Below are 57,671 nucleotides of genomic sequence, written 5' to 3'. Positions count from 1 at the left end.
GCAGTCACATTATGTGCCGCATCAAAGAAAATAACCCGAAGTTTACTCACGGTAGATTCTGCCGGAGTTCCCATCTCCTTATCCGGGTTATTCAATGCCCTACCCAAGGCCTTCGCTGCGGCAGTCTTAATATCCAAAGAGATCCACGCCTCCCCGGTAGGATCCGTTACAATCCCGTCATCATCATCATCTCGACCGATATGGTCATTACTACACGCCGCAAACAACAATACTAAAAGTGTCGCAGCAAAATAATACATCTTCTTCATAGTTACAAAGTTTAATTGAAAATTGGTTGTTTGTTTGTTAAAAAATTGATTGGTTTATTTATCAAATTATTATCAATTGATTCTATCTCTACTCTTATTTATAAATCACCCTAGATTTCATTTCCTGATCATTCGCTTTCTTCTTACCAAGCTCCTCCAAGTTTTTTCCTGCAACTTCAAGCCCGGCATCCGAAGCTGCCTGCAAGAATCTTTCGGCAGCATCGTAGTCACCCTTCAAAAGGGCCAACACTCCCGCAGCATTCGCATATTCCGGTAATTCCTGATGTTTCACCTGAGCCAAGAATTGACCTGCCGTTTCCGTGTCTCCGCGAGAAAGTGCCGCTATTGCCGCATTCAATTTAGCAACATCATCTTCCGGGAATAATCTCACGGCAGTTTCAAACACGTTGATAAACTCACGAGATCCATTCGGGTAAGTATTTGCCACCAAGTACATCTCATTCAAACTCAAGTTCTGCGGACGCACCTTTATAATCTCCTTCGCTTCCTCCACGTTGAAGTTCTTAACATGGTACTCAACCTTGCAAATGGCAACACGCAATCCCGGATAAACATTTCGAAGCAAATAACGATAAGGCACCCCTCCCTGCAACTTCATCAAACGTTCTTTTCGCTCCTGCCCGTCATAGTTATCTATGATTGATTCGACCGCAGTTTTGTAAGTGACATCAAGATTCGCCAAGGCTTTGCGCAAACCTTCCCAGTTCTCACCACCGAAAACGATGTGGTAAAGTGAAGGAGCAAACGAGTAACGTCTTGCCAGATAATTCTTCAACGCCAAAGCTCGTCCTTCAGACAATCGTTTATTACCGGCCAAAGAACCTTCCGGAGAAGCATACCCGATAAGATCCAAGCGGTTAATCGTAATATCATGGTCAACATGCAATTCATCAATCATCGCCCGAATCTTCGCTAGCTCCACGGGATTATTCATGTATTCCGGCTGAATATAAGTCTGGTTCACCTCGAAGTCCAGAAAAGCCTCTACTTGTTTTTCCCGGTTTTTAATTGGTTCGGGTACGGGTTGCACGTAAGCCAGATGGGGTACCACCCGGTAAGGAACCGGAATGAAATCCAGCTTCACGGTATCAATGGTCTCCACTTCCATCCAAGCCACTTCCCCACAACCACATTCATCTTTCTGAACGTCCAGATAGGCTTCCGCCATCCAAGCTTCGAAAGGAAGAGTATAGCGATACTCTATCGTTTGATTTTCAGCCTTCACGTTTCTCACCACTTGATAATGGGCCGGGTAAGCCGATCGTTCCGAGGAACTCATCAGGGAAAGAACCCGCTCGTAGGTTAAGTACTCGTTACGCCCTTTAAGCGAAACTTTGGGAAGTTCAAGCGTGTCCGAAGAGGACACTAACCGGGGGATAATATCTACTGCCCCGGCAGACTTCACTTTCACGTGGTCCAAGACAATATCCATTTCCACGTAAAGCGTTTTCCCCGCTTGTAACACTCGTACCGGATTGACATTAATAGTTCCGGTATAAGAGGATTTTGACTGGGCTGCCGAAGTTAATGTCCCTAGCAAGAAGGCAATCAACACGCAAGCCGTGTATCGTATCATTATTTTCATACTTTACTTGATTAAATAGATTAGTGAAATACCGACCTTTGTCGGACCGAAGTAATTCCGATTTCCGGATTTTAACCGGGAACCGCATTCGGCACATGGGTACTTGTCATACACGATACGGGCATATCCCAATCCGAGAGTGGCTTCAATCCCCCAACGTCTTTTCAGAATCCAAGCGTGACCGACAGAAATCCCGGCTCCATAAAGATGTCCCTCGTACCGATTTTGTTTCATGTTCTCGCTGATAAAAGACCAGTCCGGCAAATTACCCACGTTAAAATCAGCATAATGAGCATGCAAACCGATAAATGTCCGCCGAAAGCGTTCACAAAACCAGTAACGAACCTCAGGCTGTATGCCCCAATGTCGCAAACGTGTCCCGTCATTAAACTTCCACGGGTTCAGATTCACCGGCACATCCAGCGTCCACTTCCGGGCCAAGCTAAATTCCACGCCTAGATTAAAGGTCGTTGTTGCATCGTATAACAGGTTTGTCTTCACGGCCACTTTCTGGGCATGCACCTCAGGAATAGCACAACAGGCAAGTAAAAAAATAAATATTAATCGTAGTTTCTTCATAGTTTCTTTTTTAGTTGATCCGCATTATCAGGAAGGATATGTCGCTTGAGTTACATAAACTTTTATTCTTTGAGTTGATCCTTTACCTATCGAGACATACACAATTCCCTCCCGGCGACTAGATGATCCGTTTTCTTCGATTTTCAAGTTAATCTTTCCATCGTCCACGTATATATAATCCGGGTCATTACGGATCTCCCCGTTCCCGGGAGCTAATTGTAGCCAACCATGATTCGCGTAATCCTCCACGAAAGCCGAAACATAATACCCGTTATTAATAAATTCACCAATTGTCCTAGCATTAGCAGAAATCATATCTTGCCTTCTAACCGAGATAATCTTCCTGAGATTACCAAGATACAATTCAATCTCTCCCGAATCAAAACCTGCCAACATCTGAATCTCAACCTCTAAAGGCGAAGTCGTTGAAACCGGAATCTTTCCATCAGCAGGAGAAACAATCTTCAAGTTGCTCGTCAACGAGGTAATCGTCCTTTTTTCCGGGAACTCGGTCTTACAATCCGTGATCAAAGTAAAAGCCGTGTATATTCTAGTTGTTCCCGCACTTGCATAAATCTCAAAATGAGAATTCGTTACACCAAGATAATACTCGTTATTACTCACAATCTCATAGGCTGATTTATCTTGTACCAAAATAGTATAATCCAGATTCGTGTTCGACGCAAGAGAAGCTTTGACATCAGCTATCGAACTAAATCCTCTCCCCTTGATAGAAGTGATCGTAAAAATATACTCCGTGTTACGCTGGATATTCAACATATTCCGGTTATCATCCACGAGAGCCATCTTGTAAAAAAAGGATTCTCCGTTATAACGTCCTCGAATAATAAGATAAGTATCATTCGACGATGTATGAGTTTCGTAAACATAGAGAGGATTATCCCCCGTTGTTTGTTCTTGCGGCATAATCTCGTCCGTTTCCACTATATCTGATATATACGAATTATCCCCTCTATATTCCACTAAATTTTCGACACCAATATTCTGTTCCAGTGTTTCGGTTAAATTATGCAGTCTCGAACTCTTAGCCACATTCGTCACCGTGGTAATTCCATCCAGTATAAAACCGGGAGCCGTGTTTCTCACGACAATCCTCCCGACAGCACGTTTCAACTGCATCTGGGGCATGGTCACCCCGGTACCAATCCTAGGCAAATCGATCAAATCACTCATAGGCAACTTTTGCCCAACATAAGGCACCGTGTTCTGCGGATCTGTCAATGCCGCCGTATGCAAATTCTCACAAGCATAAGCAAGGGTCTTATTTTCAAGACAAGTACTAAAGTTCTCCGTTGAAAACGCGTATGGCATATTCCCCACGTAAAAATGACTTGCCGGATTTGCCAGTATCAACAGCCGACAGGCATCAGAAGATTCCGTCAGGTAAACATACGTTTTACCATTAAGTTCATCTGCCTGAACCGCCTCTACAAATTCCGCATTCCCATCTGTTCCCCGAAAAACAAGAACCCAAATTCCTTGCTCCACGGCTGTTTCACTCGCGCTAGCCCGGGCCACAGGTAACCCGTAAGCTCCGGTTTTAGTGAATAGCTCGAACCTGATTTTTTCATCTGTAACCACAGGCCCTCCCCTTTCATCCTCTTTTATCGAACACGCCGAAAAAGATAATAACAACGTAAATAATATCAATATTCCCTTATACATCACTCATCAATTTGAACTCATTTCATCTTTCACGCAACGGATTGAATAACCGAATGTCGGCAAAATATGCAGGTGCCCGGGATTCCAGCCGGCAATCTCCACTGACCAAACTGATTTCACGATACTTCCTTGTGCAGTAGCCGTATTCGGTCCCGTAGATGAACTCCAATAATATCCAGTCTCACCAACATATTCCAGATATCCACCCCGATCCAAACGACGTCCCGCGGCCGGGAAAAAAGTCGAGGCATTATTTTCCGGATTATAAACCAATGTTCCCCGGTAAGCCACACTTGGACTGTTTATGGAAACCCCAACTCCCAGTCGAGCTGTAAGCCTTGAAGTTGTTGCAATCTGTACTTTCATCGGACGTCGATCATAGTAACCATCAGCGTAAAAACCAAACAATAAATTTATATCCTTATTGGCCACGTACGCTGGTGAGGTCTTCTCCCTGATCGCTATTTTCTCGTTTTCTTCATCTCCTTTTCCAACAAGGACCTCTGTATCGGGAATGGTCTCCCCCTGCCAAGGATTTAGCCATAAAGATTGCCTCCATTCCGAGAACGCGATATTCTCTTCTCCCTTAATCCGTTCCGTGACTGTAATTCCGTTAACATCAACATAGCCATTCCCGTACCTATAATTCGGGTAAGGTCCATTATATGAAACCTGATCAATATACCCATCTGACGGGCGATGATAACCGGGAGGACAAACCTCAACCTCTTCCCCATAGCCATACTCGTATTGCTCGTCAGACCCGGACGATGCCCATATTGGAATCTTATTCCAGTATTGGGTAGAGGTCCAGTAACCTTCGGGAGAATCCGTATTATATGGCAATGCAGGATTGTAAGCCCGGCGAATAAAGTCAGCCATATCCTCGTCTGTCTTGCTTAATGCCCACTGGTAAAAAGCTCCTGCCTGCGTGGGATAATCGACAAACTTGGCATCCCGCTTGGATGTCTTCGCGTACAAGCCCACGTAATCTTCTGTTTTATTCTTCAATTCACGATCCGTAATATTAAAGGCCGAGAATTTTCTGGCATAGGCACGAGACTTACCTTGTAATGGCCCGTCAAGTATACTCGATTGCGGATTCATGATATAATCAGCTGCCTCCCCTTGTCGGAGGTAAAGTTTATACGACGGACGCCAGCCGTTTTCAACCGTAGTTGCCTGCGTAAAAGTCAGTGTAACCGTGGCATATCTTGGAGCCTTCTCCCCGGTACTTCCCGCATTTGGATTAGGACTTCTCCAACCAACACGGAAATAAACACGTCCCCTACCATTTATCTTAGTTCCACCACTTTCCATTTCCCCCTTCTTATATTCATTCGGACGCACGGGATATTCCTCCGGCTTACCGGGATTATCCGTTCCGACATAAGGATCGAAACTAGGTGTCGTACTCAATATAACTTGATCTTTATAAGGTTCGTCAACTTCCACTTCCCAATACCCTAAAGCATAATCCTGTTTTTCCAAACGTGGTAATTGCGTGGAAATAATCCGTTCGCCAACCTCATTTTCCCGGAAAAAAGCACCTATATATCCATAACCATTCCAATGGTCACCTTGAAAATGCGCACCATACTGGCTCGTATTCACCGTTATCTCCCGTTGAAGGCTGTTCTTCCCATTCTCATCCTCCGCCGACAATATCAGCCGGAAAATAGAATGCCGCCCATCAGGATTTACCAGAGAAGTCTCCACGTCCATGTTGTACTCATCCAATAAAATATCCATATACCCGGTTCCCTCTCCACGTATAACATCATAAGTATATGCAAAACGTGTCGTTGAATTTTCCCCCGCAGCAAGTATAAGATCGTTAAATACCTTCTCCGTCTTCATCGTCTTAGAACCCGCAACAATCACGTCCGGCAACACCTTCACGACAGGCATATTCGAAGAGAATGTAATTCTGGCCCCGTTAAAGTCGGTAATGTTCACACTTATATCCGAAACATTCAGATAACGATTCTGCGCTTCCCATCCATGTTCTTCCTTTCCCCAAGGAGTAACTTGAATATTGATATTTATCGGGTCCTTGATAACGCCCGTAAGCAAAAGTGCCGAATTGTAAGGTAACGTGTAATTGTCCTTTGAAGCACCACTCACGCCCGCAGTTTGTATCTTTAAATAACAGGAAGGGCTATGTCTCTCTTCCAAATCCACCTTAAAAGTAATAGCCTTACTATCATCATTTTCAGGAGTAAAATTACTGAAAGGCAAAATAAAACGTGTAATCTTTTTTACCCAAACAATACCACGAGACCGCTGTTCCGCGCTAGGCGTAACACTTGTAAAATAACCGGCATCATCCGCCAAAGTATATTTCCGGGTTTTATTTCTACCAAGTGATGTATTACTTGCTGACATCAATGTAATCCCCTCCGGAACATTAAAGAAAGTAACCCCTTTAAAATAATCTGTCAAATCTTCTTCTCCTTCCAACACGACATCCACACGTGTTGCCAGTCTTTCCAACTGCAACTCGATCTGACGCTGTATCTCTCCTCCGTCCACTCTCGCTCCATCCTGTCCCGGAAGGACCTCTACATTCTCCAACTTCTGGAACATCGGAATAGAAACACTCGATTGAAAAGCTTGTTCCGGGTACATGATACTTTCAAGATCAGCATACTCATAGATTCCATTTAATGCATCTACAATAATCACAATATTCGGCTCATTAGCCAAGAATACGAAATCATACGTACCATCATCTATCGGATGGTTAATTACTTCATTCAGCTCTGCATAATACAATTTATTGCTCACGCATCGCCCCGTATTTTTATTAAATGCAAGAATCCGAAGTCGCTCGATCTCGTTGTCAAGTGGATCCGTTGAATTCAACAGACGTCCTCCTCGCACCTGTAAATATGCCGCTGCATTCTCTGCATCATCCGCTTTCAAGCGTTCTTCAATACAGGACATCAGTAGCACAGATGCCAGAATTATCCCCAAAATATGTATTTTCTTAATCATTCCTTCCAACTATAAATAGCCTTATACACTCATATTATATTGGGATAAACAAAAAGATGTTATTTTACTTCAAACAATACCTGTATGACCGATTATTATCAATCATCATGATTACTTTATAAAATAAGTAACTACCTTTGTCATCTGTAAAAAAATACCTGATTATTATCCATTATTCCTTTTCATTTTATACATTACAAAAATACTTTCAGGAAATCAAGAATTAGTACTATTTATAGTGTATTTACAATCTATTATGCCTCTAATGAAGTAATTAAAATTAACAAATGACCCGCATTTAGGTAATTTTACTATATGCAGGCACATTTTGTTTCATTTTTCAAAATATATTAAAACGGAGGCACGGATAACAAAAAAGAGTTGTATTTATAGCTTGACAGGGAATCCCACACAAAAAAGATCGCCCGGAAATAAATTCCGAGCGATCTTTTTCTATTATTAAGGAGTATTACTCGCCGTATTTCATTTCTGCACGACGCTTGTAACCTTCATAACGCCATTTAGCGTCAGACTGAGTCTTGGCAAACAATTGCTCAGCTTCTTCCGGAGCAGCCTTCAACAAGGAGTTGAAACGAACTTCACCCATCAGATAGTCACGGAATTTACTATAATCCGGCTCCTTAGAATCCAATTGGAACGGGTTCTTACCCTCTTCTTCCAATGCCGGGTTATAACGGTATAATTGCCAGTATCCGCATTCAACAGCCTTCTTCTCTTCAGCTTGAGATTTACCCATGCTTGCTTTCAGACCGTGGTTGATACACGGAGCGTAAGCGATGATCAATGAAGGTCCGTCATATGCCTCTGCCTCTTTCAAAGCTTTCAAATATTGAGCTTGGTTAGATCCCATAGCAACTTGTGCAACATACACATAACCATAAGACATTGCCATTGCACCCAAATCCTTCTTGCGAACACGTTTACCGCTGGCAGCAAATTTAGCCACGGCACCAACAGGAGTTGATTTAGAAGATTGACCTCCAGTATTTGAATATACCTCGGTATCAACCACCAATACATTCACGTTATGACCGCTTGCTAACACGTGATCCAAACCGCCGTAACCGATGTCGTATGCCCATCCGTCACCACCGAAGATCCATTGAGATTTCTTCGTGAAGTAAGCCTTCAATTCTAAAATCTCTTTAGCGATAGCTGAATTTTCTTTAGCTAACGCAGCAGACATATTGTCGCTGACAGCTAAAGTCTTCTCTCCATCCTCGAAAGCAGCAAGCCATTCGTTAACAGCAGCCTGAGTTTCGGCAGAGAAACTTGACAAGTTTTCTTCCAACAATCTCTTAGCACGGTCACGCAAACGGTTATTACCTTCTGCCATACCAAGACCATACTCAGCATTATCCTCGAACAATGAGTTAGCCCAAGCCACACCACGTCCTGATTGATAATTCTTACAATACGGAGTTGAAGGAGCTGAACCTCCATAGATTGAGGTACATCCGGTAGCATTAGCCACCATCATTCTCTCTCCGAACAATTGAGTAATTAATTTAATATACGGAGTCTCACCACAACCAGCACAAGCTCCGGAGAACTCGAACAAAGGTTGTTGGAACTGAGAATTTTTCACGTTATTCGGCTCAACTACTTTCTTGTAGCCAACCTTTTTATCCATGTATTCGAAACGAGCGATTTCAGATTCTTGAGATTCAAGCGGTTTCATTACCAATGCTTTCTCCTTAGCCGGACAAACATCGGCACAGTTACCACAACCCGTACAATCTAACGGAGATACTTGAATCTTAAACTTCAATCCTGCAAGTTCCTTACCAATAGCCGGCTTGGTTTCTGTTCCGGCAGGAGCGGCAGCTAATTCAGCGTCAGAAATCAAGAACGGACGAATAGCAGCGTGAGGACAAACGTAAGCACATTGATTACATTGAATACAATTATTCACTTGCCATTCCGGAACATTAATAGCGATTCCGCGTTTTTCGAACTTAGAAGTTCCGGCAGGGAAAGTTCCGTCTTCACGTCCAGCAAATGCACTAACAGGAAGATCATCCCCTTTTTGTGCGTTCATCACGTCAACCACGTTACGGATAAATTCCGGACGGTTTTCGTCACAAACACATACTTCGTCTTTCAAGTTTGCCCATTCAGCAGGAACAGTAACTTTCACTACGTTTTCAGCCAAACCACCCGCATCAACAGCAGCATAGTTCATCTTCACAATAGCCTCACCCTTCTTTCCGTATGACTTGTCGATAGCTTTTTTCATCTCACTAACAGCCAAATCGTAAGGAATCACGTTCGTGATTTTAAAGAATGCAGACTGCATGATCGTGTTCGTACGGTTACCCAAACCTAATTGTTGACCGATCTTCGTTCCGTTGATAATATAGAAATTAATTTCGTTTTCAGCCAAATAACGTTTCATTGCATTCGGAAGATGCTCTCCCACCTCTTTTTCATCCCAAAGAGAGTTTAACAAGAAAGAACCACCTTTCTTCAAACCTTTCAATACATCATACATGTGAATGTATGCAGGCACGTGACAAGCCACGAAGTCAGGAGTAGTTACCAAATAGGTTGAACGAATAGGATCATCCCCGAAACGAAGGTGAGAAGCCGTAAAACCTCCTGATTTCTTAGAGTCATAAGCGAAATAAGCTTGGCAATATTTATTGGTAGCTCCACCGATAATCTTGATAGAGTTCTTATTAGCACCTACAGTACCGTCAGAACCTAATCCGTAGAACTTAGCCTCATACATGTGGTCTGAGTTCACTTTTACTTCCGGTTCAATAGGAAGAGAACGGAAAGTTACATCATCCACGATACCAAGAGTGAATTGGTTCTTCGGCTCGTTCATAGCCAAGTTCTTGTAAACAGCAATGATTTGTCCCGGAGTTACATCCTTAGAACCTAATCCATAACGTCCGCCAACGATCACCGGGGCATTCTTCTGACCATAGAACACGTCTTTCACGTCAAGATACAACGGATCTCCGTTTGCACCCGGCTCTTTCGTACGGTCAAGCACTGCAATACGTTTTACCGTAGCAGGAACAGCTTCCATGAAATATTTAGCAGAGAACGGACGATACAAATGAACAGCGATCATACCCACTTTCTCGCCATTAGCAAGCTTGTAATCGATCACCTCACGGATAGTCTCGGTTACAGAACCCATAGCGATAATGATATTCTCGGCATCTTTAGCTCCGTAATAAACGAACGGACGATAGGTACGACCGGTAATCTTGGACATTTCATCCATATAACCAGCCACAATATCAGGAACTGCATCGTAGAACTTGTTAGCCGCCTCTCTCCCCTGGAAATACACATCCGGATTTTGAGCGGTTCCCTTTGTTACAGGGTTCTCAGAATTCTGAGCCCGATCACGGAACTCCTGCAAAGCCTTCATGTCAACCAAGCCACGAATATCTTCCATATCCAACTCTTCGATCTTCTGTATCTCGTGAGAAGTACGGAAACCGTCAAAGAAATTAACGAAAGGAACTCTTGACTTGATAGCCGTCAAGTGTGATACAGCAGAAAGGTCCATTACTTCCTGTACAGAACCGGAAGCCAACATAGCAAAACCAGTTTGACGGGCAGCGTAAACGTCTGCATGATCACCAAAAATAGAAAGTGCATGAGCAGCCAAAGCACGAGCACTCACGTGGAACACGCAAGGAAGTAACTCTCCTGCAATCTTATACATATTAGGAATCATCAATAATAATCCCTGAGAGGCCGTATAAGTCGTGGTTAACGCACCAGCTTGCAAAGAACCGTGAACAGCTCCGGCAGCACCTGCCTCTGATTGCATTTCCATCACTCTTACTGTCTCCCCGAACAGGTTCTTTCTACCTTTAGCAGCCCATTCGTCTACATACTCGGCCATCGGTGATGACGGAGTAATAGGATAGATACACGATACCTCGCTGAACATATAAGCTACATGAGCAGCGGCCGCATTACCATCACATGTGATAAATTTCTTTTCTTTTGCCATTTTTTTAAACATTAACTAACAATAGTTGATCACTCTATTTAAGATTTTTATTTCTCTCAATACACAAAACCGGCAAGCCACAAGGGTATAACATTCTTTTTACCTCGTTCGATCATATCGGTCATCAGAATTACTGAATCCCGGACTCGCCCTTTATCTCCTTGTTGCCGTACGGAAACCTCATATTTCTGGTTCACGAACAAATCTTCATTTCCAGAAAAATTCAATTTTGCCACGGCACATAATTGACTAATTAAAAATGTTTTCCGAATCATCAATGAATCTGTCTGATCCAGACAAACCGCATTCAGCAAATTGGGATTATGCAAAAATACTTGATTCGGTTTTAATCCGTTCTCATCATCACTTTCCCGATCAAACAACAAGGTCAACAACCGAGCATTCTTCATGTAATGCAGGTAATTTAACACCGTTGCACGAGAAACACCGATCTGGGCACTCAACTTACTGATATTAATATTACTATTACCATTTGCCACGATAAAAAGTAATTGTTTCAATTTTGTCAAGTACTTCAGCTCGATTTGATTATTGTACGGAATATCAAACTCCAATGTTAAGTTGATGTTTTTCAGTAAATAATCAATATGTGATTTCTCCTCCAAATATATGGGATAATAACCATATTTCAAATAGTTATTAAAAAAAGCTAACGGGCGTACTTTCTCCAAAATATCATTCACGATCTCCTCGTGATGTTCCACGATTTCCTCGAAAGAATAAATGGGAAACTTATATCCCGTTTCTAGCTCCAAAAACTCCCGAAACGACAAACCGCTCAGGTTGTACATCTCCACGATTCCATGCAAATATTTGTTGGATTTGACCCGCAAAATAGAAGATGCGGTAAAAACGATCTGCAAATCCGGGAAACGATCATAAGCCTCCCGCAATTCCCGATCCCAGTTTGGATACTTATGGATCTGATCCAGCAACAATACTTTCCCTCCCAGCTTGTAGAAACGTTCCACGAAATTAAACAATCCTTCCATCGCAAAGAACAAGTTATTGATGTTCACGTAAAGACAAGAAGGATCGTCCTTGTAATGATCCTTGCAAAAGTCTAGTAGGAAATTGGTCTTTCCCACACCACGACTTCCCTTTATCGCAATCAACCGGGCACGAGAATCTATCGTATCCAATAAACCGCGACGGATAGCCGACGTCCTTTCTTTCATCAGGATCTTATGCGTGTTACGTAAACTCTCCATTTTTTATTCTTTGCAATGCAAAGGTAATAAAAAAAGCATAGTTTTGTAATCTACATGTTGCAAAACATACATTTCATTGCCATTTCATACATCCCAATGAACATTCATTCACGCATAACCCGCTACACCATTGCGATATAAGCACGTACTTAAAATGATTCTATATTTGAGGCATCAAAAAAGCGAGGCCAAATGAACTCGCTTTTCCATATTATAAAACTTATAAAACTATTTATCATTCATCGAGATCAAGAATTCCTCGTTAGATTTCGTCTTTTCCAAACGATCCTTCACGAATTGCATCGCCTCAACAGAATTCATATCCGTCAGATAGTTACGCAAAATCCAGATACGGTTCAACGTGTAGTCCTCCAATAACAAGTCATCACGACGCGTACTTGATGCCGTAATATCCACAGCCGGGTAAATACGACGGTTGGACAACTTGCGGTCCAACTGCAACTCCATATTTCCAGTACCCTTGAATTCCTCGAAAATCACGTCGTCCATTTTTGAACCGGTCTCTGTCAACGCGGTTGCCAGAATCGTCAACGAACCACCATTTTCGATATTACGGGCTGCACCAAAGAACCGTTTCGGTTTGTGTAATGCATTTGCATCCACACCACCGGAAAGCACCTTTCCAGATGCAGGAGATACCGTGTTATAAGCACGAGCCAGACGAGTAATTGAATCCAACAGGATCACCACGTCATGCCCACATTCTACCATACGCTTAGCTTTTTCCAACACGATATTGGCCACCTTCACGTGACGCTCTGCCGGCTCGTCGAAAGTAGAGGCAATCACCTCCGCATTCACGCTACGAGCCATATCGGTTACCTCTTCCGGACGCTCATCAATCAACAGGATAATCAAATACACTTCAGGATGATTGGCTGAAATTGCGTTAGCAATTTCTTTTAGCAACATCGTCTTACCCGTTTTCGGCTGAGCCACGATCAAACCGCGCTGTCCTTTACCGATCGGGGCAAACATATCCACCACACGAGTAGAAATCGTAGCCCGCCCACTTCCGGTAAGATTGAATTTTTCATTCGGGAAAAGCGGGGTCAAGTGATCAAACGGGATTCGGTCACGCACCGCTTCCGGAGACTTCCCGTTAATTTTTGATACTTTAATCAACGGGAAATACTTCTCTCCTTCTTTCGGGGGACGCACGGTTCCTTCCACCGTGTCACCCGTTGACAAACCAAATAACTTGATCTGACTTTGAGACACGTAAATATCATCCGGAGAATTCAAGTAATTATAATCAGAAGATCTAAGGAATCCATACCCGTCAGGCATGATTTCCAACACACCCGAATTTAAAATAATTCCTTCGAACTCGTAATATTTATCGCGTTTGTCAAAACGCATCTTGTTTTGACTTTCTTTTCTTTCTTCAAACTCAGCAGGAACGCTTTCATAATTTTCATTTTCAACCTCTCCCTTAACGCCAGATTCATTTTCGACATCTTCAAACTCATTCTCTTCCACATCTTGACGAATGGTTTCTTCATCTCTCTCAACACGTCTATTCCGTTTTACAAACTTCGGACGGCTGGGTCTTTCTGCCACTTGTTCCTCTTTAACAACCTCTTCAACCGCCTTTTCCTCTTTCACCTCTTCTTTTCCTTCTTCACTTTTCACCTCTTCCCGCTTGGTTTGTTTCCGGTTACGCTTATCGAAAAACTTACGGTCTTGCTTTTGTCCGGCTTGCTCACGTTTAGGAGCCTCTGAAGTTTCATTCTTTACTTCCGTTTCCTGTGGTTCTACAACAACCTCTCCTTTTTTCTCTACAACAATACCGTTTTCCGTACGACTGAAAACCAAATCCTTATCCAAAATATCACTATGCACGACATTGATCGGCTGCACTTCCTCTACGGGTAAAACTGCATCTTTCTTTTCGGGAGCCTCTTTGACTGTTTCATTCTGGTTTTTCTCCTGTTTCGCATCGGCCTTCTTATCTTTATTCCGATTAAATTTGGCCAATCCACCTTTGGAATCTCCCACTTTTTCAGCACCTCCCCTTATCACTCTCACGCGAGGTTTCTTCTCTTTCGGTTCAACGGGAGCAGTTTCCTCGGTAGCAATCATGGCTTGCTGATCTAAAATTTTGTATATTAATTCTTTCTTTTTAAAGGATTCAATCCTTTTAACATTCAGTTCTTTTGCAATTTGACGCAAATCTGAAAGTAACTTTTCATTCAGTTCTAAAATATCGTACATATAGTCACGTTATATTTGGATAATTCTCATTACGTAAGTAAAATCACCCGGCATGAACCAGGTGGAAATGTAAACTGCGACAAATTTAAGAAGAATTCTTCTTATTCCCAAATCGTTAATAGAAAATTATTTGAGGAATTTCATATAAATTAATTTCTTCGTTTCGAAAAACTCTTCCTCAAAAAAATCAGGAATATTATAAACAGAAATTTTATCCTTGAAATCCCGAATCTCTTCTTCAAAATCCCCTCCCTTCAGATACAAAATTCCATTGGACAAATCGTTGAAACTATTCTCTCGAATACGCTTTCTGGTCAAGGCTACAAAAGCCGGAAAAGCCGTCACGGCACGACTCACGATGAAATCAAATTTTTCTTTCATCGTCTCTACTCTCAATTGCCTTGCTATCACATTTTTTAAGCCTAAAGCTCCTGCAACACCCTCTACCACTTTAATTTTCTTCCCGATAGAATCTACCAGGAAAAAATCTACCTCAGGAAACATAATAGCCAACGGAATTCCGGGAAAACCTCCTCCCGTTCCGACATCCAACACTTTTGTCCCCGCTTTGAAAGAAATCACCTTTGCTATCGCCAAAGAATGTAAAACATGATGCACGTTCAAAGCATCTATATCTTTCCTCGAAATCACATTGATCTTTTCATTCCATTCCCGGTAAAGCCCCTCCAATTGTTGGAACTGTTCCAATTGTCTCTCACTTAACCCGGTAAAATATTTTTCAACAATATCCATAAACATGAAATTTACTTCCGATTATATATTGGCAAGAATAACAAACACAACACGCCTACCACGATATACAACAATGTCATCGTGCCGTGAGTCAACAAAGCAAATGTCTTAGACAGGCTGGCAATTTCTTCCGTATGCGGTAAATAAATCATCAAGGCTGCAATCACCATAAAATGCCACGCACCCACGCCACCCTGTACCGGAGCCACCATCCCGTAACTGGAAAGAACAAACACGGTCAAACCAACCATCGGTCCCAAGTGAGAGGTGAACTGGAAACAGAAGAAACAAACGTATAGCATCAGAAAATACATCAGCCAGATAAAAATCGTATGACCGATAAATAACCACTTATGCTTCACGTCCTTCACGGTCAATAAACCTTCTTTCATTCCCGATAAAAAATGATGTAACCGGGTGAAGAAAGTACCTTTCCGTACAAACCAGAAGAAACCTGCCACCCCCACGATCAATACTCCCAACACCACGTAAGTCCATGGGGAATGAAACATCGTGTATAACTTTTGTTTAATCTCTTCATTATTATCCAGGAATATCCCGACCTGTTTAAATTGCGAAACAACAACAACCAAAGTAAGCAACAGCAACATAATCATGTCAAATACCCGCTCGGTAACAACCGTTCCCAATAACTTCGAGAATGGCACGTTCTCATATTTACTCACCACTCCACAACGGGTAAACTCACCCATCCGGGGAATCGCCATATTAGCAAAATAACCAATCATCACCCCCATAAAACTATTCATGAAAGAAATCCGGTATCCCATAGATTTCGTCAACATCTGCCAACGCAGAGAACGACTCACGTGGCTAAGTAAACCGAAAACAATCGCTACCCATATCCACGTATAGTCGACATCATCACGCAAAACCTTCATCAAGTCATCGAAATTTTGATCTCGATACACCAGCCAGAACAAAAAAACTGTTACCAGCAAAAAGGCAAAAAACTTTATAACCTGTTTATAAAATGGCTTCATCCACAAAATTCGTCAAGATTGACACTCTAATAATTTTCACAAATCAAAATAAAAGCATTATTTTGTAAGTCGTTTGCAAAAGTAAATAAATAATTGGAAGTTTAACCCATAACACCCTGAATTCATACTATGAGTATCGTTCGAGCAAAAAAACATCTGGGACAACATTTTTTGAAAGACCAAAACATCGCTTGTAAAATCACGGCGAGTTTACTACCTGTCACCAAAGGGGTACTAGAAATCGGGCCGGGTATGGGAGTACTGACACGTCATTTATTAAAAGATACAAAATTTTCCGTGCTTGCCATTGACATCGACCAAGAGTCCATTGACTACCTGCACGAAGAGCTACCTGCCCATAAAGAGCAGATTATTTACGGGGATTTTCTAAAATCAGATATTCGAAATTTCTACACAGAACCGTTTTCGATCATCGGGAATCTTCCTTATAACATCTCTTCGCAAATCTTTTTCCGTATCCTAGAAAACCGGGATCTAATACCCCAAGTCGTCTGTATGATACAAAAAGAGGTGGCCGAACGCATCAGGGCCTCTCACGGGAACAAAACATACGGGATTTTAAGCGTATTCCTACAAACATTTTACGACATCGAGTATCTTTTCACCGTGGGAGAACAGGTTTTCGATCCACCACCAAAAGTTAAATCCGCCGTAATCCGACTCATCCGGAATAAAAGGGAAAAACTCGATTGTGACGAAAAACTTTTTTTCAATATCGTAAAATCAGGTTTCAATCAACGACGAAAAACCTTACGTAATTCTTTAAAATCAATTATTTCTCCGGATTTTGCCTCAGAAACGTTATCTTTGCGCCCGGAACAATTAAGTGTAGAGGATTTCATTACACTATGTAAAGAGATTCAGCAGGCAAACAAGTAATTGATGAACTATGCAACAGTTTGAACTCTCGGAAGAATTAGTTTCCCAGATAGAGGGACTGATAAAAGCGGATAATAAAGAAGATGTCGCCAAGTTGGTAGAACCTCTTCATCCGGCGGATATTGCCGAAATCATGAATGAATTGGACACCAAAGAAGCCCAATTCCTGTTTCTGTTGCTAGATGAAGAGAAAGCCGGAGACGTTCTGGCAGAAATCGAAGAAGACGAAAGACAACGATTTATCGATTCTTTCCCCCCGGAAGTTATAGCCAAACGTTTCGTGGACAACATGGACACGGACGATGCCGCCGACCTCGTGGGTAGTATGCCCAACGAACAGCAGCAAGAAGTTCTTTCACACATGGAAGACCTCGAACAAGCGGGAGACATCGTCGATCTGTTGCATTACGACGAAGATTCTGCCGGTGGACTTATGGGTAAAGAGCTAGTGAAAGTCAACGAGAATTGGACCGTCCTCACCTGTCTACGCGAACTTAGTCGACAAGCAGAGAACCTAGATGAAATATTCTACATCTACGTCGTTGATGACGACAACATCTTGAAAGGAAGACTTTCATTGAAAAAGATGATTCTTTCCCCGACATCTACCAAAATCCAAAGTATATATAACCCGGACGTAACCTACGTGACCACCGATGAACCAGCCGAATCCGTGGGACGTATCATGCAGAAGTACGATTTAGTCGCCATTCCTGTAGTTGACTCCATCGGCCGACTTGTCGGTCGAATCACGATCGACGACGTGGTTGACGTGATCCGGGAAGAAGCAGAAAAAGACTACCAGATGATGTCCGGTATCTCACAGGACGTGGAATCTTCCGACACGATCTGGGACCAGACCAAAGCACGTCTTCCGTGGCTGATCATCGGTTTATTCGGAGGAATGCTTGCAGCCTATATGATTTCTTTCTACGAGGCAGACATTGCCTTATTCCCAGCAACAGCCATGTTCATTCCTGTTATCACCGCTATGGGGGGAAACGTGGGTATCCAGTCTTCCGCCATCGTGGTAAAAGGACTTGCCTCCAACACCCTGACATCAAAAAACATATTACAGAGTATCTCAAAAGAAATTTCATGTGCGGTCATAAATGCCTGCATCTGTTCTTCCATCATTTTTATCCTATCCCTTTGTTTCAACCTAACATCACTTGCCATGCCCATCACGGTAACTATATCCTTGTTTATCGTGATCATGTTCGCATCCATGTTCGGTACAGCATTCCCGTTATTACTCAATAAACTAAAGATAGATCCGGCTCTAGCTACCGGACCGTTTATCACCCTAACGAACGACATCATCGGTTTGAACATTTATCTTTTCACGGGAAAGGCCATTCTAGGCTGGCTACTGTAAGTAAAAACCGTGTCACAAATTGGACACTAATAATTACGGAAAAAATTGTTTAATTAAAAGAGTGTTGTTAACTTGCACCCCTCTTTCAAGAGGTTAGCTAATAATTAAATCATAAGAAATCAAAACAAAATAACTTGCTATGTATCAAGGAATCAAAACAGTGTCATTTGAAGAGGCTGTAAAAGTTGTAAAATCCGGAGACCGGATTCACATTCACAGTGTGGCTTGTGCCCCCCAAGGTCTAATTCAAGCTCTTTGCAACAGAGGACGTGCAGGAGAATTGAGAGACGTCAAGTTGCAACACTTGCACACGGAAGGTAGTGCCCCGTATGCAGAAGCAGAATTCGAAGGAATCTTCTTCCTAGAATCCTATTTCGTGGGCAGTAACGTGCGTAAACCTACTCAAGAAGGATATGCAGATTATGTACCCGTTCATTTGAGTGAAACCCAGAAACTGATCAGAAGCGGTATTCACCCGGTTGATGTTGCCATGATCCAAGTTTGTCCCCCGGACAAGCATGGTTTTGTATCCATGGGAACCTCTGTTGATGCCACGTTAGCTGCCGTACAGAATGCAAAAACAGTTATTGGCGTTATCAACCCGAACGTACCGAGAGCATGGGGAGATGCTATCATCAAATTATCAGACATCGACATCTTCTGCGAAGACAATACCCCACTTATCGAAGCTCATCCGGCAACGTTAACAGAACAGGATATTGCTATCGGTAAAAATGTAGCCTCTTTGATCGAAGACGGAGCTACCCTGCAAATGGGAATCGGAGCCATCCCGAACGCTGTACTTTCCCAATTAGGCAACCACAAAAACTTAGGTATTCACACGGAAATGTTTGCTGACGGAGTATTACCCTTGTATGAAAAAGGTGTTGTCAACAACATGAATAAGAAATTCGACAAAGGTAAGATCGTATCAACCTTCTTGATGGGATCAAAAAGAGTATATGACTTCATCGATGACAACCCAGGAGTAGCCATGATGGATGTCGGTTACACGAACGATCCGTTCATCATCGCACAACAACCGAAAATGACGGCTATCAATTCGGCTCTTTCTGTTGACATCACAGGCCAAGTCAACGCAGACTCTTTAGGTATTAAATTTTACAGTGGTAGTGGTGGTCAATTAGACTTCATCCGCGGAGCAGCAGCCAGCGAAGGAGGAAAACCGATTATTGCATTACCGGCAGTAACAAACAAAGGCGTGAGTAAAATTTGCCCGACCTTGTTAAACGGAGCCGGAGTTGTTACCACTCGTTTCGATGTACACTACATTGTTACGGAATTCGGTATCGCAGACCTTTATGGTAAAACCCTTCAGGAAAGAGCAAAGACTTTAATCAATATTGCTCATCCCGATCACCGAGAAACGCTTGATAAAGCAGCATTCGAAAGATTTGGTAGTCACTACCACTTCATTTCAAAATAAAGATCGAAAGAGGAAGCAGTTTGCTTCCTCTTCTTTTTATTACTACATTTGTATAACCGTTACAGGTCTCCAATTGACATACTTTACTTAAACCTGTAACCTATAAATTTGTAATCTGAACAACCATGATGGACTGGAATAAATTATTATCATCGAGACGTTATCAACCGGGAAGCACTATCACCATGTTTCGCTCTCATGACCGATCACAATTTCAAAGAGACTACGATCGTTTAATCTTTTCCTCTCCATTTCGACGATTACAAAATAAAACTCAGGTATTCCCGTTACCGGGCAATATCTTTGTACATAACCGTCTAACTCATAGCCTAGAAGTAGCTAGTGTGGGACGTTCGCTAGGAAACAAGATTGCACAATTTGTTAAAACCAAAGAGGCATTGGAACACCCGGAAATCCTCGAAGAAATCGGTACCATTGTTAGTACGGCCTGTTTAGCTCACGATTTGGGGAATCCTCCTTTCGGACATTCCGGAGAAGAGGCTATTTCTTATTTTTTCACGGAAGGAGAAGGGCAATACTTGAAAAAACTTCTGACGGACGAGGAATGGGCTGACATCAGTCATTTCGAAGGTAACGCAAATGCTTTCCGATTATTAACCCATAGCTTTAACGGACGCAGGCCAGGTGGTTACACGATGACCTTTACCACTCTTGCATCCATTGTTAAATACCCATTTGAATCTAAAGCCTCCCTCAAAGGACACAAATACGGCTTTTTTCAAAGTGAAAAAGAAATATACAAGGAAGTAGCCGAAGAACTTGGTATTATCCAACTCAACTCAAAACCTTTGCAATACGTCCGCCATCCACTCGTTTATCTAGTTGAAGCTGCCGACGATATTTGCTATCAGATCATGGATATTGAAGACTCTCACAAGCTAAAAATTCTATCCTATGATGAAACTACCCGGATACTTCTTAATTTCTACGACAAAGATACAGACAAGGAAGATTTAAAGACGATCTCCAGAACCTTCAAAATTGTCACGGACAAAAACGAATGTATCGCATTTCTACGTGCAGGTATTATTAATAAATTAATCAATGCCTGTGCAGACATCTTTTGCCAAAACTACGAGGCAATCATGAACGGAACCTTTCAAGGCAGCTTGATACATCACTTAACAGGCACCAATAAACAAGCCTATGAAACCTGTACCGAATTAGCCTATTCCCGGATTTATCACACGAATATCGTTACACAAATACAGATTGCAGGTTTCAAAATCCTTGCCACCATATTAAAAGAATATATTGATGCTGTTCTGAAACCAGAAACCTATTATGCCCGGAATATTCTATCCGTCATGCCAGAACAATACAAAGTTCATCAAGATGATTCCATTTACACGAAAATACAAACGGTAACGGATTACGTCTCAGGAATGACGGATTCTTACGCTTTAAATTTATACCGCAAAATAAAAGGTATCGAGTTACCAGAAATCAGATAAATTGCCTTCGGCAAGTCGCAAGTTACAAGTTAGCAGGTTATAGGTTCTCCACAATCGGAAGCGAGAGAAAACAAAAAAGGGCGAGTCACTTGAACTCGCCCTCTCTTCTAAATTCGGCATCGACCTACTCTCCCACCTATCGGCAGTACCATCGGCGCTAACGGGCTTAACTTCTCTGTTCGGGATGGGAAGAGGTGGATCACCGTCGCTATAGACACCTTTTAATGTTTTCCAGTCACTTCATCGAGCCCTCCGGCTACTCGTGACAATATCTTTGTTCATTTATTCATGCTTTTCTATCAACCGCCAATCACCTTGATTGACAATCGCCTGGAACGTTAATCGAATCATCTCACCCACCGAACGTCAACTTTCGGGTGATTAGTACCACTCGGCTTTGCCGTCACCGGCTTTACACCTGTGGCCTATCAACGTCGTCGTCTACGACGACCCTGTAAGGAGATCTCATCTCGAGGCAGGCTTCGCGCTTAGATGCTTTCAGCGCTTATCCCGTCCGCGCGTGGCTACCCTGCCGTACGACTGGCGTCATAACAGGTTCACTAGCGGCGCGTCCAACCCGGTCCTCTCGTACTAGAGTCAGGACCTCTCGAATCTCCAGCGCCCACGACAGATAGGGACCGAACTGTCTCACGACGTTCTGAACCCAGCTCGCGTGCCACTTTAATCGGCGAACAGCCGAACCCTTGGGACCTTCTCCAGCCCCAGGATGTGACGAGCCGACATCGAGGTGCCAAACCGCCCCGTCGATATGAGCTCTTGGGGGCGATCAGCCTGTTATCCCCGGAGTACCTTTTATCCTTTGAGCGATGACCCTTCCACGCGGGATCACCGGATCACTATGCCCTGCTTTCGCACCCGATCGACTTGTTGGTCTCCCGGTCAAGCACCCTTGTGCCATTGCACTCTACGGTTGATTACCAACCAACCCGAGGGTACCTTTGGAAGCCTCCGTTACGCTTTTGGAGGCGACCACCCCAGTCAAACTACCCACCACGCGGTGTCCCCATTACCATGGGTTAGATCCCAGACAAGAGAAGGGTCGTATTTCAACGATGGCTCCTCGATTCCTGGCGAAACCGACTCGTAGCCTCCGACCTATCCTACACGTCCCGTGCCCGGGAACAACGCGAAGCTGCAGTAAAGGTTCACGGGGTCTTTCCGTCCCGTCGCGGGTACCCGGCATCTTCACCGGAACTACAATTTCACCGAGCTCATGGTCGAGACAGTGCCCAGATCGTTACACCATTCGTGCAGGTCGGAACTTACCCGACAAGGAATTTCGCTACCTTAGGACCGTTATAGTTACGGCCGCCGTTTACCGGGGCTTCAATTCAAACCTTCTCATTACTGATGAGCTCTCCTCTTAACCTTCCGGCACCGGGCAGGTGTCAGGCCATATACGTCATCTTTCGATTTGGCATAGCCATGTGTTTTTGGTAAACAGTCGCCTGGGCCATTACTCTGCGGCTCTATCACTAGAGCGTCCTTTTTCCCGAAGTTACAGGACTATTTTGCCTAGTTCCTTGACCATGAATCACTCGAGCGCCTTGGTATATTCTACCCGACCACGTGTGTCCGTTTACAGTACGGTTCCTCGTCACTTGAAGTTTAGCGGGTTTTCTAGGGGGTAAATTGCCTGGACGCTATCCACTCGACCGGGGTCTCGTGGTACTATCGGCTCTCGCCTCCGGTGGCGTGCTTGACTACCACCGTCATAGGGTACGGCCTTCAACGCGCTATTCCGTCAGCGCGCGGTCCATTCATCACCCCGTCACCGCGTCACGGTGACGAGAAGCACGGGAATGTTAACCCGTTTCTCGTCGGCGTCCCCGTTCGGGTTAGCCTTAGAGGCCGGCTGACCCCCGGCTGATTGACATTGCCGGGGAATCCTTGGTCTTGCGGCGTGGGGGGTTCTCGCCCCCATTATCGTTACTTATGCCTACATTTGCTTTTCATGCCGCTCCAGTCACTCTCGCGGGTGACCTTCTAAGCTGGCAGGAATGCTCTCCTACCGGTTAGTCATTAACTAACCCCACGGCTTCGGTTGACAGTTTCATGCCCGTGTATTATCCACGCGGGATCGCTCGACTAGTGAGCTGTTACGCACTCTTTAAATGAATGGCTGCTTCCAAGCCAACATCCTAGCTGTCTCGGCGATCCCACCTCGTTTGATCAACTTAACTGTCCATCCGGGACCTTAGCCGGTGGTCCGGGTTCTTTCCCTCTCGTCCGCGGACCTTAGCACCCGCGGGCTCACTCCATGATTTCGTGTTCCAGCATTCGGAGTTTATCCGGATTTGATAGGCGGTGAAGCCCTCGCGTCCAACCAGTAGCTCTACCTCTGGAACAGAACATCACAGGCTGCACCGAAATGCATTTCGGAGAGTACGAGCTATTTCCCAGTTTGATTGGCCTTTCACCCCTACCCGCGAGTCATCCGAAAACTTTTCAACGTTTACCGGTTCGGTCCTCCATCACGTGTTACCGCGACTTCAACCTGCTCGTGGGTAGATCACAAGGTTTCGCGTCTAGCGCCACCAACTCGACGCCCTGTTAAGGCTCGCTTTCACTTCGGCTAACGGGCCTGAAGCCCTTAACCTCGCTGGTGACGACTAACTCGTAGGCTCATTATGCAAAAGGCACGCCGTCACCGGATTACCCGGCTCCGACCGCTTGTAGGCGCGCGGGTTCAGGGTCTATTTCACCCCCCTGCTCGGGGTACTTTTCACCTTTCCCTCGCGGTACTGGTTCACTATCGGTCTCTCGGGAGTATTTAGCCTTGCCAGGCGGTCCTGGCGAATTCAGGCAGGATTTCTCGTGTCCCGCCCTACTCGGGATCCCGCTATCTTCGATGGAGGTGTCGTGCACGGGGCTGTCACCCTCCACGGCTTACCTTTCCAGGTAATTGCACTTCGTCCATCGTCGAATATCGCGGTCCCATGACCCCGCTGTCGCCGAAACGGCAACGGTTTGGGCTCTTCCCCGTTCGCTCGCCACTACTGGGGGAATCACATTTTGTTTTCTTCTCCTGCGGGTAATGAGATGTTTCAGTTCCCCGCGTTCGCTTGCATTACTGCATGACTGGAATCTATCCAGCCGGGTTGCCCCATTCGGAAATCCACGGGTCAAGGGTTACTTGCACCTCGCCGTGGCCTATCGCGGCTTATCGCGTCCTTCATCGCCTCCGAGAGCCTAGGCATCCACCGCGCGCCCTTCGTTGTTCACGTTCGTTAGCGTCGTGTTATTAAATAATTCTACCTTGTCCCGTGTATCACTACAGGGACGGCTCTGTGTTATTCTACTACATTGTTACTTCGTGGATCAAATGATCCATTAACGTTCCAGTATGTCAAAGAACTTTATCCGTGGAGAATAAGGGAGTCGAACCCTTGACCTCCTGAATGCAAATCAGGCGCTCTAGCCAACTGAGCTAATCCCCCGGCTGTAGTCCCTCGCGGAGTTGAACCGCGGACCTCTACATTATCAGTGTAGCGCTCTAACCAACTGAGCTAAGAGACTATGGTTAACCCGTCACGGGCAATCATCTAGCGTGAAAAACGTGAAACGTGTAGCGAGCCACATGAACTCGTCTCCAGAAAGGAGGTGTTCCAGCCGCACCTTCCGGTACGGCTACCTTGTTACGACTTAGCCCCAGTTACCGGTATTACCCTAGCCCGTTCCTCGCGGTCACGATCTTCAGGTACTCCCGGCTTCCATGGCTTGACGGGCGGTGTGTACAAGGCCCGGGAACGTATTCACCGCGCCATGGCTGATGCGCGATTACTAGCGAATCCAACTTCGTGGAGTCGGGTTGCAGACTCCAGTCCGAACTACGACCGGCTTTAGAGATTCGCTCCGGGTCACCCCGTGGCTGCCCTCTGTACCGGCCATTGTAACACGTGTGTCGCCCCGGGTGTAAGGGCCGTGCTGATTTGACGTCATCCCCGCCTTCCTCGCACCTTACGGTGGCAGTCTCGACAGAGTGCCCGGCTTCAACCGATGGCAACTGGCGATAGGGGTTGCGCTCGTTATGGGACTTAACCCGACACCTCACGGCACGAGCTGACGACAACCATGCAGCACCTTGTGAAGAGTCCCGAGGGAAAGAACTGTTTCCAGCTCATGCACTCCACATTTAAACCCGGGTAAGGTTCCTCGCGTATCATCGAATTAAACCACATGTTCCTCCGCTTGTGCGGGCCCCCGTCAATTCCTTTGAGTTTCATCGTTGCCGACGTACTCCCCAGGTGGCTCACTTAATACTTTCGCTTGAACCCTGGCAGTGTATCGCCAAGATCCAGTGAGCATCGTTTACGGCGTGGACTACCAGGGTATCTAATCCTGTTCGCTACCCACGCTCTCGCGCATCAGCGTCAGACCGAGCCTGGGAAGCTGCCTTCGCTATCGGGGTTCCAAGTGATATCTAAGCATTTCACCGCTACTTCACTTGTTCCGCCTCCCTCGTCTCGTCTCGAGGGCGCCAGTTTCAACGGCGTGCTACAGTTTAGCTGCAGTCTTTTACCGCTGACTTGGCGTCCCGCCTACGCGCCCTTTAAACCCAATAAATCCGGATAACGCTCGCATCCCCCGTATTACCGCGGCTGCTGGCACGGAGTTAGCCGATGCTTATTCGTCAAGTACTGGCAAAACAGCACGCGTGCCGTCTATTCTTCCTTGACAAAAGAGGTTTACAGGCCATGGACCATTCTTCCCTCACGCGACTTGGCTGGTTCAGGCTCTCGCCCATTGACCAATATTCCTCACTGCTGCCTCCCGTAGGAGTCTGGACCGTGTCTCAGTTCCAGTGTGGGGGACCTTCCTCTCAGAACCCCTAGACATCGTCGGCTTGGTGGGCCGTTACCCCGCCAACTACCTAATGTCGCGCGTGCCCGTCCCGTACCACCGGAATTTTAAATGAAAGATCATGCGATCCTCCAGTATTATGGGATGTTAGTCCACGTTTCCGCGGGTTATCTCCCGGTACGGGGTTGGTTGCACACGTGTTACTCACCCGTGCGCCGGTCGCCGGCGAAGTATTGCTACTCCCCGCTGCCCCTCGACTTGCATGTGTTAAGCCTGTCGCTAGCGTTCATCCTGAGCCAGGATCAAACTCTTCATGGTAAAAGTTATTTACAGAAATTTTTATTCTGGCCGGGTCATGTGTTTCATGAATCTCGACTACCGTCGATTTCGATTCACGCTCGCTACGTTGTTTATTTTCACGTCAATATTGTTAAAGAACTCTTCTCGTCATTTTCATCGCCCTCGCTTTTTCAAGAGCGAAAGCGGATGCAAAGATAAGGCGTTTTTATCTTTCCTTCCAAATCTTTTTCGAAGTTTTTTCAAACTTTTTTTCGTGACCCTCGTTAAAGAGAATTCACGTCGTTAAAGATCGTCATCAACACCTCCAGAACGCCGCCTCCACGTGAACTCGACTGCCTCTTTCATCCTCCCCCTGTCCCGTTTTAGCGGGTGCAAAGATAAGGTAAACATTTACCCTTTTCCAAACTTTTCAACCACTTTTTTTCAAACTTTTTCAATCAACGCTGGAATCCAGACTTTTACAACCGGAAGAGCCAGGCTAGAACCCTAACGGGAAGCGGGAAAAAGCGAGAAGAAAAACTAGAAAAGTTAACCACTGTTATCCGTGAGTTCAAGTTAAGGAAACACCATTGTCATGCGATCACGGGATTCACTATCTATTTTAGATAATCTAAAATTCCCCTCTACCTACACCCGGAACGAGAATAAAAATAGCTTTCTCCGATTCAATTCCACACCAATCAAAGAGGACTATTCCCTCATTTTTTTCAGCGAAGTTTCGTTCTTCAAACACACGATTTCTCTGACGCTACATATTCGCTAATTTCTCTTTACCCAAGGCAACCACATCATCAACGGCCTCTCCCTCGTGACCTAATCGCCTCTGATAGGCAAGCAAGCGATCCATACAAGCTTGCATGCGCGACTTGTCCGTTAATCGTGTAAACAAATAACGAAAAACGGTCGCACGGTACAAAGGCACATCAATCAGGAAATTACAATTCTCAAATACCATAAAGCGTTCATATACTTTATCTGTATCCTCGTCAAGCATAGCTTTTATCACTAACAGTTCAGCCGATATTTTGGGAAATTCCTTCACGGGATATTTACTTGCCTCCAATAATTGATCAACCTTGGGCTTCAACGCAAGCAAAGAATCCGGATTTTCTGTTTGAGCCATCTTTAAATTTATCACGGTGGTCTCGAATCTCAGCCTCTCGTATAATAGATTTTCCAATTTGTAATAATCTTTTTCTACTTTCCCGAATTTTTCCAAATGTTCAAGGATGAAACGAAATTCCCGACTATATGGATCTCTCCAAATGTAACTTCCCACCATACCCCAAATATCCGGAGTCCATAAGCTATCCATAGGAAATTGAGCGGCATAATCACCGGCCACCTTTGCATAGTTGTGCTGATCTCCCACACATTCAAAAAACCACAAATATCTTTTTACAAGATCCAATTCTCGATTTCCTTGCCGATACTCCTTTTCGATCTCGTACAAGGGTTTTCCCAATAATCCTTTTTTCAGGTTATCTAATAAATCATCGGCCTCCCGTGCCCCTCTTAACACGTGCAAGAGGTTTCCATGCGAATCGGTGACAAACATGGTAGGAACCGCTAATATCTTATTAGGATATTGATCTTCAAACGCTTTCCCGTTTTCTTTCTCTATGTCATATTTTACACATACGAACATTGAGTCCAAGTAATCACTTACTATTTTCTGAGGAAAAATTACATTCATCAAATGTTTACAAGGAACACACCACGAAGTGTAACAATCCACAAATACCATTTTTTGAGCCTTTTGAGCTTGCTTTAGAACCTTTTCCCATGGTTCATTATCCAAAAATGACACTTTCTTTTGTGGAAACACACTCAACGTGATCATTCCGAATACAAATGCTAATAATATCTTTTTCATATTTTTCTACGTTAATGTTATTTCTATACTTATTCACAAAATAAATTTCCGACAACCTGAATATCAAAGCCATATTGCTTTTGTATCCAATTTCTTAAAATATCGTATTTCTTTTTTACTAAAGGCCACGCCAAATCATCTTCCCATTCTTCCGACGATCGGGTCAGCATACACTCTATAAATGTATACAAATCAGATTTTTGGCTAACAGTTCCCGCATTCCAGTCATCTATAGAAGTATACCATAAAGTAGTTTGATTATATCCGTCCACAAACCCTCTTGCACGAGCATAATTAGGGGAAGATTCATCTGTATTAGCCACTCCCACATAATTACTCACTTCATAAAATTCGTCCGGCAGCTCAATATAGTTATAACTCTGCCAGAATTTCCACAATTTTATTTGTAAGCTATTTTTTAATTCTAACTTCATTTCCGAAGTCAATTCTTGTAACATTTCGGTACTCACACTCACCACAGCCGAGAATGCTCCCGTACAAATAGGTTCTCTCACGATTTCACCAAATAAATCCTCGTAGAACAAATCACTTGCCAGAAAAACATGGTAAGGCAACGTCTGTTGATGAAATTTTTCCGGGTAGAGATCGAACCAGATTTCATCCAACAAATCTACCATGTTCTCCACGCATTGCGGATCCAACAGTTGATAAACATACGTTCTTCCAAAATTAATGTCACTATCATAATAAAAGTCCTTATCCGTGTACTCGTACAAGATATACGATCCATATTTTTCGTAAATCTCAACGATACGATCATCTGCCGGAGATTTTCCTTGCGGTAATTCGTAATCTAAGGTCAACGTTTCCACTTCTCCTATTTTCTTGTCCTCTGAGCAAGCCAAGCAGACTAAAAGTCCCAACATGCTCAAGTATACTACATATTTCCCCATCATTTTCTGCATTTTAGTTCGATTTAATTTCACCCGTTCTTTCCGGCTCCCGGGCAGAAGGGTTTTGTTTCAACTGAATATTATTCTTGAACACGGTTGTTGGAAATGGCAACGTGTAGAGCGGATCTTTTTCTCGCAAAGTATAGGTTACCCACGGAAGACTTGATCTTGCCTTATAATCATGGGAAATAGAAGGCATCCCGTAACGACGCAGATCAAACCAACGGTGTCCCTCGTAACACAGTTCCACGTAACGTTCCTCCCGGATCTCAGCCAATAACTCCGTTTCATCTGCGATGGTAACGTCTTCGTAACCCACAATACGGTGGCGACGCAATTCGTTCAAATCCGCCAAGGCAAGCGTGTTTTTATTCGCCTGTCCCGACAATACGTAAGCCTCCGCCCGGTTCAAGTAGGCCTCGGAAACACGAATCGTGTTGTTCGGAACGGACTGATAACTATAAGCGATCTTATTGATTTGCACCTCGTCTTTTGTATTATTTTCAAACCAAAAAATTTCCCGTCGATCCTCTTTCCCCTCGAAATAAGTCATCAACTCCCTCGCCGGAGCAAATACATGCATACCAGATTCCAAACTTACAGCACCATACACCCACTCTACCTCGCTATGATCGTAAGTCGGCATGAAAAATTCCGTATCCCCGGGCAAGGCAGTATAATCTGTCAACCCCTCGGCTGACTGGATTGCCTTATCGGCAGCAGCGATGGTCTCGTCATACCGCTCCATGAAAAGATATACCCGGGACAATAAAATATCTACCGTTGTACCATTTATCCGGTAATCACCACGCTGTTTCGGGAGATTACTAAATAATTTAGACGAAGCTTCCAAATCGTTCACGATCTGTTCGTATATTTCTCCCACGGTAGCACGCGCAATACCGTTTTCCTCTAAAGCTGCCGTCAATTTCAGCGGGACACCGAGTGCGTCTTTATTATAATTATACGGCTCGCCATACAAGTTTACCAAGAAGAAATAATAAAATCCTCTCATTCCCAAGGCTTCTGCTTTAATCCTATCTCTCGTCTTTTGATCTCCAGTAGCCTCGTCGATCCCGTCCAACACGGCATTTACCCCCATAATTAACTTATACGTGTCCTCGTAAGCGGAATTGACTCCGACTGATTCGGTTTCCCACATATCCGGCTGCCAGGTAAAAACACCTTTAATTTCAACAGCCCGATAATCATCTTTATCAGTATCAGACCGCAATAGCTTCTCCCCTATACCTGTTTCATCACTCAAGACGTAAAGCACACTCCAAATATCCGTGTATCCCATATAATTCAACAATAATTCGTTATAGTCCTCCACTGTTTTGGGGATCACCTCATCTTGAGACTTTTCTTCGAGAAAATCAGAACACCCGTTCAATAGAAAGATACAGAATATCCCTAATATCATTAATCCTAACTGTTTCATTTTTTTCTTTATTTACACGTAAAAACTAAAACATTACCGACAATGAGAATGACGTTATTCGACGAGCCGGCCAATCTCCCGTTTCCGGGTCTAATCCATCCCATTTTTTGTCTGATACCCACATGAATGGGTTCGTCATGCTCGCTGATAATCGCAAATAACCCAATCCCATTTTCCTCAACGATTTCCCCGTGAAATCATAACTGAAAGAAAGTGAACGACAACGTATAAAGTCCGTGTTGGCCACACGAATATCAGAGAAATTATACATGACATATCTATTCTCTTCCTGCTCTGAGGATGTTTTTGTTTCAGGGAGATATATGATTTCATCTTGGGTAGAACTCGGTAAAGAGGGGTAAATGGTCTGCTCTCCCGGAGATTTCCAACGATCGATCAATTTCCGTGAAACATTTTGTTCCGGACGAGGGAGTCCAGAGCCAGCAACCACGCCGCCAGAGGGATATAAATCCGGTAAGCGCTTGTGTCCTCCCCATTGCACGGCAAACAACGCATAAAGAGAAAAATTCTTGTACTTAAACATCGTATTCAATCCCCCCGAGAAATCCGGGATAAACTTACCGCTTTTCACCAAGAAATCTTTCGGGCTTTCGGCATCCTCGAAAGCAATATCCATGTGTTTGAACGTGGGCATTCCCGTCTCTTCGTCCAAACCGTCAAATTCGTAAGAGTAGAACGTGGAAAAAGCACGACCTTCCACCACGGCAGAGCCATTCAAATAATCATCTAAGGTATTGATACGCTCATTCTTATCCACGCTATTTTCCGTGATGGAGGTATTTAATGAAAGTTGCCACGTGAAATCTTTCGTCCGAACTGGGACCACATTAATCACGAAATCATACCCACTATTTTCCATCGTGGAGCCGGAAACGATGCCATTTGTCATGCCGTTCTCAACAGCTATACCGCGGGAAGAAAGTACATCACTGATTTTTTTGAAATAATTGAACGTGAAATTCAAACGTCCTTTCAAAAAAGAGGCATCTATTCCCAAATTCCAAGTTTTCGTTTTCTCCCAACCTAAATCAGGGTAAGGCAACGATTTAATCTCTAACCCATACGCTCCATAATGATCAAGGTATTTCTCTGTAGTGATCAATTCCGGACCGACAGAAGAGACCGCATTTCCCTGGTAACCGTATGAGGTATAAATATCCAAGTTATTCAACCACCAAGAAGCAGCCACAAACGGCTCACTTGCCACATTCCATTTGAAACCTGCCGACCAAGTGGGTTGGAACCGCTTGTTTTTATCTTGCCCGAAACGATTTGAAGCATCCAGGCGGGCACTAAAGTTCAACACGTAACGATTATCATACGTGTACACCGCCGTGGCAAATTCACTCAAACTATTCTCTATGCGATTCACGATGGAGTGTTCCCCGCTAACAACGTCTTTATTGTCTCTCTCGATAGACATTGCCCAGTAATAAGTAGCTGGGGGAGTGGCAAAAGATTCCCCGCGATCCGGCATATATCCGTAGCGTTTATTGGATGCTCCCTTTGTCTTTGTTGAATTTGTCTCGATTCCCAATTGCAACGTTATCCGGTGTTTTTCTTTAAACGATCGATTGTAAACTAGACTATTACGTACCGAGATACCCTTGGTGTTCGTCAAACTGCTTTCTTGCAATCCCCCCATGGGCAAACGGGTGCATTTTGTTTCATTTCCATTGGGGGATACACTCCCGTACTCGTACCCTCGAAAACTGGAAATATAAAAAGAGCGTTCCCCCGCATATTGTTCCGTGTCCGCCGAAGCAGAAGAGTAAGAGAACAATCCCTGATAACTCAAACCTGGCAAAATCTCCCATTGCAAATCCACCGTGGCACTCCATGTCCGGGTTTCATTTTCGCTTCCCGTGTTTGCCAATTCATTCAAAATATTATAGTTATAAGTCGTTTTACCACCTATCGCTGTACTTGTACTACCTATTTTCTCATGATAAAACAACGAACCGTCCTCGTTGTAAGCCGGAATCGCACGAGAAGTGTTGTAAGCGTAATTAAACGGATCCACATCATAAGCAAAACCTTCCACATTCCGGACACTTCCATTGAGCGATAAATTAAGAACCATGCGCTCCCAAAGTGACACCGTTGTATTGGAAGACATCGTGAAACTCCTCATATCGTTTCCCCTTGCCTCTCCTTTTTCTTGTGTATATCCCAAGGATGTACGATTTTGAATTTTCTCCGAACCGCCACTGATCCCTAACGAATGAGAATGATTAAATGAATTGCGGAATAGAATGTCAAACCAATCCGTGTTCATCCGAGCTAATTTCTCGTACTCTTTATTCATCTCTTCTAACGTGACCTCTTTCCGCAATAATTTCTGCTGTAAACCATAATACCCCATAGGTAACACAAGAGAACCAGAAGGGTATTGTTTGCGTTCCTCATGTATTTCCCGTTGAAATTGCATGTGCTCTGCCGAGTTCATCAAGTCATACAACCCGTAACGGGGACGCTGGCCAATGGATACATTTCCGCTGTAACTAACCTGCACCTTCCCCACAGTGGCTTTTTTCGTGGTAATCACGATCACCCCGTTCGCCGCCTTGGAACCGTAAATAGCAGTGGCAGAAGCATCTTTCAGCACGGTTATGGATTCAATGTCATTGGGATTCAACCACGAAATGGCATTTCCCGCCAATTGTTTAATATCATCAGCATCCGTGGAAAATTTCGTGTTATCCTCCGAGTTAAAAGGTTGAATATCCCGTTGGATTACGCCATCCACTACCCATACCGGTTCTTGACTCCCCAACAAAGTGGAAGTTCCCCGAACTCGAATCTTGGGTGTTGCCCCCACTTGCCCTGTTGTGTTCCATACTAACATTCCGGGAACAACACCTTGTAACATCTGATCGATAGAGGAGACTCCCGGCATTAAAATATCCGCTGCCCGTACTGTTGTCGCTGCTCCAGTGTAGTTTTTCCGGCTCACGTCACCGTAACCCGTTACCACCACTTCATCAATCGCTTGCATATCCTCATGCAACGTTATCTTTAAAGTATCGGTTTCCGTCTTTTCTAAAAAATACACAATTTGGCTACGGAAACCGATAAAAGAGAATTCCAACTGCCCCTTTTTCACCGGCAATACCACGGAAAACCACCCATTAGCATCAGTTGCCGTACCCACGGAAGTCCCTATCAACTTCACCGTCACGCCCGGCATCGGTTGCTTCTTCGTGTCATACACAAATCCCTTAAGCCGGATTGATTTCTTTTCTTTCTCCTCTTTTTGCACCAACATCACCACGTCCTTATCAAACAAAAAGGTAAATGGGGTTTCAGCCAACGCATCACGTAAAACATCTTTAACTTTCTTCTTTTCCGCATGAATGTCCAACTTGTCCATTTTCTCCAGTTGGTTCGTGTTATAAATAAACCGTAACCCCGTCTGTCTATGAATTTCATCAAATAACTGATAAAAACTCACGTTTTTCAAGTTCAAGCTAATCACTTGATCTTGTGCTACACTATTTGCAAATACGGTAAATTGCAAAAAAAACACAAACATGACACACAACCTCATGATCATCCAATTTTTTTTATGCGACTCATCCAAGATGTGCCACATGATTCTCTTTTTTTTCATACATTTGTGATTGAACTAAAATTAATACTGGATAGGTTCAGGCTCAATTGAACCTATCTATTAGTTATCTGTAAGTGATGAAGAGGCTCATTTCTTCGTCACTTATTTTTTACTTATGACAACTGTTCGTCCATTCAGAGCAAACCGGGCATTTGAGGTTTTCTCCAAAAAGAAAAACAAATCCCTAATATCAGTATACCGTCTCATGTTACAATCAAACCGTAAATCTTTCAGACTTTCATCTTGAAAAAACACGGTTACATCATACCAACGAGCCATTTTTTCCATGATAGATTCTAACCGCTCGTTGACAAACACTATGTTTTGATTTTTCCAAGCAATATAAGGATATATATCCACCTGATGTATTTCACTCAGCCCCGTCCGGGAATCCGAAACAGCTAACTCGTTGGGTTCCATCATCCGTTCCGGAGTACTTTCATTCGCCTTAAACCCTATTGATCCGTTCACGAGGACAGTCTCAATATTTTGTAAATCGTAAGCATTCACGTTAAACTCAGTCCCATATACCTTCAACGAAAATTCCCCTGCACGTACGACAAAAGGCTTATCATTTTTTTTCGTAACACAGAAATAAGCATTTCCTTTCAATTTTACCTCTCTGAAATCTCCAGAAAAAAATACCGGATACTCTAATTCAGAGTCCGCATCCAACCACACTTTCGTACCTTCACTTAATGTCACAAAATATTCACCTCCCCGCGGAACGACAATTTTGTTGTAGATCGGCTTTTCAGCTCTCTTTGTAGATAAAGAATCATATTGTACTCCCATGACACTGTCGATTTTCAACACGGAACCGTCTTGCTCCTGAATCTTTTGCGTCGATTTTGTTAACTGAATTTGTTCACCCGTGGACAGAACTAATATTGCCTTTGATTGAATTGGCTTTATTTCCGACGTAACAAGTTTTTCAGAAACGATCTGTTTATCCTCTCGAATAAAAAAGAATAATGTCACAATTAATAACACCGCTATTGAAGCTGCCACTCCGTAATAAGGCGTCAGATTCCTTTTCTTTTTCAAAGAAGAGAATATGATCTTTTTTGCCTGTTCTTCCCGTATCTGTACATTTTCTTGTACCCACCGGATTCGTAAATAATCCTTCATCAAAGATTCGTAAGCATTCCGATTCTCTGGACTCGCCTCCAACCATACACGCACATTTTCCTCTTCCCGCTCGTCTAATTCACCACTCAGAAAAGCAATTAACCAATCCTCTGTTTCGTGATCCAATTTCGTTTTTTCCATAGATTTGATCCTTTTTCATCTTATGTACAAAAAAGAGGATGAAAAAGTCTAGTGATTTTTGAAGAAAAATCATCAATTATCCCAAAAACATTATTTTTTAACAATACCGGCAATAAACGAGTAAAAAATCAAGAAATCCTTCACGCCCCATCCGCTCCCGTAGTTTCCGTATAGATGTTCCTAACAAAGTTTTTACCGTAGAAACCGAAATATTGTAACGATCTGCCACTTCTTGATATTTCATTCCCTCAACAAAAACGCCATTCAATATTTCCCGACTACGATTCGGAAGAAGAGCAACTTCATCCATCACTTTAGCGATCAACTGGTCCTTCGAATCATCATATTCCTCAAACATACAATCGACACGTTCCACACGCACAAAACACGTGAATATATCACGTTTCGTCAAGCGATTATAGCAACGATTTCGAACCAACACCCGCAAAAAAGAAGAAAGTGTTTCCGGCTTTAATTCTCGATGAATCTCTTGATTCCACAGAGCAATAAAAAATTCCTGCACAACGTCCTCTGCTACCCCGAGATCATTCAAAAAAGTATTAGCCCATGAAACCAGAGATTTATAATAAGCTTCAAATAAAAGCTCCATCCCTCGTTGATCACGAGCATTTAACAAATCACAAATTTCTTGATCTTTCACCGACCGCTGTCTCATCATAACAGATTGAATCCATTTTGATACAAAAATAGAATTTTTATCCGGTGAATCTAAAATCAAGGGGAATTTTAGCAAGAAAAAAACAATGTATGAATGATCCGAAATTACAAGTTGTGTTTTATCCGTTCCAAACCGGGCCTCTGGAGCGGGGATTCCTTAAAGCGGACTTGAAATGCCTCCTCATCAAGTGCCAACCACTCATCCCGGCTCATCCGCATCAACCATTCATTCGGGGAAAATTCCTCTACATGATGCAGTACAGCTTTCCGATTCCACGGACAGACCTCCTGACAGGCGTCACACCCGAAAAAGCGATCTCCCATCTTTTTCTTTATTTCTGACGGGATGTCATCTTTTCTCTCGATCGAGTTATAAGAAATACAAAGGTTGGCATTCACTTCATGCGAGGAAAGGGCTCCCGTGGGACAAGTCTCCACGCATCGGTTACACTGACCACAGAAATTCCGTTCTTCGGGTAGAGAATACCTTGAAGGTTCAAAATCCGATATAATAACACCAATAAAACAATAGGACCCCAAACGAGGATGAATCAACAAAGAGTTCCGTCCAATCCATCCCAACCCGGCCCGTCGGGCCCACTCGTGTTCAAACACCGGAGCGGAATCCACGAATGCCCGGCCCGTAATCTTTCGTCCGGTCACTTCTTCCAGACAAGTATGCAATTTAAATAACCGGTCTTTCACCACCCGGTGATAATCTTTCCCGTATGCGTAGCGGGCAACTACCGGAATGCCTTCCGATTGGAGTTTCGGAGTATAATAATTAGTCAGAGTTACAATCACCGAGCAGGCCCCTTCAACAAGTAAAGCGGGATTCTCCCGCTTTTCTATATTATTCGCCATGTAATTCATTCCCGCATGAAATCCTTGTCCGATCCATCGCTCCAACCGCTCCCTCTCCCGGGATAAAACATCCACCGGAACAACACCACAGGCATCAAACCCGCACTCTCTGGCTTTTTTCAACAATGACTCCATTTATGAACTTAAATATCAAAACCCAATTCCAACCGGGCCGTTTCGCTCATTCTTTCCGGAGTCCACATCGGTTCGAAAGTCAGGTTTACCGTGGCTTCATCAATTCCGTCGATCGTCAACACGACATCATGCACCTCCTGCACGATCTGGTCGGCAATCGGACATCCCGGAGCAGTAAGGGTCATGGTAACAATCACCTCGTTTTGTTTCGGGAATTCAATATTATAAACGAGTCCCAACTCCCATATATTCACCGGAACTTCCGGATCATAAACGGTAGACAATTTCTCGATCACTAAATCTTCCATTAAACTTTTTCCCATATCTCTCGTTATTTTCCCTCGTATGCCAAGGCGTAATACTTTATTTGTTTCACCATCGACAACAACCCGTTAGAACGTGTCGGTGACAGGTGTTGAGTTAAACCGATCTTGTCGATAAAATCCAGATTAGCATTCACGATGTCGTGAGGCGTCTGACCGGAGAATACCCGGATCAATAACCCGGCAATACCTTTCGTGATAATGGCATCACTATCCGCTTCAAAATACAACTTATCATCCCGCAATTCGGCATGAAACCACACCCTAGACTGACATCCTTTAATCAAATTGTCATCTGTCTTGTGCGTTTCGTCCATCGCGTTCAAGCCATTACCTATTTCTATCAGATAAGCATATTTATCCATCCAATCATCATACATGGAAAACTCATCCACGATTTGATTCTGAATCTCTTCTATCGTCATTACTCTTATAATTTGAAAATCTTTTCTATCTTTCTTAACCCTTCACAGAAAACATCAATTTCTTCCCGGGTGTTATACATGGCTATGGAAGCGCGAGCCATTCCCTGTACCCCGTAATGTTGCATCACGGGTTCGGCGCACAATTGTCCCGTACGTATGGCAATCCCCATCTTATCCAGCAAAGTACCCAAATCGAAAGGATGTATGCCCTCGATTCCAAACGAGATCACAGAAGACTTATTTGCGGCATCCCCATATAAAATAATGCCCGGAACCTCCCGAACCTGTTTCATGGCATAATCCATCAGACCATGTTCATATTCGGCAATCTCTTGCAAACCGATACTTTTCACGTACTCCAAGGCCTCACCTAAACCGACAACCCCGATAAAATCCGGAGTTCCTGCCTCGAATTTAAAAGGCAATTCGTTGTAAGTCGTTTTCTCGAAACGAACTTCCTTGATCATTTCTCCCCCGCCCTGCCAAGGTGGCATCTGTTCCAACAGGCTACGCTTTCCATACAGGACACCAACTCCCGTGGGCCCGTACACCTTATGCCCTGAAAAAGCGAAAAAGTCACAATCCAATGCTCGCACGTCAACCGGGATATGTTGGATAGCCTGAGCCCCGTCAACCAAAGCGTATGCTCCCAAAGCGTGTGCCGCATCAATCATCTCCTTCACGGGATTCACCGTACCCAACACGTTAGAAACATAAGCCACACACACCAATCTTACCCGCTCATTCAAAAGTCCCCGGAACACCTCCATGTCCAGCTCGCCCTTATCTCTAAAAGGAACCACTTTCAACACGGCCTTCTTGCGTTCACATAGCATTTGCCAAGGAACAATATTGGCATGGTGTTCCACTTCCGTCACGATGATCTCGTCACCTTCCCGGATAAAAGTCTCCCCGAAAGTGTAAGCCACGAGATTGATACTCTCGGTCGTTCCCCGGGTAAATATCACCTCGTCCGTGGACTCCGCGTTGATGAACTCTCTCACGGTTTCCCGGGCTTGTTCATTGGCATCCGTACATTTATTACTCAGATAATGCACTCCCCGATGCACGTTGGAATTGTAACGTAAATAATATTCCGTCATCTTTTCCACCACCCGCAAAGGTCGCTGGGTTGTAGCCCCGTTATCAAGGTAAACCAACGGTTTGCCATAAATCTTTTCCTCCAGTATCGGGAAATCCTTTCTAATCCGATTGACGTCAAACATAATTTATTTCTTACAATGCATCACGCAATTGTGACACTTGGTTAATTCTCCTCTTAATCGTTTATCCACCAAACTATCGATCTCTTCCCGGAGCGGTTCAAGTTTTACCCGTCCGACAATCTCATGTGCAAAACCGAACATCATCATCATTCGAGCCTCGGCCTCCCCGATCCCGCGGGAACGAAGATAGAACATGGCCTCCTCGTCGATCTGTCCGACCGTGGCCCCGTGACTACACTTCACGTCATCGGCATCAATCACCAACTGGGGTTTCGTGTTCACTTGAGCTGTATCCGTCAACAACAAGTTATTGTTCGCTTGATAAGCCTCCGTTTTTTGAGCATCGGGACGCACGACAATCCGTCCGGCAAAATTAGCCAGTGCCGCATCGTCCAACACGCCTTTGAAATGTTGATTACTTGTACAATGAGGTGCAATATGGTCGATAAAGGTGAAGTTGTCCACCTGTTGTTTTTTATCCGACAAATACATCCCGTAAAGATTACTCTCGCATCCTTCTTCCGTCAAAGCGGCAAAAAGATTGTTACGAATGAACCCGCCATATAGGGTAATCACGTTTGCATCATACCGAGAATTGCGTTTCTGGGAAACGAACACGCTGTTTATCTGGGAAGCCTCGATATGTTGATTCTGAACATGGTAGTATTCAAAAGCCGCATTCTCCCCGACAACCACTTCCGTGGTATTATTCGATAAAAAGCGATCATCGGAAAGCGTGTGGTCGCAAACCAAAATAGTCGCCTTAGCATCACGTCCCAAGATAACCATGTTCCTCTGGAACGACATCAAGTCCGCATTCGCCCGCATCAGGTTCACAATCTGCAACGGACGCTCCATCACTACCCGATCCGGAACATACACGAATACCCCGTCTTGGGCAAATGCCGTGTTCAGTGCCACTAATCCATCCGCATCTGCCGGTTTCGTGTACTGATTATAATGTCTTTCAAATAACTCTTTATACTTCACGCTGGCCTCTGCCATACTGCAAATCACCACGCCTTCGGGAATTTCCGGTACAACATTCTCCTGCACGAACCAACCGTTGATCGTCAAAATCAGATTGGTGTCCAAATTCGGCACGTGACACTTGAATATCTCGCCCACTTCAACCTCTTGCTTGATATATTTCAGTACCACCCTATAATCCCGATCAAACACCGGTAAGGTATCCGCATAAAGATAGTCCTCCGTTTTATAGGGGATTCCTCCCAAGGCCTCGAAACGTTGAAACGCCTCCTCCCGGTGTCGGTTCATCACGTCACCGCATCCTTCCTGCAGTAACCGTTGTCCCTCCCGAAACAGAGTCGCGAAATCATTATTTATCTTTTCTAATCTTTCCATCTTCCATTACTTACCGGACGCAACTTCCTGTTTAATCCAATCATAACCATACTTCTCTAACTCCAAGACCAACTCTTTTCCAGCCGTCTTCACGATACGGCCGTCATACAACACGTGTACGACATCCGGCACGATGTAATCCAACAAACGCTGGTAGTGAGTAATCACGATAGTAGAGTTATCCGGTCGTTTCAACTTGTTCACCCCGCTAGCAACAATACGTAATGCGTCAATGTCCAAACCGGAATCCGTTTCGTCCAGAATAGCCAATTTCGGTTCCAACACCGCCATCTGGAATATTTCGTTCTTTTTCTTCTCCCCGCCGGAAAAACCTTCATTCAGAGAACGGTTCAACAAACGACTGTCAATGTTCACCATCTCCATTTTCTCCCGGATCATTTTCAGAAACTCGCTTGCCGGATAAGGGGGTAATCCCTTGTATTTGCGTTGCTCGTTTACAGCGGTCTTCAAGAAATTAACAGTACTTACACCCGGAATCTCTACCGGATACTGGAAACTTAGGAATATCCCTTCCCTTGCCCGGTCTTCTGCCGGAAGTTCCAACAGATTCTTCCCGTTAAACCAAACTTCCCCTTCCGTCACCTCGAAACACTCCCGTCCCGTAAGCACGGCCGACAAAGTACTCTTCCCTGCCCCGTTCGGTCCCATAATCGCATGAACCTCCCCGGCATTCACCTCCAAATCAATCCCTTTCAATATTTCTTTCCCGTCTATCGCGGCATGTAAGTTTTTTATCTTTAATAAACCCATTTTATTTTAGATTTTAAATTTAGATTTCAGATTCCAATCCCTCGAACCGCCTCCATTCCAAAATCATAAATCGTAATTCATAAATCGATAAATCTATAAACTTTTAGCTCTTAGCTTTTAACTTTTAGTTTTTAGCTTTTAGTTTCCTATCCCACGCTTCCCGCCAAACTGATTTGCAACAGCTTTTGTGCCTCGACGGCAAATTCCATCGGCATTTTATTGATCACATCTCCGGCATATCCTTTGATGATCAAACCAATGGCATCTTCTGTTGAAATTCCTCGCTGATTACAATAGAATATCTGGTCTTCCCCAATCTTGGAGGTTGTTGCCTCGTGTTCCACCTGAGCCGTGGGATTCGCCACTTCCAAATAAGGGAACGTGTGAGCCCCGCATTTATCTCCCAATAACAAAGAGTCACATTGTGAGAAATTCCGAGCATTCTTACAGTTTTTCACCACCTTCACCCGTCCCCGATAAGAATTGGAACTATATCCCGCCGAAATACCTTTCGATACGATCCGGCTACGGGTGTTATTTCCGATATGGATCATCTTGGTTCCCGTGTCTGCCTGTTGGTAATTATTAGTCACGGCCACGGAGTAAAACTCGCTGACAGATCCGTCTCCCTTCAATATCGTACTCGGGTATTTCCATGTAACCGCTGATCCGGTCTCCACCTGTGCCCAGATCAATTTGGCATTCTCCCCTTTACAGATACCCCGTTTCGTCACGAAATTATAGATACCACCTTTCCCGTTCTTATCTCCCGGGTACCAGTTTTGCACGGTACTGTATTTCACTTCTGCATTCTTCTCCACCACGATCTCCACGATGGCAGCATGTAACTGATTCTCGTCCCGTTGCGGTGCGGTACATCCTTCCAAATAGCTCACGAAACTCTCCTCTTCTGCCACGATCAAAGTACGTTCAAACTGTCCCGTGTTTGCCGCGTTGATCCTGAAATAAGTGGACAACTCCATCGGGCAACGAACCCCTTTCGGGATGTAAACAAACGATCCGTCACTAAACACGGCCGAATTTAACGCGGCAAAAAAATTGTCAGCATAGGGGACAACCGAACCCAGATAACGTTTCACTAAATCCGGGTGATTCTTCACGGCCTCGGAGAACGAGCAAAAGATCACTCCCCGCTCTGCCAGAGTCTCCTTGAACGTGGTCTTCACGGACACGCTATCCATCACAGCATCCACAGCCACCCCGGATAACGCTTTTTGTTCATCCAAAGGAATACCCAATTTGTCAAACGTCGCTTTCAACTCGGGATCGACCTCATCCCACGATTTCTTTACCTCCTGTTTCGGGGCCGCGTAGTACACGATGTCCTGATAATCAATCGGAGGAATCTCCAACTTCGCCCACGTGGGCATTTTCATCGTAAGCCAATGACGGTAAGCCTTCAAACGGAATTCCAAGAGCCATTCCGGCTCTTCCTTCTTTTGTGAAATCAAGCGGATCACCGATTCATTCAATCCCTTCCCGATCATCTCGGTTTCCACGTCAGAAACAAAACCGTATTTATACTCGCCCTCAGTTACTTCATTCAATATATCGTCTTGTTCTTTAGCCATAACTTTTATACCCTATTATCTCCAATTTATCAATCTGTGCAAAAGTACAAAAAAATATTACCTATCAATCATCTATCAGGTAGATAATATCTATTACGTGATAAATCCCCGCTATGATTCATTCTCTCTTGCGAAATACCTCATCATAAACTTGTAACCTGCAAACTTGTAACCTGTAACGTGGCGTAGCCACATTATCATTTGCTCGATTCATCAATTTAGCGTATTTTTGTTTTCGATATATAAGAACTGAAACATGAGTGAAAACAAACCATTGACGAAACTATCCACGTTAGGGGAATTCGGCTTGATCCGCCACCTGACACAAGATATAAAATTAAAAAACGAATCTTCATTGAAAGGAGTCGGCGACGATGCGGCCGTACTCGATTACAAGGACAAAAAAGTGCTGGTCAGCACGGATATGCTGATCGAAGGAGTACATTTCGATCTGGCCTATGCCCCGTTGAAACATCTAGGGTACAAGGCTGTAGCGACAAACGCCAGCGACATATACGCCATGAACGGAACTCCCCGGCAGATCACGGTTTCCCTTGCTGTTTCCAATCGTTTCTCCTTGGAAGCGGTCGATGAATTGTACGAGGGAATTTATCTTGCCTGCGACCACTACGGGATTGATCTCGTGGGGGGTGACACGACCTCTTCCCAAACGGGAATGTGTATCAGTATCACGGTGATCGGAGAGGCTAACGAGGAAGATATTGTTTATCGCAATACCGCACGGGAAAATGACCTGATTTGTGTCAGTGGGAATCTGGGTGCCGCTTACATGGGACTTCAGTTGTTGGAGAGAGAAAAAGTCGTGTTCAAGGAAAATCCCAACGCCCAACCGGACTTCTCGGGGTATGAATATATCCTCGAACGCCAGCTAAAACCGGAAGCCAGAATGGATATCATCCAATTACTCAAGGAAAAAGGTATTAAGCCGACTGCCATGATGGACGTTTCCGACGGTCTTTCATCCGAGGTATTGCACATCTGTCATGATTCCGGCCTAGGTTGCAACATCTACGAGGAAAAGATTCCAATTGATTACCAGACGTTCAAAATGGCCGAGGAGCTTAACATGAACGCCACGGTATGCGCTCTTTCCGGGGGAGAGGATTATGAACTCTTGTTCACCACACCACTGGATGCCTACGATAAACTGATTACCATGGAAGAGATCAGTATCATCGGACATACTTGTGCCAAAAGCGAAGGTTATAATTTAATCACGAAGGACGGTAATTCATTCGAGCTGAAAGCCCAAGGCTGGGTAAACTTTAACCCGTCCGAAGAAAAATAACAGACCACCATGAACAAACTGGAAAACATTCTTGACGAATCTTTACTACACAGTGCCAGCGGGGACCGGAAGGCCCTCCGTCTGTTATTGAAGAAAGTCATCCCCGATCGTTTTCATTATTACCATGAAAGCCGGGACATCACCCGTCAGGAGGAATACGCCGATTTGTTATACAAGATTCTCCTACTTGAACTAGATGAAGAAGAAGAGGAAAGCATTGAGCTGGCAGAACTTGCTTATCTGGGCATCAGCGAGTGTATCTCGTCAGCCCCGGTACACATCTACGAGTGCCTCAAAAAGCGTATTATCCTAATGCACTATTTCGCAGACTATTTCACGGATAGCCTAATCGAAGTCTTCTTGAAAAAATACCGGGAGAACAACCTGTTGGAAGCCCGAAATCTAGCCTTGGAATCCATCGAACGGATGCAATTGTTCGATATTTTCTTGATAGAACAGAATTTCGATGACCGTATCGACCGGGATGAACAATTGACAGATGTCTGCAACGGCATAGAACTCGCTCCCAACCTCACGGACGAAGAACTGACGGAAGCACAATTAATGCACCAAGTGTTATACGCTTATTTGAAAGCGAAGTACCGAAAATGATACAAAAAAACAGAGAGCTTTTTCAAACTCTCTGTTTTCTCATTCTTAACGATTCGAATTAAATCTTCTTTCTCTTGGGAATCTTTGACCTCTGTCGTCGCCACCTTCTTCTCTGGGTCTAGCCTTTTTCACAACGATTTTTCTTCCTTGGAATTCAGTTTCGTTTAAGGCATTGATCGCGTTGAAACCTTCCGTTTCATCTTCCATCTCAACAAAACCAAAACATTTAGAGTTACCAGTTTCTTTGTCCATAATAACTTTGGCTGAAGAAACAGAACCATGCTCTGAGAAAAGAGCCTGTAAGTCCTCACTTGTGGTCGTGGAACTTAACTTTGCAACAAAAATATTCACAATAAAAATAATTAAAATTAATAATACATATAGAAGGGTACGTAGAGGTATATCTTTGGTTTCAACGATAAACAACTATTTATCTTCTAATGCGACAAATATAAGTAATTTCTTAATAATCAAAAATTAATCACGCATTTTTTCTTTATTTTACACCAGATTTATTCCCTTATCATAGATATTGAATCACAGCCTGTTTTCCTTAACTCGATTCCATATTCATCATTTTTTTTACATTTTCCTCCACTTTTTCTCCCTAAACGCTTGCGATTTCAAAAATTTTCCCTACTTTTGCACCCGTTAAACAATAACGATGGTGCCATAGCTCAGTTGGTAGAGCAAAGGACTGAAAATCCTTGTGTCCCCGGTTCGATTCCTGGTGGCACCACTGAAAATGAGAGAGTTACGAAAGTGACTCTCTTTTCTTTTACCCTCAAAAATGCCATTTTCAGCCCAATGTTTAAACTACGGTTAAACCAATTTGTCAACCAGAATGTCAACCAAGATTTTGATCTCATTCCTTAACGATACATCAAAAATGGAAAGACATAAACAACATTTACCCTTGTCTCGGGATTACGAGTAACCGTTGATTTATTCTTGCCTGCAGGCTGCCTCCCTGTTGTCTCTCCACACTTTTTCTCGGCAAATGTTATCTTTGCTTATATCTTGTTAAAATGGCGGCGATAATCGGGCGATGATCGGGCGACAATCGGGCGACAGCGCCTAACAGCCTTTTAAGAGGCGCCCAACGACCTAGCAATTTCCATGATTTACCCTAGGAAAAACCCGTTAAATCCTATAAAAAAGGGTTCACCTACCGGGCTCTTTACTAAAAAAGGGCCACACGAATTGTCGAACCGCGATACAGTAACCGCACCTACAACTGCCTTATCATCTCGAATTGTTTTCCCGTCGGTTCAATATTTTTCGAGCGCAGGAATGCGGTCATCGAATCGCAAGTAACATCGGTGTTCAATATCTTTACGGAATTTAATTTATTCATTTCGAGCATCTTTTGAAACAGCAAGGAACCTATGCCCTTACGACGGAACGATCTGTCAACAGCAATCTGGGTAACATCCCCGGACACGGGTTCGAAAACCCCGTACCCAACCAACCTGTCTTCCGTGAAAACACCCAAGCAAACGAAAGTATCAGCCGCCCTGCCTATCGCCTCCAAACTATTCTGCCAAGACGGCTTGAAATCCCAGAAATCAGAGATCGAAACGTGATCTTCGATCCGAATAGCCTGTAACGTGTAAGGAATATCAACGTGTACCTCGTTCCGGACCTGTCTGTTCTCCGCCCTAAAATAATAAAACTCCCGCGTCACCCGGAAACCAATCTTCCGATAAACGGAAACCGCTCCCGTGTTATGTTGCAACACTTCCAACAAGTATTCTTTAATTCCGGCCTCCTTCAAATAAGGAATGGAGGACTCAAACACCCGTGTTGCCAACCCGGTTCCCCGGTAATCTTTCAATGTTCCGGTTCCCGTGTCGTATGCTGTCCGAATCCCGTTGAAATCCCCGATCCCGTTACAAGTAAACGAAACGATCTTATCCCCGTCAAAAGCGGCAAAAGAAAATTCCGGATCAAAACCTCGTCGTTTCAACATGGCCTGTAACTCCGCACGATTCAATTGCATCTCATACTCGGCAAAAGCCTGCCGGAACGCCTCGAATAACTCATCGAAACTCGTATTTTTCAAAGATTTAATTCTAATATCTACCATATTATTTATCATTAACACATTTTGTAAAGAGATCCAAAATAGAGGAACATCACTCTTTTATTAATACCCGTTTCGAGACCCGTGGGACAATCACCCGATGGAACGACTTGATAAAGAAGAAATAGATCCGACCTATCCGGTTGTGATATTTCACCCATGTGGAGATTTCCGTGGTCTGCCTGCCTCCTTCTTCCGGGCAAATAAATACCGAAACGTAAAAAAGTAAATGACTATCATCCTTACGCATGATCGCCTCCCGTTCATTTTCCTCCACGATCAAGTTCTTTACCCGTGGAGTTTTCGTTTCGATCCCGAAAGGTTTCACGAGAAAGGCCCGGAATTTGTATAAAGCCCGGAGCCATGCGGGATTATACGAGAATATTCTTGTAATGATCTCCGCCGGAGATAACCCGTTCACGTCGGTTTGTACCGAAAATGTGTCATGGTAATCCACCGGAAGATATTTTTCAATTAGCCGACCCGTTTCGTTCGTACCATTCATTGGTGTGACATTTTAAATAGAAGTTCAAACTTCGATCTCGTAAATCCGGGAGTTCTCGCCCCACGGATGGTATCCCTTTCCGATATAGCGGAACCCGTATTTCTCGTAATACCCCACGTGTTCTGTTGAAAGGTACATACGGCTGAATCCCGCCCTACGGGTATCTTCTTTCGCTTTTTCAATCAACAACACGGCATAAGCATTTCCCCGATACGCCTCCTCGATATACAAGGCACAAAGCCAAGGGTATAAATCCATCCGGCTGATAAAATCATTCGTGATCAAGCCGGCACATCCCATGATACCCCCCTCTTTTTCCAACAGATACCATTGTGGCAAAACATCCTCACTCCCCACGGCATGAGTGATACAATCCTCGTATATTTCCGGGGCTACTTCCGTCCACTTGCTGGGGAAATATTTTATGGCGACCTCTTTATATTCCGGGTTTTCCCGTACAGATATTACTCTCATCATCTATCTACATTTTAATTATTATACACAAGGCCATGTTCATTTTCCGCTTGATTAACACGAAGTCGCCACGTTTACCGCCATTCGATTTTTGTTTCGGGTGTATCGCATATACCAAATGCAAATCAGCAAGGACACGAAAGTCGAAATGGGTGGGGCGAATCCCATGATAAACAAGGAAGACGGGTCGATCAGACTGAATAGATACGAAAGGGGGATTCGCACCAAAAAGGTGGCGATCATGCTGTGAATCATCGGGAACACGGAGTTTCCCTGTCCGCTAAAGTAGGAGTTGATACAGAACACGAAACTCACCAGTACACAGTCGATACTATAACCACGCAAATATTCCGCCGCCACGGCAACAACCGCCGGATCGTTCGTGAATATTCCCGTCAAGGTTTCCGGCAGGAATTGCGAGTAAATGCAAACCGATAGCCCGAAGACCAATGCCATCCCGATACCCGAATAAAGACAACGATTCATACGAGAGATTAATTTCGCCCCGTAATTCTGTGCCGTCATCGTGGCTACCGCCGAGGATATGGCCATCGGGGGTAACATGGCAAATACAATGATTTTCTCCACGACACCCAAGGAGGCCGACGCGATCACTCCCATCTGGTTCACGATTACAGTGATCAAGAGAAAGGAGACATTAATCAAAGCATCTTGCAAAGCAATGGGAGCCCCCAAGGTCACGATCTTTTTCGAAAGAATACGATCCAAGCGAATATCATGTCTCGAGAACTCGAAACGAAAGCCTTTCCGGTAGAGGAACCATAACGCCGTGGCGAAACTGATTCCCTGTGACGAGATGGTCGCTATGGCAGCCCCCGCCGCCCGCATACCACAATACCCGACCAAGATGAAATCAAGCACGATATTAATCACGCAGGCTAATCCCACGAAATAGAGAGGTGTTTTGGAATCGCCCAGTCCGCGGAGAATACCACAAATGACGTTATACCCCATGATGAAAGGAATTCCAATGGAACAGATCAAAATGTAATGTTTCGTGTCACGCATCGCCTCCACGGGTGTATGCATTAGCGAGGCTATCGAACCATGACACAGAGTCATAACCAATGTAAGCGATATACCCAACAAGGCAAATAACCAAATAGATGAACCGATTGTCGAGGCCACCTGCCGATCGTCCCTCGCTCCCGTGGCAATAGCGATTAACACCGTCGTCCCCGTCGTGAGCCCAAGAATGATTCCCGTGATGGTCTGCATCACCTGACTACCGATAGCAACTGCGGCAACACTGGCCGCATCGTCATATTGTCCCACGACAAATAAATCCGCACCACCATATAACGCTTGAAGAACATTCGCAATTAAAAACGGGACGGCAAACTGAAGTAATACCTTTGGCACCCGGCCTTGTGTCAAATCCAACTCTTTCATTTATCGTTCTCGCACTTTAAGAATCACGGCTCCCCGTGATCTGTTTTACAATATATTGCATACCAAATGCAATTAGCGGGTGCAAATGTAGGACAAATAAGTCACGATAAAAAATAAGTCCGGGATAATCCCGGACTTATTGCTACATTTTGATTTACTACTACTTACCGTCGTTCACGATACACCACATCCCGAATCTTCGCAAAACCGCTATACTCGATCCTTTTCGTCACGCTGTTATTCACCCCATCCACCGGGTAAAATCCCAATCTACCACCATTGTTATCCGGTGTCGCAGCATTATAAGAGCCTACCATCAGTTCATACTGCCGGGCCATAAATTCCTCCGACTGGTTGTTCAGATCTTTCAATGAACATTGCCTGTACAGGTTAAATTTCAACATCGTAACCGTCTCGTTTTCCCCTAAAACAATATTATTCACCGGGTAAGTCGTGTTTGTTCCCAAGTTATGCAAATACACCTTGTTCCCCACGGCATAAAACATATAAGGGAACTGAGAATGGAATGCAAAGAGCGTCGCCTTATCAAAATCGGGAGCATTCAAATCCTCGTACTTCGATTCCGGAACATACCCGTTACCAGACATATTGATACCGTAAATACAACGTTTCCCCGCAGCATCCTGCAAGATCGCGTATACCAATCCGTTGGAATAACGGGTACTCTCCATGTACACCAAGTCCATTCCCGTTTTAAATGTAAACAAAGCCCCATCTTTATCCCGGATAGGATTCAACACCTGCATCAAAAAATCTACATACCCCTGTTTCCAACCCATAAAACGCTGGTTATCCACATCATAAAAAATAGCCGCTTTTCCATTTCCGGGACGAGCCATGCTCACCCCGATATACGGGGCAACCCGGTAAGTCGGGGCTTCTCCCCGGGCGGAAGTATTTATCGGTTTTTCGAAAGCCGCACCGGGAGTATTCAACACCTGCGCGTAGGCATTCCCGGCATCCGTTACGCAAAGACAGGCCAATGCAGCCGAGGCATTACTACTATTCACCGTGTTATAATACACGACATGCTCATCGGTCGGGGGAATAATGAAATCCACGTTATTCATATTCCAAGATTCATCTGTCTTGAACGTTTCCTTGTTCAATTTATACGTTCCCTCTTCCGACATCACGTAGATCACGTCATCCGGATTCGCCAGACGGGTTGGATAGAAACCGATCCCTCTCGCGTGTTTCACCTCCGGGAATCCCAAGGGTGCCAACACATCATATGCCGGAATAACCCGTTCCGCAGAGATCACAGAAATCATATCCATACGCACCCGTTCCTGTTCACCCTCGTTACACAACACCATCCATCCCTCGTAAGTCGGGGAAGACACTTTAATATCAAAAGTGGTCGACGTCTGCACCCCCGAACGTTTATCTGTCACGGCAAACCACCCGATATACGTGTCGGCTGCGAAAGCGGCCAACGTGTCCAAATTTAAGGTTTTCGAAGGATTCAAATCCACCCACTTCTGCCCGGCAACCATCGTCCCCCCGGATTTCTTCTCGATCTTATACGAGAACTCGAAATTGCCATTATCCTCCTTCACCTCTCCATCCAAAGAAGAAATAATTTTAGGAGTTATAACGATATGATCGGAATTTCCCAACACCTCGATCACCTCCGGGACATTCTCTATCGTTATATCCGCCATATCACGGTAATCATAGTTCCCCTTATCATCAAAACAAGCACAAAGGGATACGCCAAACAAAAACAATATAATACACTTTATTTTCATAACATCACTTTTTAATATTATTCATACCGGGAATAATCTACCGCGTAATCCGGGTCAAGCTGCATATATTTTCCATCCGAGTCCAGCACCGGAGTTCCAGCGTCCGCCTGTCCCTGTAAATACTTTTGAACCATCGTCGCGAAAAAGCCACAACGCCCGTATATTATTTTAGCCCCGGTCCCCCCTGCTCGATCCCAATCAGCCATCGTAAAACCACAAACCATATTAATAACTACAAACTTTTTAGGCGTCCACTCCCCGAAATAATCGGTTTCAATAATCACCCTCCAATACCAAGGAATCGTGTACATTTCACTCAACGTGAAAGAGAATGAATCCCCGTGAATCTGCACGCCCGTGGTCGTGTAGGTATTCATGTTCTTATATTCCGGGAAATAACACTTGAAATACTCGTTATCTTCCAAACGAAGAGCCAGACGGACCGATTTTTCCATTAAATCATCTGTCCGGAAGAAACGCACGTTGACATACGCCGTGCTTTCCCCGGCGGGAATCACCACCGTGTCCACGTCAATCTCGTAATGCACTCCCTCCATGGCAGTCGTTCCTTCTTTATCCACAACCACCTTGAAAGGACGGTCATGATCGGCCACCTTTCCCATTGTCCGAACCGTGGCGTTAAGAATCACGTCTCTTATAGAAGCCTGAACCGAAGCGAAAGAAAAGTCCAGTGAATCGATATACACTTCCGTATTCGTCCCGTAATACCCTCTTATCATTTGAAAATAAATCCCGGTATCATCCGTGGAGAACACCGAAATATCTTTCTTTTCACAAGCACTAAAAGCAATATTCAAGCTTAAAACAAACAATATTATTTTCCATTTCATAACCTTACTATTTAACGATTAGCGATTTCCCCGGAAGGTAACGGCAACACGTAACGCTCTTCCCGAGCTTCATAAGCATTTGCATCATTCCCGTTCTCATCGCTGAGGAGATGGGCATACAACCGTTTGTACATGAAGAATATCTGTCCTTCACCCATGAACTCCCGCAAATATTCCATACGCAAACGCTTCATGAAATCCTCATCCGAAACCACGGTTAAAGCACTCAAACCTCGGCGCTCCCGCATTTTATTCAACCACTCGTATTTATCTGCCAGCACGGGTTCACACTCGGCCGCGATATAATACACCTCGCTCAACCGGATCAACGACATGAAAACGGCATAAAAATACTCGGTCTCTCCCGCTTGAGTAGGTTTAGCAATCTCCTCGTATTTGATAAAGTCATATCCTCCTTCGTTCTCGTTAGAAGCTGTACGCCAGCACGATTGAAAACGATAATCCTGCGTTTCTTCCGCGAAAAGGTTCGCATTCACGTAATTCTTCCGGGGGTGCAGGTAATTCGTTCCCGCCTGTTCTGAACTGAAATAAGTAGTATGAATATCGGCCCGATCTTTCACATAGATTCCGGCCAACACTTCTGTCGAGAACACCCGATCCGGGTTATCCTGATTCGCCAGAAGTTTATTGGGATCAACAGCCGGGAAATATTCATCCACTTTCGAATCGGTCAGTAATTCACGAGCCACGGCCAAAGCTTTCGCCTCTTCTCCCGCGTACAGGTACACCCTCGCCTTCAATGCCAGCACGGCATAATAATTCATCCGCAACTGGCGATAACGCAAATACACATCCTCATCCCCCTCCTGCGAAGCCATCCGCCCGCCTTCAATCACGGGGTCGCTATCCACCAGCATACGCTCAGCCTCATCCAAATCCCGCAGAATCTTCTCATGTAGTACAGAATCAGCCGTCAACAACGGCAAGGCTGATACTCTCGATGACTCGTTGTAAGGGATCGACTCCATCTCCGGATGAAGTTTGTAAACCGGACCGAACAAACGTAACATATCAAAATGCAAGAAGGCTCGGAGAGCCAGCATTTCTCCTTTCAACATCCGGTATTCAGCAGGCAACAACACGCCATCGCTCTTTTCAAGATTATCCAACACCACGTTACAATTCAATATCGTGTTGTAAGCCTCAGTCCACGTGTTCGATAACCCGGTCTGCACCGAAGCCTCCGTGTAATCGAAGGTACTCAACGCTGTCAAGTACGTGTTTGATTGCAACGGTGCGTACCGTTTCGAGATCACGTCCACCAACTCGTAAGAAAGATTTTTCCCGTAAAGAGCCGTGGAGGCCACCTTGTTATATATCCCGTTTACCGCCGTGTAGAATCCGCCTCTCGTCGAAAACAACTGTTCCTCAGACTGTTTATCCTTGGGCTGAACATCCAGAAAATCCGAACATCCTACACCACACACGAGTACAACCCCGATCCAAATGATATTCCATAATTTCATAACCATTCATCTTTAAAAATTAAACGAAAGTCCTGCCTCCATACTCCGGGCAAAAGGATAGGCAATTCCTCGCTCGGACCGGATGGTCGATGCCCGGAACACGTCACGCATGGATGCTTGAATCTTCAAACTACTTAACCCTAATTTTTTGATCCATCCGTCATAGAACTCGTATCCCACGTAGATAGATTCCAAGGTCAACACGTTCTCTTCCTGCACGAAACGGGAAGACATCGGGGTCGTCTCCGCACTGGCAATATCCTTGAAATGCACGATGTCCCCCACTTCCTGCCAACGCTCGTACAACGCCCGCTTGTCCTGATTCTTGTTCAGATCATTTCTCGAAATATTTTCCACCTTGTTATAAAGAGCCTCGTTGAACACGTCAGCCCCCATCTGGTAACGGAAATTCAAGCTCACGGAAAATCCCTTCCAATTGAGCGATGAACCAATCACGCCCTCCACGTCCGGGCGGGTATTCCCGCAAATCACCTCGTCATCATACGAGAAATCGTACGTGTAACTCCCGTCCTTGGCATAAAACAACTCCTTCCCGTTCGAGGGATCAATCCCCGCGGACCTTACCGCCCAAATATCATCCGGGTCGGCCCCGTCATAATACCTCACCGTGTTTTCTCCCTTTCCACTGGCATTCAGAGAGGAAAGCTTGTTCCCGATCTTGTCAATCCGGGTTTTCTGCGTCCGCACGTTCGCCCGTACCATCCACGAGAAGCGTTTCTCGAAATCTTGGAAAATAAAATAGGACACCGATGCCGTCAACCCCTGCGACACCTGTTCTCCCGCGTTCGTCATGTAAGTGGATGTTCCGGAAGAAAGCGGTGTACTTACCTTGATCAACAACGGGTCGGTCACCTTGTAATAGTAATCTGCCGTCAACGAAAAGCGTTTATTAAACAACGTCACGTCCAAACCGATATTCTTATCCACCGTGATCTGCCATTCCAAATCGGGGTTTCCGATCTGCGACAATTCCGCCCCGATCCCGAAGTAGTTCATGGAACCAAACTGGAACGAGTAAGTCAACAAGGATTGCGCGGAGTCAAAACTCTGGTTCCCCGGATTTCCAATAGAGGCCCGCAGTTTCAATATATTAATCCATGCCACGTGATCCATGATAAACTTCTCCTTGTGCAAGTTCCAGCCCAACCCGACCGACCACGTCGTATTGTATCTCCGGGAAGTACCGAAAACCGATGAACCGCTCGTCCGCAGGCTGAAATCCATCAAGTAACGATCGTCAAAAGAATACCCCGCGTTGAAATAACCGTTCACGGAACGGGAAACCGACTCGTAGTATGCAGGAGTCCCGTATTCCGGGTAGCCGTTCGAAAAAGAGGGGTAAGAAAAATCTCCGTCCGGGAATCCTACCGCAGAATACCCCTGCGTAAGCGATTTATTGCTGGAAATATTTCCCCCGGCAACCAAGTTAATCCTGTGTTTTCCCAGTACTTTCGCGTACGTGACACTTAACTCCGCCTCAACTTGATTTGTTCGGACGTTATTTGAATGAAACTCTCCCTTTTTAGTAGTTTCCACGTTCTCATATCGGGTATCATTCCGGGAATAGAACTTCTCCGTGTCATCATTCCCGTAAGTCAATCCCAACCGGGCACGTACCCGCCATTCCGTCGTGGGGAAATATTCCGCCATGAAATAATTGTTCAACAAGAGATTACTTCCCTTATCCCGACTATTTTGGCTCGCGTTCCACAGTGGATTCGAAGCTTTGAAGTAATCATTATATTCCAACCATTTATCCACCGTTCCCTCGTCATTATACTTTTTGTAATAAGGATTCGCCGCAGCATACGCGCTGAATGCCACGATCGGGTTCTTGAAATGAGTTGAGGTCAACGAGAATTTGTTAGAGAACTGGAATTTCGACATCCGGTAAATCAAGTCGATATTGCCACTGATCACATCCCGCTCCGACTTTTCCATCACCCCGGAAATCCCGTTGTATCCCGCTCCCAAGCCGAACAGGAAATTCCCCTCGCCTCCCTGCACGTAGAGTGAATGTTTCTGGTTCACTCCTACCCGTAAAGGTTCAGCCAACCAGTACGTGTTTACACCACTCTCGATTTTCTTCAATTTCTCGTTATACAAACGGGTTAATTCCACCTCGTTCGTCGTGGACCAATTCACCGGATCATACCTCCCTGCCAATAATTCAAATTCCAGCTTTTCCCTTGAATTCATCAAGTTATAACTCGACAAATCGGGCATCGAGAGATTCATGTTTCCGGTATAACTTACCTGCAATTTCCCGGCCTCCGGTTTCACCGTTTCCACCACGATCACCCCGTTAGCCGCCTTCGAACCGTAAATGGCCGTCGACGCCGCGTCTTTCAAGATCGTGATCGAGGCCACCCGGTTTATATCCAAATCATTAATCGCTGCCAACGTTGACTCAAACCCATCAAGGATAAACAACGGCTGGTTCGGGTCGGCATCTAGCTCGTCCCGTAAACCTAACATACTCGACTTTCCCCGGATTTCCATGTTCGGCAAACGGTTCGGGTCCGACCCGAACTGGTTATCCTCGATAATGGCGAAAGCCGGGTCCAGCGTCTTCAAACTTTGCAGCACGTTCTGCGTACCCATCGTTTTCAACTCGGCAGCCGAGTAAGTGGATGCCGATCCCGTGAAACTTTCCTTCTTACGCGTGAAGATACCCGTCACCACCACGTCTTCCAGTTTCACGTCCTCTTCCCGCAACACGATCGTCAACTCCTTCTGTTCCACGCCCGCTTTCAACCGGGGAATCCTCACGTCCTCCGTCTTCATCCCGATAAAGGAAACGACTAGCGTGGCCGTGTCAGCCGGGATCAATAACTTGAACTTCCCATCTACATCAGTGGCTGTTCCCATTGATGTTCCTCCCAGACGTACCGAAACTCCCGGAATGGGCTGCTTTTTCTCGTCTATCACCTTTCCCCTCACTTCCCGGTTTGCCACACGAGTGGAATCCACCGTCCCGGCCCTCGTCAATAGCGGAAAGCCCAACAATAAAATCATAAATAACCGGATTGTCACGGTTACCGTCCTTCGATCCGACAGTAACTTTCGCTTAAAAACATTCCTGTCATAAGTTTTTTTCATAACTTTGATTGTTAATTAATTGATAAGATTGATTACATAAAGGGATGGTATTCAAAGTTTTCCAGGCAGAGGATACCTCCCTTTTCTATTCTTCCGTTGCTTTTCTCAACGTACTTTACTCTAACTATTTCATTTTATTCTCATTTCAGTTAAACGATTACAATTCCGCTCCATCATGACAACGATGGCACAACAAACTACCCCTTTGTCATTCAAGATAAGGATTCTATAAAAACTGATGAAGAAATACAAAGATCTGAACATTCCCGGCCCACAACACGAATGTTCGTCACGCCGATCTCATTACAAACTAAATGGTTCCTCTACACCACTTGTCTAACAACAAAGTCAAAAGAATTATTAAAGCCGGATTCCCCCTTTTACACGCAGAGATACAATTACGATTTACCTCCATAAGCCTTTTTTATTAAAGATTAGAGCGAAAAGAAACGGTTCCGCCTGTCCCGCTGTCTAACACCTCAAGGGCTGTGGGTGCATTACACACTCCATCACGGGGGTTCGGAACCGCCGTATGGAGATAGCAGGCATAAAAAATGCCCGCTACATTGTGGCAGGACTCCCCGCCCTTGAGTATGTTAGACATCACAAATATAGTAACATTTTTATAAAAAACAAATATCACTCCACAATTTAACCATCCAAAATAAAACAATATAGCAGCATTCATTACTTCTATAAAATAATCATATCTTATTCCTTAAAATTCGATAAAATCACAGACCACCCAACTTGTTTTCTCAATAGAAAAACTAGTTCATTTATGAGGAATCTTTGTTATATTTGTATTAGAATCATCTCA

The 57,671-nt window shown here is 44.5% G+C and carries 38 protein-coding genes, 3 tRNA genes and 3 rRNA genes (1 of these 44 only partly in view); 7 read left to right on the top strand and 37 right to left on the bottom strand.

Features of this window, described 5'->3' with window-relative positions:
- From R8806_RS19660 to R8806_RS19615, 10 genes are all read right to left on the bottom strand, one after another.
- Positions 1-269 carry the start of an Mfa1 family fimbria major subunit gene (locus R8806_RS19660; RefSeq protein WP_124316012.1) on the bottom strand. It extends 1,399 nt beyond the left edge of the window, so 269 of the gene's 1,668 nt are visible here — the first part of the coding sequence; it begins with the start codon at positions 267-269; its stop codon lies off the left edge, out of view.
- A 94-nt stretch (positions 270-363) separates the two neighbouring features.
- Entirely contained in the window at positions 364-1,875 is a 1,512-nt protein-coding gene (locus R8806_RS19655; RefSeq protein WP_124316013.1) for a DUF3868 domain-containing protein, read from the bottom strand.
- Positions 1,876-1,878: 3 nt separating this feature from the next.
- Entirely contained in the window at positions 1,879-2,454 is a 576-nt protein-coding gene (locus tag R8806_RS19650) for a DUF3575 domain-containing protein (RefSeq protein ID WP_124316014.1), read from the bottom strand.
- A gap of 27 nt (positions 2,455-2,481) precedes the next feature.
- Positions 2,482-4,140, bottom strand: a complete 1,659-nt coding sequence (locus tag R8806_RS19645) for a hypothetical protein (RefSeq protein ID WP_124316015.1) — start codon at positions 4,138-4,140, stop codon at positions 2,482-2,484.
- Positions 4,141-4,146: 6 nt separating this feature from the next.
- Positions 4,147-7,140 (bottom strand): hypothetical protein, encoded by a 2,994-nt coding sequence (locus tag R8806_RS19640; protein ID WP_124316016.1) that lies wholly within the window; start codon positions 7,138-7,140, stop codon positions 4,147-4,149.
- A 469-nt stretch (positions 7,141-7,609) separates the two neighbouring features.
- Complete coding sequence (nifJ, locus tag R8806_RS19635; protein WP_124316017.1) at positions 7,610-11,146, bottom strand: pyruvate:ferredoxin (flavodoxin) oxidoreductase; 3,537 nt, start codon at positions 11,144-11,146, stop codon at positions 7,610-7,612.
- A gap of 56 nt (positions 11,147-11,202) precedes the next feature.
- Entirely contained in the window at positions 11,203-12,378 is a 1,176-nt protein-coding gene (locus R8806_RS19630) for an AAA family ATPase (RefSeq protein ID WP_124316018.1), read from the bottom strand.
- Between the two features lie 228 nt (positions 12,379-12,606).
- On the bottom strand, positions 12,607-14,616 hold the full coding sequence (rho, locus tag R8806_RS19625) for a transcription termination factor Rho (RefSeq protein WP_124316019.1): 2,010 nt from the start codon (positions 14,614-14,616) through the stop codon (positions 12,607-12,609).
- Between the two features lie 126 nt (positions 14,617-14,742).
- Entirely contained in the window at positions 14,743-15,369 is a 627-nt protein-coding gene (rsmG, locus tag R8806_RS19620) for a 16S rRNA (guanine(527)-N(7))-methyltransferase RsmG (protein WP_118305755.1), read from the bottom strand.
- An 11-nt stretch (positions 15,370-15,380) separates the two neighbouring features.
- A complete protein-coding gene (locus R8806_RS19615) occupies positions 15,381-16,373 on the bottom strand; it encodes a lysylphosphatidylglycerol synthase transmembrane domain-containing protein (RefSeq protein WP_164719794.1) in 993 nt (330 codons plus the stop codon).
- 129 nt (positions 16,374-16,502) lie between these two features.
- Here R8806_RS19615 and rsmA point away from each other — a divergent pair, with 129 nt between their 5' ends.
- From rsmA to R8806_RS19595, 4 genes are all read left to right on the top strand, one after another.
- Positions 16,503-17,273, top strand: coding sequence for a 16S rRNA (adenine(1518)-N(6)/adenine(1519)-N(6))-dimethyltransferase RsmA (rsmA, locus tag R8806_RS19610; RefSeq protein WP_124317678.1), 771 nt, complete (start codon positions 16,503-16,505; stop codon positions 17,271-17,273).
- A 10-nt stretch (positions 17,274-17,283) separates the two neighbouring features.
- Positions 17,284-18,651, top strand: a complete 1,368-nt coding sequence (gene mgtE / locus R8806_RS19605; protein ID WP_087421668.1) for a magnesium transporter — start codon at positions 17,284-17,286, stop codon at positions 18,649-18,651.
- A gap of 139 nt (positions 18,652-18,790) precedes the next feature.
- A complete protein-coding gene (locus R8806_RS19600; RefSeq protein WP_124317679.1) occupies positions 18,791-20,098 on the top strand; it encodes an acetyl-CoA hydrolase/transferase family protein in 1,308 nt (435 codons plus the stop codon).
- A gap of 128 nt (positions 20,099-20,226) precedes the next feature.
- On the top strand, positions 20,227-21,573 hold the full coding sequence (locus R8806_RS19595; RefSeq protein WP_087421895.1) for a deoxyguanosinetriphosphate triphosphohydrolase: 1,347 nt from the start codon (positions 20,227-20,229) through the stop codon (positions 21,571-21,573).
- A 111-nt stretch (positions 21,574-21,684) separates the two neighbouring features.
- Here the strand turns inward: R8806_RS19595 and rrf are convergent.
- From rrf to sufB, 18 genes are all read right to left on the bottom strand, one after another.
- Positions 21,685-21,795: ribosomal RNA gene (rrf, locus tag R8806_RS19590) — 5S ribosomal RNA — on the bottom strand.
- Positions 21,796-21,934: 139 nt separating this feature from the next.
- A 23S ribosomal RNA gene (locus R8806_RS19585) occupies positions 21,935-24,821 on the bottom strand.
- A gap of 139 nt (positions 24,822-24,960) precedes the next feature.
- A tRNA-Ala gene (locus R8806_RS19580) sits at positions 24,961-25,034 on the bottom strand.
- A gap of 5 nt (positions 25,035-25,039) precedes the next feature.
- Positions 25,040-25,113: transfer RNA gene (locus tag R8806_RS19575), tRNA-Ile, on the bottom strand.
- Between the two features lie 77 nt (positions 25,114-25,190).
- Positions 25,191-26,715 (bottom strand): 16S ribosomal RNA (locus R8806_RS19570).
- The 16S, 23S and 5S rRNA genes sit together here with 2 tRNA genes alongside, the layout of an rRNA operon.
- A gap of 730 nt (positions 26,716-27,445) precedes the next feature.
- Positions 27,446-28,573 (bottom strand): thioredoxin family protein, encoded by a 1,128-nt coding sequence (locus R8806_RS19565; protein WP_124318118.1) that lies wholly within the window; start codon positions 28,571-28,573, stop codon positions 27,446-27,448.
- 29 nt (positions 28,574-28,602) lie between these two features.
- On the bottom strand, positions 28,603-29,499 hold the full coding sequence (locus R8806_RS19560; protein ID WP_124318117.1) for a zinc-binding metallopeptidase: 897 nt from the start codon (positions 29,497-29,499) through the stop codon (positions 28,603-28,605).
- A 1-nt stretch (position 29,500) separates the two neighbouring features.
- A complete protein-coding gene (locus tag R8806_RS19555; RefSeq protein WP_151412234.1) occupies positions 29,501-30,931 on the bottom strand; it encodes a RagB/SusD family nutrient uptake outer membrane protein in 1,431 nt (476 codons plus the stop codon).
- 25 nt (positions 30,932-30,956) lie between these two features.
- Positions 30,957-34,565, bottom strand: coding sequence for a SusC/RagA family TonB-linked outer membrane protein (locus R8806_RS19550; protein ID WP_317715741.1), 3,609 nt, complete (start codon positions 34,563-34,565; stop codon positions 30,957-30,959).
- Between the two features lie 102 nt (positions 34,566-34,667).
- Positions 34,668-35,837, bottom strand: a complete 1,170-nt coding sequence (locus tag R8806_RS19545) for a FecR family protein (protein WP_124317142.1) — start codon at positions 35,835-35,837, stop codon at positions 34,668-34,670.
- Between the two features lie 97 nt (positions 35,838-35,934).
- On the bottom strand, positions 35,935-36,516 hold the full coding sequence (locus R8806_RS19540; protein ID WP_229783050.1) for an RNA polymerase sigma factor: 582 nt from the start codon (positions 36,514-36,516) through the stop codon (positions 35,935-35,937).
- A 104-nt stretch (positions 36,517-36,620) separates the two neighbouring features.
- Positions 36,621-37,514 carry a tRNA epoxyqueuosine(34) reductase QueG gene (queG, locus tag R8806_RS19535; RefSeq protein ID WP_124317143.1) on the bottom strand — a complete coding sequence of 298 codons (894 nt, stop codon included), beginning with the start codon at positions 37,512-37,514 and terminating at the stop codon, positions 36,621-36,623.
- 8 nt (positions 37,515-37,522) lie between these two features.
- Positions 37,523-37,837 carry a metal-sulfur cluster assembly factor gene (locus R8806_RS19530; protein WP_087421662.1) on the bottom strand — a complete coding sequence of 105 codons (315 nt, stop codon included), beginning with the start codon at positions 37,835-37,837 and terminating at the stop codon, positions 37,523-37,525.
- A gap of 8 nt (positions 37,838-37,845) precedes the next feature.
- Entirely contained in the window at positions 37,846-38,262 is a 417-nt protein-coding gene (locus R8806_RS19525) for a SufE family protein (RefSeq protein WP_124317144.1), read from the bottom strand.
- Between the two features lie 5 nt (positions 38,263-38,267).
- Positions 38,268-39,488 carry an aminotransferase class V-fold PLP-dependent enzyme gene (locus R8806_RS19520; RefSeq protein ID WP_124317145.1) on the bottom strand — a complete coding sequence of 407 codons (1,221 nt, stop codon included), beginning with the start codon at positions 39,486-39,488 and terminating at the stop codon, positions 38,268-38,270.
- A gap of 3 nt (positions 39,489-39,491) precedes the next feature.
- Positions 39,492-40,853, bottom strand: coding sequence for a Fe-S cluster assembly protein SufD (gene sufD / locus R8806_RS19515; protein ID WP_124317146.1), 1,362 nt, complete (start codon positions 40,851-40,853; stop codon positions 39,492-39,494).
- A gap of 6 nt (positions 40,854-40,859) precedes the next feature.
- Positions 40,860-41,624, bottom strand: a complete 765-nt coding sequence (gene sufC, locus R8806_RS19510; protein ID WP_151412235.1) for a Fe-S cluster assembly ATPase SufC — start codon at positions 41,622-41,624, stop codon at positions 40,860-40,862.
- A gap of 146 nt (positions 41,625-41,770) precedes the next feature.
- Complete coding sequence (gene sufB / locus R8806_RS19505; protein WP_087421657.1) at positions 41,771-43,216, bottom strand: Fe-S cluster assembly protein SufB; 1,446 nt, start codon at positions 43,214-43,216, stop codon at positions 41,771-41,773.
- A 256-nt stretch (positions 43,217-43,472) separates the two neighbouring features.
- Between sufB and thiL the strand changes: the two genes are divergently transcribed.
- Positions 43,473-44,525, top strand: coding sequence for a thiamine-phosphate kinase (thiL, locus tag R8806_RS19500; RefSeq protein ID WP_124318141.1), 1,053 nt, complete (start codon positions 43,473-43,475; stop codon positions 44,523-44,525).
- 9 nt (positions 44,526-44,534) lie between these two features.
- Complete coding sequence (locus R8806_RS19495; RefSeq protein WP_124318140.1) at positions 44,535-45,137, top strand: hypothetical protein; 603 nt, start codon at positions 44,535-44,537, stop codon at positions 45,135-45,137.
- Positions 45,138-45,182: 45 nt separating this feature from the next.
- Here R8806_RS19495 and R8806_RS19490 read toward each other — a convergent pair whose 3' ends face one another.
- Positions 45,183-45,488 carry an RNA recognition motif domain-containing protein gene (locus tag R8806_RS19490; RefSeq protein WP_087421891.1) on the bottom strand — a complete coding sequence of 102 codons (306 nt, stop codon included), beginning with the start codon at positions 45,486-45,488 and terminating at the stop codon, positions 45,183-45,185.
- Positions 45,489-45,803: 315 nt separating this feature from the next.
- Here R8806_RS19490 and R8806_RS19485 point away from each other — a divergent pair.
- Positions 45,804-45,876 (top strand) — tRNA-Phe (locus R8806_RS19485).
- Positions 45,877-46,368: 492 nt separating this feature from the next.
- Here the strand turns inward: R8806_RS19485 and R8806_RS19480 are convergent.
- The 8 genes from R8806_RS19480 to R8806_RS19445 all read right to left on the bottom strand — a co-directional run bounded on the left by R8806_RS19480 (position 46,369) and on the right by R8806_RS19445 (position 56,851).
- Positions 46,369-47,217, bottom strand: coding sequence for a GNAT family N-acetyltransferase (locus R8806_RS19480; protein WP_183312891.1), 849 nt, complete (start codon positions 47,215-47,217; stop codon positions 46,369-46,371).
- Positions 47,218-47,275: 58 nt separating this feature from the next.
- On the bottom strand, positions 47,276-47,728 hold the full coding sequence (locus R8806_RS19475) for a DUF2867 domain-containing protein (RefSeq protein ID WP_124317552.1): 453 nt from the start codon (positions 47,726-47,728) through the stop codon (positions 47,276-47,278).
- Positions 47,729-47,752: 24 nt separating this feature from the next.
- Positions 47,753-48,202 (bottom strand): GNAT family N-acetyltransferase, encoded by a 450-nt coding sequence (locus R8806_RS19470; protein WP_124317554.1) that lies wholly within the window; start codon positions 48,200-48,202, stop codon positions 47,753-47,755.
- A 54-nt stretch (positions 48,203-48,256) separates the two neighbouring features.
- Positions 48,257-49,615 (bottom strand): MATE family efflux transporter, encoded by a 1,359-nt coding sequence (locus tag R8806_RS19465; protein WP_124317551.1) that lies wholly within the window; start codon positions 49,613-49,615, stop codon positions 48,257-48,259.
- 164 nt (positions 49,616-49,779) lie between these two features.
- Entirely contained in the window at positions 49,780-51,390 is a 1,611-nt protein-coding gene (locus R8806_RS19460) for a PKD-like family lipoprotein (protein ID WP_124317550.1), read from the bottom strand.
- Positions 51,391-51,407: 17 nt separating this feature from the next.
- Positions 51,408-52,241, bottom strand: coding sequence for a DUF4843 domain-containing protein (locus R8806_RS19455; RefSeq protein ID WP_124317549.1), 834 nt, complete (start codon positions 52,239-52,241; stop codon positions 51,408-51,410).
- A gap of 11 nt (positions 52,242-52,252) precedes the next feature.
- A complete protein-coding gene (locus tag R8806_RS19450; protein ID WP_167513954.1) occupies positions 52,253-53,728 on the bottom strand; it encodes a RagB/SusD family nutrient uptake outer membrane protein in 1,476 nt (491 codons plus the stop codon).
- 12 nt (positions 53,729-53,740) lie between these two features.
- Positions 53,741-56,851, bottom strand: coding sequence for a SusC/RagA family TonB-linked outer membrane protein (locus tag R8806_RS19445; protein ID WP_317146605.1), 3,111 nt, complete (start codon positions 56,849-56,851; stop codon positions 53,741-53,743).
- Positions 56,852-57,671 lie beyond the last annotated feature (820 nt).

It is taken from the genome of Butyricimonas faecihominis, from assembly GCF_033096445.1.
Lineage (GTDB): Bacteria > Bacteroidota > Bacteroidia > Bacteroidales > Marinifilaceae > Butyricimonas > Butyricimonas faecihominis.
Note: the sequence above shows the minus strand (reverse complement) of the source record. Positions and strands in the feature narration are given on the sequence as shown.

Excerpts from the sequence above, each read along its gene's own strand:
- R8806_RS19600 (WP_124317679.1), top strand. The coding sequence starts at position 18,791 with ATGTATCAAGGAATCAAAACAGTGTCATTTGAAGAGGCTGTAAAAGTT.
- R8806_RS19645 (WP_124316015.1), bottom strand. The coding sequence starts at position 4,140 with ATGTATAAGGGAATATTGATATTATTTACGTTGTTATTATCTTTTTCG.
- sufB (WP_087421657.1), bottom strand. The coding sequence starts at position 43,216 with ATGGCTAAAGAACAAGACGATATATTGAATGAAGTAACTGAGGGCGAG.
- thiL (WP_124318141.1), top strand. The coding sequence starts at position 43,473 with ATGAGTGAAAACAAACCATTGACGAAACTATCCACGTTAGGGGAATTC.
- sufC (WP_151412235.1), bottom strand. The coding sequence starts at position 41,624 with ATGGGTTTATTAAAGATAAAAAACTTACATGCCGCGATAGACGGGAAA.
- R8806_RS19650 (WP_124316014.1), bottom strand. The coding sequence starts at position 2,454 with ATGAAGAAACTACGATTAATATTTATTTTTTTACTTGCCTGTTGTGCT.
- R8806_RS19495 (WP_124318140.1), top strand. The coding sequence starts at position 44,535 with ATGAACAAACTGGAAAACATTCTTGACGAATCTTTACTACACAGTGCC.
- R8806_RS19560 (WP_124318117.1), bottom strand. The coding sequence starts at position 29,499 with ATGCAGAAAATGATGGGGAAATATGTAGTATACTTGAGCATGTTGGGA.
- mgtE (WP_087421668.1), top strand. The coding sequence starts at position 17,284 with ATGCAACAGTTTGAACTCTCGGAAGAATTAGTTTCCCAGATAGAGGGA.
- R8806_RS19565 (WP_124318118.1), bottom strand. The coding sequence starts at position 28,573 with ATGAAAAAGATATTATTAGCATTTGTATTCGGAATGATCACGTTGAGT.
- R8806_RS19460 (WP_124317550.1), bottom strand. The coding sequence starts at position 51,390 with ATGAAAATAAAGTGTATTATATTGTTTTTGTTTGGCGTATCCCTTTGT.
- R8806_RS19630 (WP_124316018.1), bottom strand. The coding sequence starts at position 12,378 with ATGGAGAGTTTACGTAACACGCATAAGATCCTGATGAAAGAAAGGACG.
- R8806_RS19545 (WP_124317142.1), bottom strand. The coding sequence starts at position 35,837 with ATGGAAAAAACGAAATTGGATCACGAAACAGAGGATTGGTTAATTGCT.
- R8806_RS19640 (WP_124316016.1), bottom strand. The coding sequence starts at position 7,140 with ATGATTAAGAAAATACATATTTTGGGGATAATTCTGGCATCTGTGCTA.
- nifJ (WP_124316017.1), bottom strand. The coding sequence starts at position 11,146 with ATGGCAAAAGAAAAGAAATTTATCACATGTGATGGTAATGCGGCCGCT.
- R8806_RS19445 (WP_317146605.1), bottom strand. The coding sequence starts at position 56,851 with ATGAAAAAAACTTATGACAGGAATGTTTTTAAGCGAAAGTTACTGTCG.
- rsmG (WP_118305755.1), bottom strand. The coding sequence starts at position 15,369 with ATGGATATTGTTGAAAAATATTTTACCGGGTTAAGTGAGAGACAATTG.
- R8806_RS19470 (WP_124317554.1), bottom strand. The coding sequence starts at position 48,202 with ATGAGAGTAATATCTGTACGGGAAAACCCGGAATATAAAGAGGTCGCC.
- rsmA (WP_124317678.1), top strand. The coding sequence starts at position 16,503 with ATGAGTATCGTTCGAGCAAAAAAACATCTGGGACAACATTTTTTGAAA.
- R8806_RS19615 (WP_164719794.1), bottom strand. The coding sequence starts at position 16,373 with ATGAAGCCATTTTATAAACAGGTTATAAAGTTTTTTGCCTTTTTGCTG.
- R8806_RS19655 (WP_124316013.1), bottom strand. The coding sequence starts at position 1,875 with ATGAAAATAATGATACGATACACGGCTTGCGTGTTGATTGCCTTCTTG.
- R8806_RS19520 (WP_124317145.1), bottom strand. The coding sequence starts at position 39,488 with ATGTTTGACGTCAATCGGATTAGAAAGGATTTCCCGATACTGGAGGAA.
- R8806_RS19465 (WP_124317551.1), bottom strand. The coding sequence starts at position 49,615 with ATGAAAGAGTTGGATTTGACACAAGGCCGGGTGCCAAAGGTATTACTT.
- R8806_RS19550 (WP_317715741.1), bottom strand. The coding sequence starts at position 34,565 with ATGAAAAAAAAGAGAATCATGTGGCACATCTTGGATGAGTCGCATAAA.
- sufD (WP_124317146.1), bottom strand. The coding sequence starts at position 40,853 with ATGGAAAGATTAGAAAAGATAAATAATGATTTCGCGACTCTGTTTCGG.
- R8806_RS19455 (WP_124317549.1), bottom strand. The coding sequence starts at position 52,241 with ATGAAATGGAAAATAATATTGTTTGTTTTAAGCTTGAATATTGCTTTT.
- rho (WP_124316019.1), bottom strand. The coding sequence starts at position 14,616 with ATGTACGATATTTTAGAACTGAATGAAAAGTTACTTTCAGATTTGCGT.
- R8806_RS19555 (WP_151412234.1), bottom strand. The coding sequence starts at position 30,931 with ATGAAACAGTTAGGATTAATGATATTAGGGATATTCTGTATCTTTCTA.
- R8806_RS19475 (WP_124317552.1), bottom strand. The coding sequence starts at position 47,728 with ATGAATGGTACGAACGAAACGGGTCGGCTAATTGAAAAATATCTTCCG.
- R8806_RS19530 (WP_087421662.1), bottom strand. The coding sequence starts at position 37,837 with ATGGGAAAAAGTTTAATGGAAGATTTAGTGATCGAGAAATTGTCTACC.
- R8806_RS19450 (WP_167513954.1), bottom strand. The coding sequence starts at position 53,728 with ATGAAATTATGGAATATCATTTGGATCGGGGTTGTACTCGTGTGTGGT.
- R8806_RS19525 (WP_124317144.1), bottom strand. The coding sequence starts at position 38,262 with ATGACGATAGAAGAGATTCAGAATCAAATCGTGGATGAGTTTTCCATG.
- R8806_RS19540 (WP_229783050.1), bottom strand. The coding sequence starts at position 36,516 with ATGATGAGACAGCGGTCGGTGAAAGATCAAGAAATTTGTGATTTGTTA.
- R8806_RS19595 (WP_087421895.1), top strand. The coding sequence starts at position 20,227 with ATGGACTGGAATAAATTATTATCATCGAGACGTTATCAACCGGGAAGC.
- queG (WP_124317143.1), bottom strand. The coding sequence starts at position 37,514 with ATGGAGTCATTGTTGAAAAAAGCCAGAGAGTGCGGGTTTGATGCCTGT.